Raw genomic sequence first — 56,414 nt, 5'->3', positions numbered from 1 at the left:
TTGCTCGCACAGGTCGCTGAACGTGAAGGCCACAGTGCGCGCCTGATGGTAGCGGCAGATCAACTGCCGATTGCCCACGGCCAGGGTGAGCGCTGCGACGTCCATGGCGGGCAGCCCTAGTGCCGCACGCTGGTCCGCGCTGCCCGGCCACAGGTAGTGTCCGCTGGTAAAGCGTTGCGCGGCATGGGCCTGGGGCAGGCTGCGAAAGTCCTGGGGCGAGCTGACTTCCAGCACGTCCATGCGCGCCGCGATCAAGTCGATCACCGGCTTGAAGCGTTCGTGGTACAGCGGGTTGGGCAGCAGGCCTTCCGGCGGGTAGTTGGAGGTGACCAGCACCAGCACGCCGCGCTGGAACAGTGCCTTGAACAGCCGCATGATCAGCATGGCATCGCCGATATCGTGCACGTGGAACTCATCGAAACACAGCACCCGGCAGCCCGCGAGCAGCTCATCGAGGGTCACGGCCAGCGCATCGTCCGCGGCCTGGTGCTTGAACATCCCCCGGTGCAACCGCGCGAAAAAACCGTGGAAGTGCACCCGTTGTTTCTCGGCCATGGGCAACGCCTGGAAGAAACCGTCGAGCAGCCAGCTTTTGCCGCGCCCCACCGGACCATGCAAATACAGGCTGCGGATGGGTTGACCGGTGAGCAGGTGTCGGGCCTCGCGCGCCATGGCGGCGATTGCCGCGGCTTGGCCCGCACTGAGGGTGTAACCCTGTTGCCGGGCCTTGCGCTGAAAGAACATCTGGATCGGCGAGTCGTCGTGTGGAGCGGTTTGTTTGCCGAGCAAGCGACGGATCAGGGGAAACACGGCCAATGGAAGTCACTCTGTGGTGCGGTGGTCGCTTACTTTAGGTCGCCTGTCATGATTTGACCAATAGAGAAGGGCGCCGCCGGCGATCTCGAACAGTCATGGGGCGCCGGCCCTTGCCGTGGTGCTCGCTGCAGTTTCTAAAACGTGAGCATCGATGCAGACGCCTGGTTCACAGGACCGACCACCGCATAGTTGTAGCCGTCTGCGGACCAATAGCGCGCCTGCAAGCCATCGGCCGTGCGCTCGCCACGGGGCAGAAAACCGTTGTCCGGACCCGGTGGGCGGATGTAGAAGCTGATGCGCCGCCCTTGCGGATCTTCATAGAGCACCATGGCGGCGGCGCCTTGATCGGTGGTGAGCAGACGCCCGCTGACCGGCTTGAAGCCTGCTTGGCTCAAGTCCGGCAGGCGGCGGGCCTGCTTGAAGTAGCGGTCGAGCCAGGCCTGCATGGTGCCGCTGTCCTGGGCGTTGTAATCGGCGGGCATGATGCCGTCCTGGGCGAACAGGCGGAACGCTTGCATTGCATCGGCCATCGGCAGCATCGGTGGTTGCGTGGCTTGGCGTGCATGCCAGCCGCCGACGCCGCCCAGGCTCACGGCAATCAGCAGCACCGCCGCGCTGGCGACGTGACGACGCGATTGGTGCTTGAGGCGCTGGCGAACCCGCGTCGGGTCCAGGTTTGGGTTGGCCGGCTGGTGCAGGGCGCCGCTCAATGAGGCGCGCAGCAACTGGGCATCTTGCTGCCAGGCGCTCACCTGAGCCGCCGCATCGGGGTGGGCGGCCAGCCATGTTTCGAGGATGCGCCGATCGCTCTCCAGGAGTTGGTGATCGACATAAGCATGCAGGTCGCGTTCGCTGGGGGGCAGGCTGATCATTTGAGTATCCGCAGAGAAGGGCTGGTAATTTCGCCATCGCTGAGTAGGCGCAAGGCTTGGCGCGCGCGGGACAGGCGTGACATCACGGTGCCAAGCGGTACATCGAGTATTTCCGCGACTTCCTTGTAGCTCAAGCCTTCCACTGACACCCACAGCAGCAACGCGCGCTGTTCGGTGCTGAGTTGATCGAAAGCTTGCAGGGTCGACTGGGCGATCACCGTGCGCTCCACTGAGGGTTGCGCGTCCTCGCGGCCGGTGAAGAACTCCAGCATGCGCGCATAGCGCCGGGTGCGCCGATGAGCATCAAGGAACTGCCGGTAAAGAATCGAGAACAGCCACGCCCGCAGATCACCTTCCGGCCGTTTGTCGGCCCAGCGGGTGATCGCCCGTTCCAGAGTGGCCTGCACCAAGTCATCGGCGCTGCTGGCGTTACGGGTCAGGGACACGGCAAAACGCCGCAGCCTGGGGATGAGTTCACGTAACGGCTCGTCGAGTTCATGCATGGGGTATCTGGCTGGTCACTACGCTGGGACTAGAGAGACGCCCGGCGCGGGAGGTTATTCCAGACCCTGGAAAATAAATCCGCGGCCAGGGAATAGGGGCGTTCGGCGTTCGTCTCAATGCTCCGACCTTCTGTTTGACCCCCTAAGGCCTGTGGCCCTGGAGTTTGTTTATGGTAGATCACTCATCACCGCCCCGTCCCCCGCTCAGTACAACGAGCCTGATTGTGCGCCTTGCAGTTATTGGTGCCGTGGTCGCGGGTTTGGCGGGGGCATTTGCCTACGTCAACGGTACCCTCGACCCACAACGCCTGCGTCCTAAAACTTTGGTCAATGCGCTGGAGACCAACAACGGCGTGCATCCGGGTTTTCGGCGTAACCATGCCAAAGGTGTCTGCGTGGCGGGCTACTTCGAAAGCAGCCCCGAGGTCCGTGGGTATTCCAGCGCCCAGGTGTTCAGCGAGGCCAGAACCCCGTTGATCGGCCGGTTTGCCTTGCCCAGCGGTAACCCGTATGCGCCCGACAGCAGCGTGCCGATCCGCAGTTTTGCCGTGCAGTTCAGCCAGGCAAACGGCCAGCAATGGCGTACGGGGATGAACAGCATGCCGGTGTTCCCGGTGGGCACGCCCGAGGCGTTCTATCAGTTGCTCAAGGCTGGCGCACCGGACCCGGCCACCGGCAAGCCGAACCCTGCGAGCATGCCGGCGTTTTTTGCCGCGCATCCGGAAACGGCGCCGTTCCTGGCGTGGGTCAAGACCGCCAAGCCGTCGGCCAGCTATGCCACCGAAACCTATAACGGCATCAACGCGTTCTATCTGGTCAGTGCCGAAGGCAAACGCCAGGCCGTGCGCTGGGCTGTGGCGCCCCAGAGCCAGGATGCGGCGGGCGACACCGCACCGTCCGGCGCCGACTTTCTGGAAAAGGACTTGGTGCAGCGCCTGGCGGCGGGGCCCCTGCGTTGGCAGTTGAACATGACCCTGGCCAACCCCGGCGACCCGCTCGACGATGCGAGCAAGACCTGGACGGGGGAGCACAAGGTGCTGAACGCCGGCACCCTCGTGCTGCAGAGCAGCCAGCCCCAGGCCGACGGTGATTGCCGAGACATCAATTTCGACCCGCTGATTCTGCCCAGCGGCATCGAAGCCTCCAATGACCCGCTGCTGGCTGCCCGTTCGGCGGCGTATGCCAGTTCCTATTTGCGTCGCGCCGGTGAAGTCGGCCCGTTGCACCGTGCCCCTCAGGAGTCGAAGCCATGAAGGCTCAACCACGGTTTTTCGCCCCCTTGGCGCGCCTGCTGCATTGGCTGATGGCACTGATGATCATTGCCATGCTGTTTATCGGCGCAGGTCTGGCCGCGTCAGTGTCTGAACGGCATGAATGGCTGATCCACCTGCACAAGCCGCTGGGGATCGCGATTCTGGCGTTGGTGATCGTGCGTCTGGTGGTACGTTTTTCTACGCGCCAGCCGCCGTTGCCCGCCGACTTGCCACGCTGGCAAGTGCTGGCGGCGAAGGCGTCTCATGTGCTGCTTTACGGGTTGATGTTGGTGTTGCCGTTACTGGGCTGGGCGATGATTTCGGCCGCGGGTGACCCGGTGATGCTCAGCTCCTCGGTGCAGTTGCCGGCCCTGGTGGCTGCTGACGCGCCGTTGTTTGCGCTCTTGCGCAAGGCCCATGGGTTTTTGGCGTACCTGCTGTTTTTCACGGTGCTGGTGCACCTGGCGGCGGCCTTGTTCCATGGCTTGATTCGGCGTGATGGTGTGTTGCAGAGCATGACCGGCACCAAGGACTGATGCCGGATGAGGGCAGGGCGGTCAGCGCAGGACCTTGACGATATCGGCCACGGTACTCAGCACGTCCTTGCCCAACTGCCTGGAGCGTTCACCAGACCAGCCGGTTTTAAGGTTGGGAGCGTCGTCGTTGTCCTTGAACGGCATTTCCAGGGTCAGGGACAGGCAGTCGTACTTCTGGCCGACGGCGTTGCAGGCCAGGGTCATATTGGCTTCACCCGGCAAGTCGCGGGTGTAGCCGTGAGTGGTCTGGAAGTCGCGGGTCAAGGCGCTCAAGTGGCGGCGGAAGTGTGTTTCCAGCGCGGCGATGCGCGGCGTGTAGCCAGGGTTGCCCTCGCAGGCGGCGGCGAACACGTAGGGGATTTCTTCGTCGCCATGGATATCGAGGAACAGGTCGACACCGTACTGTTCCATCTGCTGCTGCACGAACAGCACTTCCGGACTTACGGCCTGGCTGGCGCTCTGCCAGGCGCGGTTGAGGTCCTGGCCCGCCGCGTTGGTGCGCAAGTGGCCATGGAAGGCACCGTCGGGGTTCATGTTCGGCACCAGGTACAGATCGGCTACCGCCAGGAGCTTTTTCATCTCGGCATCGCCGTCCTGTTGCAGGCGTTCGATGATGCCTTCCATAAACCACTCGGCCATGTGCTCGCCGGGGTGTTGCTGGGCAATGATCCAGATGTTGCGGCGGCCTTCGCCGCCCTTGCCACGGCGCAGCAGTTGGATATCACGCCCTTCGACACTTTTGCCGGTGGCCAGCAATTGGGTGCCGGCGTATTTGAGCGCCTGTTCGATCAGCCAGTCGTGACGCGCACGGCTGTAAGGTTCGAAGTAGGCTAACCAGGCATGTTTTTCGCGGGTTTCGAGGCTGATGTGCAGGATGTCACCGTCAAACAGCGTCGGCACTCGGAACCAGTTGATATGGTCATACGACGCTACTGCTTTGTAGCCGCTCCAGGCGTTGCTGTACGAAGAACCGCCCGCGTTGCTGAGGCGAAAGGTATGGGTGTGGCCCACATGCATGCCTTCGGCCTTGAAGTGAAACCATTGGAAATGCGGGCTGCGGGTGTCGGGTTTGATGGCCAGCAGCAACTGATAGGCATTGCTGGCGTCGAGCACCTGGATGTTGCCGCTGTCGAAGTCGGTACTGATCTTGATGGAGGTCAAGGCCACGGTCATAGTCTGGTTGCCTGAATATGAGTGTTGTGGCGGCTATATTACACAGGAGTCGAGTAACAGCTGGACGCAAAATTGTTGCACGCGGGAAGGGGGCGTCGTCCATGACGCCGCCGCAGCTTAGAACCCATGAGATTGATTCTCAAGTGCTATTTCCCGGAGATGCGGGGCAGAGCGCTCGACTGCTCTTCTTTCAGCGATGGTCTTTTGCTACCATGCGCGCCATCACGCAACACACAGTCTTCATTAGCCTGAAGCCATGCCAGGGAAACTGGCAAAAAAAAGACCCGGCCAAAGAGCCGGGTCAAAAACCGTGATTAGCCTGATGAGGAGATATTCCAAGAGTCCGACCTAAGGTCTCTTGGTCTATCGACTGATCTCGCGATCAGCTGGGTCCAATAATAATCATTATCATTTGCAAGTCAAATGTTTTTATCTGTCTGATAGAAATATTTTGCTCAGGCGCTCGCCTGATGCTGCGTCGTCTGCAACGACCGCTCCACCATCGCCTTCGCCATATCAATCAAATACACCACTGAAAATGCCAGGTCGCGGTGATTGCCCTGATGGCTGCTCGCTGACTCGTAGGCGGTGGCCGCCGCGCTGCGTAACAGGTCCGAGGCGTGCACCAGGGCTTCCTCCGGGCTGATGCCAGGTTTGAGGGTGAAAAAAATCTCGTCCGACGCTGACGCCGACATCTCTTCTTTCAAGTAAAAGTCCAACGCGCGTTTGGCAGCGCCGCTGCTGCACAACGCGTGCACGTCGTTGTTTTCAGGGGTGTCAGGCAGGAGGCATGGGCTCGTCGTCATAAGGGGCGCTACTCTGGGTGGGTATCGAAAACCTTCTGCCTGATGATAGTACGTATCGTATTTATGTCGTTTCGTGGATTACTACAAACTGTTTATTGCCCTGAAAAATCCCTGAAGTATTGTCGTGCCCCATGGATAACTGGATAGCGTTGGTCAAGGCCAACATGAAGGACCGTAAGGTCACGCAGGGTGAATTGGCTGAACGCTTGGGCATGTCCCAGGGCGGCGTAGGGCATTGGCTCAACAAGCGCCGCGTGCCGAGTCTGGCGGATATGAACCGGGTGCTGGAAGAACTGGGCTTGGGCTACCTGGAGGTGGTGCAGGAGGTGCGCGAAAAGACCTCTCAGGCATCGCCCCCGGCAACTCACTACAACCCGTACTATCGCTACCCGGTCAGTGACTGGAAGGGCCTGTGCGAAATCCGTGAAGAGCGCGCGGCCTATGGCGCCGCCCGTTTTGAACTGACGGATTATCACGCCCAAGGCGATGCCTTCTGGCTGCCGGTGACGGGCGATGCGATGACCGCGCCCAGCGGCCTGAGCATTGCGGCGGGCATGATGATTCTGGTGGACCCGGCTATCACTGCCGAACCCGGCAAACTGGTGGTTGCCCAATGGGCCAACAGCGCTCACGCAACGTTTCGCCAGTTGCTGGAAGAGAGCGGCCAGCTTTATCTGGTGCCGCTCAACCCCACTTACCCGAAACAACTGTTTACCGATGATTGCCGCATCCTCGGCGTTGCCGTGCAGGCGACGGCGAAGTTCTAGTCCGCCGTTTCGAGTTCGACCAGCGCGCAACCTTCGGCGACCATTTCTCCTTCCTGGCAGAACAGCGCCTTGACCACACCGGCGTGGGGCGCGCGAATGCTGTGTTCCATCTTCATCGCCTCCAGCACCACCAGTTGCGTGCCGGCGTCGACCGGCTGGCCCACCTCCACCAACACTCTGACGATGCTGCCGTTCATGGGGGCCGTCAGACCACCCTGGTGAGACTGGTTGGCCTCGACCGCTGCGATCGGGTCGAACAGGCTCACGCCGTGCATCTCGCCGTCCCAGCGCAAGAACACCGAGCCCTCGCGACGCACGGCCAGGTGTGATCGACGTACGCCCTGGTGCTCGACCGACAACTGTTCGCCGTGTAACCGGGCGGTATCACCCGCCACTGTCACCATTCGATCTTGCCCGTTGCAACTCAAGTGCAGCGACACCTCGGCGGGCAGGCCCGCGCGAAAGCCACGCGTATCCGCCCACGGCCCGTCACCTGTCGGCAGGCTCTGCATAAATGCAGAAGCCGCCGCCTGCCAGAACTTATCGCTCAACTCACCGGGCGCGGGCAGCAGCTCATCCTGATAACGCGGGATAAACCCGGTATCCAGTTGCGCGGCCGCAAACGCCGGGTGCCCGACGATGCGCCGCAGGAACCCCAGGTTGGTCTTCAGCCCGCCGACGGCAAATTCATCGAGCATGCTCAGCAAGCGCAGCCGCGCCTGTTCCCGGTCCTCACCCCAGGCAATCAGCTTGCCGAGCATCGGGTCGTAGAAGGGCGAGACGCTGTCGCCTTGCTCGACCCCGCTGTCCACCCGGCGCCCCGGGCCGGCAGCGGGTTCGCGGTACACCGTCAGGTGCCCGGTGGCGGGCAGGAAATCATGGGCGGGGTCTTCGGCGTACAGGCGCACTTCAATTGCATGGCCGATCAGTGGCACCTGTTCCTGGGTGATCGGCAGCGCTTCGCCCTGGGCCACGCGAATCTGCCAGGCCACCAGGTCCAGACCGGTGATGGCCTCGGTGACCGGGTGTTCCACCTGCAACCGCGTGTTCATTTCCATGAAGAAAAATTCGCCGCGGGCGTCCAGCAAAAACTCCACGGTGCCCGCGCCCACGTAGCCGATCGCCTGTGCCGCACGCACGGCGGCTTCACCCATGGCCTTGCGTTGTTCAACACTCAACCCCGGCGCCGGCGCTTCCTCGACGACCTTTTGATGGCGCCGTTGAATCGAGCAATCGCGCTCATTGATGTACAGGCAATGTCCCTGCTGATCGGCAAACACCTGGATCTCCACATGGCGCGGCTTGAGCAGGTACTTTTCCACCAGCATTTGCCCATTGCCAAACGACGACAGTGCCTCTCGTTGCGCCGAAGCCAGGGCATCGGCGAGTTGATCGACGTGCTCGACCACCTTCATACCCTTGCCGCCGCCACCGGCCGTGGCCTTGAGCAGCACCGGGTAGCCGATACGCGTGCAGGCTTCCTGGAAAGTTTCCAGGTCCTGGGCCTCGCCGTGATAACCGGGCACCAGGGGCACACCGGCGGTCTCCATCAAGGCCTTGGCGGCAGACTTGCTGCCCATGGCGTCGATGGCCGAGGCAGGTGGGCCGAGGAAAATCAACCCGGCGGCTTCTATCGCACGTGCGAACCCGGCGTTTTCCGACAGGAAGCCGTAGCCTGGATGAATCGCCTGGGCGCCACTGGCCTGTGCGGCGGCGATGATTTTGTCGATTTGCAGGTAGCTCTCGGCGGCCTTGCTGCCACCCAGGTCGACGCGGATATCCGCCTCGCGACAGTGTCGCGCGTCGCGGTCAATGGCGCTGTGCACGGCCACCGTGGTCAGGCCCATGGCCTTGGCGGTGCGCATGACGCGGCAGGCGATTTCGCCACGGTTGGCCACCAGTACACGACTCAATGTGCTCATGAACGCGGCTCCTGCGACTGCCAACCGGGCGTACGTTTTTGCAGGAAGGCTCTAAGGCCCTCCTGGCCTTCGGGACTGACCCGAATCCGCGCAATGGCATTTTCGCAGTAGCGGCGCAGGGCCGGTGTGAGGGCTCCGTTGCCGACTTCGCGCAGCAGGTCTTTACTGGCGCGCATCGCCGCCGGACTGTTCTGCAACAGATTGGCAGCCCAGTGTTCCACCTGGGCGTCCAACTCGCTCGCTGGATAGCTCTCCGCCAGCAGGCCGATCTCCCGCGCACGCTGGCCACCGAAGCGTTCGGCGGTCAGTGCATAGCGCCGCGCCGCACGTTCGCCGATGGCCTGCACCACGAACGGGCTGATCACTGCCGGTGCCAGGCCGATGCGTACTTCCGACAGACAGAACTGCGCGTCATCGGCGCCGATGGCCATGTCGCAGCAACTGATCAGGCCCAATGCGCCACCGTAGGCGGCACCTTGCACGACGGCCAGCGTGGGAATTTTCAGCTTGGCCAGGTTGTACATCAGCTCGGCCAGCTCACGGGCGTCGTCGAGGTTGGTGTGGTAATCCAGCTCGGCCGATTGCTGCATCCAGGCCAGGTCGGCACCGGCGCTGAAGTGCCTGCCGCGCCCTCGCAGCACCAGAAAGCGCAGGGACGCATCGCCTTGCACCTGGTCGAGGGCAAGGATCAGCTCACGGATCATTTCGGCGTTGAAGGCGTTGTTCTTGGCTTCACGACTGAGCCACAGGGTGGCAAAACCACGGCTGTCGGTGATCAGTTCGAGGGTGTTGAAATCGTTCATGGGGGACAGCTCCGTTTACATGCGGAACACGCCGAAGCGGCTCGGCTCGATGGGGGCGTTCAGTGCGGCAGACAGGGCCAGGGCCAGCACATCACGGGTCTGCAGCGGGTCGATCACCCCGTCGTCCCACAGGCGAGCGCTGGAATAGTAGGGGTGGCCCTGGGTTTCATACTGCTCAAGGATCGGCTGTTTGATCGCTGCCTCTTCCTCGGCACTGAAGGCGTTACCGGCTCGCTCGGCCTGCTCGCGCTTGACCTGCACCAGCACGCCGGCGGCCTGTTCGGCGCCCATCACGCCGATGCGGGCGTTGGGCCACATCCATAAGAAGCGCGGATCATAGGCGCGACCGCACATGCCGTAGTTACCGGCACCGAAACTGCCGCCGATGATCACCGTGAACTTTGGCACCTTGGCGCAGGCCACGGCGGTGACCAGCTTGGCGCCGTGCTTGGCGATGCCGCCGGCTTCGTATTTCTGGCCGACCATAAAACCGGTAATGTTTTGCAGGAACAGCAGCGGAATACCACGCTGGCAGGCCAGCTCGATAAAATGCGCGCCTTTCTGCGCCGCTTCGGCAAACAAAATGCCGTTGTTGGCCAGGATCGCAATCGGGTAGCCATGCAGGTGCGCAAAGCCACACACCAGGGTGGTGCCGAACAGCGCCTTGAACTCATCGAACACCGAACCGTCCACCAGCCGTGCGATGACCTCGCGCACATCGAAGGGCTGCTTGGCGTCGGCCGGGATCACGCCGTATAACTCTTCGGCGCTGTACAGCGGTGGCACCGGAACGCGCTGCATCAACTCACCCTGCTTGCGCCAGTTGAGGTTGGCCACGCTGCGCCGCGCCAGGGCCAGGGCGTGTTCATCGCTGTCGGCGTAGTGGTCGGCCACGCCGGAGATCCTGCAGTGCACATCGGCGCCGCCCAGTTCTTCGGCGCTGACCACTTCACCGGTCGCCGCCTTCACCAGCGGTGGGCCGGCAAGGAAGATAGTGGCCTGTTGGCGCACCATGATCGCTTCGTCGGCCATGGCCGGCACATAGGCGCCGCCTGCGGTGCACGAGCCCATGACCACGGCGATCTGGGGGATGCCCTTGGCGCTCATGTTGGCCTGGTTGAAGAAGATCCGCCCGAAGTGCTCACGGTCGGGGAACACTTCGTCCTGACGCGGCAGGTTGGCGCCGCCGGAATCCACCAGGTAGATGCACGGCAGGCGGTTCTGCTCGGCGATGGTCTGGGCGCGCAGGTGTTTTTTGACGGTGAGGGGGTAATAAGAGCCGCCTTTCACCGTGGCGTCGTTGGCGACGATCATGCATTCAACGCCTTCCACCCGACCGATACCGGCAATCACGCCGGCAGCGGGCACGTCTTCGCCATACACCTGATGGGCGGCCAGTTGGCTGAGTTCAAGAAACGGCGAGCCCGGATCGAGCAGGCGATTGATGCGCTCACGCGGCAACAGTTTGCCCCGCGAGGTATGCCGCTCCTGGGCCTTGGCACCGCCACCTTGCTGCACGTGAGCGAGCAGGGTGTGCAGGGCATCGACCTGTTGGCGCATCGCCGCGCTGTTGGCGGCGAATTCCGCCGAGCGCGGGTTGAGTTGGGTGTGTAAAGGCATGGCTTACTCCGTAAGCGCTACAAGCTTCAAGCCTTGAGCTGCAAGTGAGCGCGTCGCCCCGACTTGCAGCGTGCAGCTGATCACTGGCAGCTGCGAAATTCATTTCGTTTCATTGAACAGTTCGCGGCCGATCAGCATCCGCCGGATTTCACTGGTGCCGGCGCCGATTTCATACAGCTTGGCGTCGCGTAGCAGGCGCCCGGCGGGGAATTCGTTGATGTAGCCATTGCCGCCCAGAATCTGGATGGCGTCGAGGGCCATTTGCGTGGCGCGCTCGGCGCTGTAGAGGATCACCCCGGCAGCGTCCTTGCGCGTGGTTTCGCCGCGCTCGCAGGCCTGGGCCACCGCGTACAGGTAGGCACGGCTGGCGTTGAGCTGGGTGTACATGTCGGCCACCTTGCCCTGGATCAGTTGGAATTCGCCGATGCTCTGGCCGAACTGCTTGCGGTCGTGGATATACGGCACGATCAGGTCCATGCAGGCCTGCATGATCCCGGTAGGGCCGCCGGAGAGCACCACGCGTTCGTAGTCGAGGCCGCTCATGAGGACTTTCACACCGCCATTGAGTACGCCAAGGATGTTTTCTTCGGGCACCTCCACGTCATCGAAAAACAGCTCGCAGGTGTTGGAACCGCGCATGCCCAGCTTGTCGAATTTTTTGCTGCGGCTGAAACCTTTCCAGTCGCGCTCGACGATGAACGCGGTGATGCCATGGGGGCCCTTTTCCAGGTCGGTCTTGGCGTAGATCACGTAGGTGTTGGCGTCGGGACCGTTGGTGATCCAGGTCTTGCTGCCGTTGAGCACATAGCGGTCGCCACGTTTGTCGGCGCGCAATTTCATCGAGACCACATCGGAGCCGGCGTTCGGTTCGCTCATGGCCAGGGCGCCGACGTGTTCGCCGCTGATCAGTTGGGGCAGGTATTTGAGCTTCTGTTCGTGGTTGCCGTTGCGATTGATCTGGTTCACGCACAGGTTGGAGTGGGCGCCGTAGGACAAGGCGACCGAGGCCGAACCGCGACTGATCTCTTCCATCGTCACCACGTGGGCTAAGTAACCCAGGCCGGCGCCGCCGTATTCTTCTGCCACGGTGATGCCCAAGAGGCCCATATCGCCGAATTTGCGCCACAGGTCGGCGGGAAACAGATTGTCACTGTCGATCTGAGCCGCGCGGGGCGCGACTTCCTTGGCCACGAAGGACTGCACCTGGTCGCGCAGCATGTCGATGGTTTCGCCGAGGGCGAAGTTCAGGGACGGGTAACTCATGGACAGGCACCTTAATGTCAGCGTTGTTGTTGTGTGGGCGAGGTGCCAGGGAAGGGCGCTCACCTTTACGTTAACGTAAGCTTGCGTTACGGCGCTGTCAATCGTAGTTTACGTTTACGTCAACCTACAAAAAAGACAACAGGGGTCGTTATGGATCAACCGAATCAGAGCTATAGCTGTGGCTCCCAGAATAAGCCTCTACTGGCCATGACCATTGGCCAGGCCTTCGATCGCACCGTTGCGCTGTACCCCGATGGCGAGGCCCTTGTCGTGCGCCATCAGCAGCGTCGCTACACGTGGCGGCAACTGGCCGAGACGGTTGAACTGCACGCCCGTGCGTTCCTGGCTCTGGGAATGCAGGCGGGTGATCGCCTGGGCATCTGGGCGCCCAATTGTGCCGAATGGTGCATCAGCCAAATCGCCAGCGCCAAACTCGGCGTGATTCTGGTCAACATCAACCCGGCGTATCGCAGCAGTGAACTGGAGTACGTGCTCAAGCAGTCCGGCTGCCAATGGCTGGTGTGCGCCGGGTCGTTCAAGACCTCCGATTACCACGCCATGTTGCAAGCGTTGCAGCCTGACGTGCGCGGCCTGATCAGCCTCGATCCCAGCCCGCCGCCGGGCTTTATGCCTTGGTCGCAGCTGGCGGCGCTTGGCGCAGGCATTGCGCCGGAACAGCTCTACAGCCGCCAGGCCAGCCTGCACTTCGACCAACCCGTGAACATCCAGTACACCTCCGGCACCACCGGCTTCCCCAAGGGAGCGACCCTCAGTCATCACAACATTCTCAACAACGGGTATATGGTCGGCGAAAGCCTGGGCCTGACTGCGCAGGATCGCCTGGTGATCCCGGTGCCGCTGTATCACTGCTTCGCCATGGTGATGGGCAACCTGGGCTGTATCACCCACGGCACCACCATGATCTACCCCAATGACGGCTTCGACCCGCTGTTGACCCTCGCCGCCGTCGCCGAAGAGCGCGCCACCGGCCTGTACGGCGTGCCCACCATGTTCATCGCCTTGCTCGATCACCCGCGACGCCCTGAATTCGACCTGTCCAGCCTGCGCACCGGCATCATGGCCGGCGCGACGTGCCCTATCGAAGTGATGCGCCGGGTCATAAGTGAACTGCACATGAATGAAGTGCAGATCGCCTACGGCATGACCGAAACCAGCCCAGTGTCGTTGCAGACCGGCGCCACCGACGACCTGGAGCGTCGCGTCACCACCGTCGGCCGCACCCAGCCGCAATTGGAAAACAAGATCATCGACGAGGCGGGTAACACCGTAGCCCGTGGCCAGATCGGCGAACTGTGCACCCGTGGCTACAGCGTGATGCTCGGCTACTGGAACAACCCCGAAGGCACCCGCGAAGCCATCGACGAGGCTGGCTGGATGCACACCGGCGACCTGGCAACCATGGATGAACAGGGTTACGTCTGCATCGCCGGGCGCAACAAGGACATGATCATCCGGGGCGGCGAAAACGTGTACCCACGGGAATTGGAAGAGTTCTTTTTCACTCACCCGGCGGTGGCCGACGTGCAGGTTATCGGCATTCCCGATGAGCGTTACGGCGAAGAAATCGTCGCGTGGATCAAATGCCATCCCGGCCAGACGAGCAATGAGCTGGAACTGCAAACCTGGTGCAAGGGGCGTATCGCCCATTTCAAGACGCCCCGGTATTTCAAGTTCGTGGATGAGTTCCCGATGACGGTAACGGGCAAGATCCAGAAATTTCGCATGCGCGAGATATCGGTCGAAGAACTGGGGGGAGGGCAGGGATAAACCCCGGAAAGCACAAAGGGGACCCGGAGGTCCCCTTTAATTTGTCGTCGCGTGCTCTTTTTTTATTATTGAGGGGCGGCCTATTGTTGTTTTTGGCAGCCGTGACCCTTTACCGCTGTTTTTGGCGACCCCCATGCGGGGTCAAGAGCAAACGTATTTTTTTGAGCGCTGATCTGCTTCGTCGTACGCGATCCAACCAGTGGGTAGCTACCTGAGGTAGTTTTATTTTTCTCTAACCGGTTGCGGGTTTCGGCAAGCCGTACCCTGCAAAGCACATCTTCTCCAAAAAAATCTGTTAGCTGCGTCTCTGCCGTGTTGTTTTTGTTATGTCAGAGTCGTTTCGTCTTATTTTTATTAGGTTTGGCGCTTTTTATTCTTGTTATGCCATAGAGATAGCAGAAGCCGTGCCAACTTTTAAAAGTGCTTTAAAATCAATTAGTTAATTTTTATGCGTTAAGCGCCGTGCGGGAAATACGCGGAAATATGTTCCCGCGTTACCCGTTGTGCAGGGGCGCGGTAACACATTGTCACAGCTACGCTACTCAACGGTGTTACGCGCCTTCGCCACGCGTGAACCACTGGGCCGACCCAGCAAGCTGCTGATTTGCCGGCCTGCCATGATCAATGCCTCCAGGTCGATACCGGTGTCGATTCCCAGCCCGTTGAGCAGGTAAACCACGTCTTCGGTGGCGACGTTACCGCTGGCGCCCTTGGCGTAAGGGCAGCCGCCGAGGCCCGCGATAGAGCTGTCGAACACGTTGATGCCTTCGAGCAGGCTCGCGTAGACATTGGCAATCGCCTGGCCATAGGTGTCATGGAAGTGCCCGGCCAGCTTGTCCCGAGGCACTTGCGCGCTCACCACCTCAAACAACCGCCGTGTCGCGCCTGCGGTGCCGGTGCCGATGGTGTCGCCCAGGGACACTTCATAACAGCCCATGGCGTACAGTTCCCGTGCGACAACCGCCACCTGTTCCGCAGCGACGTTACCTTCGTACGGGCAACCCAGCACACACGACACGTAACCGCGCACGCTCACCCCGTGTGCTTTGGCTGCGCTCATGATCGGCACAAATCGCGCCAGGCTTTCGCTGATCGAGCAGTTGATATTGCGCTGGGAAAACGCTTCGGACGCCGCTGCAAACACCGCAACCTCCTTCACGCCAGCCGCCAACGCATCCTCAAAGCCGCGCAGGTTGGGTGCCAGCGCACCGTAGGTCACGCCAGGCTTGCGCTGGATCTGCGCAAACACTTCGGCCGAACCGGCCATCTGCGGCACCCACTTGGGCGAGACAAAACTGCCGACTTCGATATAGCTCAAACCGGCGGCGCTGAGGGCGTCCACCAGTTGCACCTTGTGGGCCACGCTGATGGGCTGGGCTTCGTTCTGCAAACCGTCGCGCGGGCCGACTTCCACCAGGCGAACGTGTGAGGGCAGGGACATGGCAGTTACCTTCTGATTAATGGCCGGCCTGGCTCATGGTGTGCGCAAGGGCCTGGGTGCAGCGCTCTTCGGCGGTGTCCAGTTCCAGTTTCATCTGTTCGATATCCAGCAGTTGCTGTTCGAGCTGTTCACGCCGCTCGGCGATCTTCGCCAGCATGCTGTTGAGCTGCACGTGATTGCCGCTGGTGGGGTCATACAGTTCGATCAACTCGCGGCACTCGGCCAGGGAAAACCCGATGCGCTTGCCGCGCAGGATCAGCTTGAGGCTGACCTTGTCCCGTGCCGAATAGATGCGCTCCTGGCCCCGGCGTTCCGGGGCCAGCAGGCCTTGCTCTTCGTAGAAACGAATAGCGCGGGTGGTGATGTCGAGCTCGCGGGCGAGGTCGGAGATGCTGTAGGTGATGCTCATGGCGGCGCTCAAGGGGGGGCTTGGACGCTAGGCTAGTGGGTGGTTGACGTTAACGTCAAGCTGTGTGGGTTGTCAGGGGGCTGCTGCGCAGCCCGGCGCAGGACAAGCCTGCCCACCACAGGGCGAGGCTGCGCATGAGCGGGCAGGCCTGTTCCCCGCAGGTCAAGCCTGCTTGCCATCCAGTTTCTTTTCGTGGGCCGTCACCTGCTGGCACAACTCGATCATCTGCTCGCGCATCCAGCGGTTGGCCGGGTCCTGGTCGGTGCTTTCGTGCCAGTAGAGGTGGGTTTCCACCGGCGGTACATCGTTGACCGGCAGGTTGACCCAGTGCAGTTCATGGCGCCGTGCAAAGCGCTCGGGCACGGTCATCACCATGTCGGTCTGCTGCAGCACTTGCGAGGCCATCAGGTAGTGCTGGGAGCGCAGGGCGATCTTGCGCTGCAGGCCCATCTTGCCCAGGGCCAGGTCGACGTGGCCCAGGCCGTTGCGGCGGCTGGAGATATGGATATGGGTCAGCCCCAGGTAATCGTCCAGGCTCAGTTTGTCCTTGCCCGCCAGTGGATGGCCCTTGCGCATGGCGCACACGTAGCGGTCTTCCATCAGCTTGACGTGGCGCACCTGCGGGTCGGTGTTGAGCGGCGCATCCACGGCAAAGTCCAGGCGCCCGGCTGCCAGCTCCTTGGTGGTTTCGCGGCGTTTGGACAGGAAGCTCTCGATCACCACCGTCGGTGCCAGGCGACGCAGGCGCTGGAACAACGGCGGCAAAATCACTGCTTCGGTGAGGTCGGTCATGCTGATGCGATAGGTCTTCGCCGCCTGCTGGGGGTTGAAGATGCGGCTTTCCTGCACCGACACCCGCAGCAGTGACAACGCGTTGCGCACCGGGCCGATGATGTTCTGCGCCATGGGCGTGGGCACCATGCCCTGGGCGGTACGCACGAACAGCGGGTCGTTGAAGGTTTCCCGCAGGCGCGCCAGGGCGTTGGACACCGCCGGCTGAGTGATGCCGACGATCTGCCCGGCGCGGGTCAGGTTGGCTTCGGTGTAGATCGCGTCGAAGACGATAAACAGGTTGAGGTCGACCTTGCTCAGATTCATTGGGTTGCGCTCTTATTGTCAGGTGGCGATTTGTCAGGTGCTGGGGCGTCGATCATATATCGGTGATGAATGTTAATACACGCCGAGAATAGGCTAGGTAAATTATGAGCGCTGTTCTAGCATCGATTGCATGACCTAAACAACCTCTCAAAGAAGGGAGCTGCTCATGGATTTCGCCTATTCGCCCAAGGTTCAGGAACTGCGCGAACGCGTCACCGCGTTTATGGATGCATACGTTTACCCGGCCGAACCGGTGTTCGAACGCCAGGTCAGTGAAGGTGACCGCTGGCAGCCCACCGCAATCATGGAAGAACTGAAGGCCCGCGCCAAAGCCGAAGGCCTGTGGAACCTGTTCCTGCCCGAGTCCCAACTGGGCGCCGGCCTGACTAACCTTGAGTACGCACCCCTGGCCGAAATCATGGGCCGCTCGCTGCTGGGCCCGGAGCCGTTCAACTGCTCCGCCCCCGACACCGGCAATATGGAAGTGCTGGTGCGCTACGCCAACGAAGAGCAGAAGCAACGCTGGCTCGAACCGCTGTTGCGCGGTGAGATCCGCTCGGCCTTTGCCATGACCGAGCCCGATGTCGCTTCGTCCGATGCCACCAACATGGCCGTCCGCGCCGAACGTCAGGGCGACGAATGGGTGATCAACGGCAAGAAGTGGTGGACCTCCGGCGCGTGCGACCCGCGCTGCAAGATTCTGATCTTTATGGGCCTGAGCAACCCCGACGCGCCGCGTCACCAGCAGCACTCGATGATTCTGGTGCCGGTGGACACCCCCGGTGTGAAGATCGTGCGGCCGCTGCCGGTGTTCGGCTACGACGACGCGCCCCACGGCCACGCCGAAGTGCTGTTCGACAACGTGCGCGTGCCCTATGAGAATGTGCTGCTTGGCGAGGGCCGAGGTTTTGAAATCGCCCAGGGCCGCCTTGGCCCGGGCCGTATCCACCATTGCATGCGCTCCATCGGTATGGCCGAGCGTGCGCTGGAGCTGATGTGCAAACGTTCGGTCAGCCGCACCGCATTCGGTAAGCCCCTGGCGCGTTTGGGCGGCAATATCGACAAGATCGCAGACTCACGCATGGAAATCGACATGGCGCGCCTGCTGACATTAAAGGCGGCGTACATGATGGACACCGTGGGTAATAAAGTGGCGAAAAGTGAAATCGCCCAGATAAAAGTCGTGGCGCCCAACGTGGCCTTGAAGGTGATCGACCGCGCGATCCAGATCCATGGTGGCGCCGGCGTTTCCAATGACTTCCCACTGGCCTACATGTACGCCATGCAACGCACCCTGCGCCTGGCCGATGGCCCGGACGAAGTGCACCGTGCCGCCATCGGCAAGTTCGAGATCGGCAAATACGTGCCTAAAGAGCTGATGCGCAGCGGGCAGTAAGTGCAGTGAACTGGGGTTGTTATGGCGAGCGGGCTTGCTCCCACAACAACCCCAGCTCAGCCACATCTTTTCAGTACACCCATACTTCCACGCGCCGATTCTTGATCCGTCCTTCGTCCGCCGTATTCGCCGCCACTGGCATCTGCGCACCAAACCCGCGAATGTCGCGCAGCACGACGCCGTTCTTGACCAGCTCCCGACGCACCGCCATCGCTCGCAGTTTCGACAGCAGCGCGGCCCGCTGCGGGTCGTTCTTGGCATCGCCGAACCCCACCAGCGTCACCTGTTTGTCGAGTTTGTCGTGAGCCTTGAGGTACGCCACCACCCGCTGCAGATCCTGGCGGGCCTTGTTGTCCAGGCTGGCACTGCCTTCTTCGAAACGAAAATTCACCGTCAGCCGCTGGGCATCACGAACGATGGCTTGATAGTCCTCCGGCATCGAGTCGCGCGGTTCCACAGCCATCGCCTGCACCTGCTGGGCGATAAAGCCGTTGGCGGCGACGATCGACTGGCCTTTGCTGCTCTGGCTGAAGTCCACCAGCGCCTTGGCCCAAGGGTTGCGGTTAGAAGGCGGCAGGTAAAAGAACAGGCGGCGTGACAGAGGGTAATCCTCGGTGGCAATCAGGCTATTGAGCGCCAGCATTGGGTGCGAGTCGCCATCCACAATCGCCACAGCCTTGGCCTGGCGCACGTAAGGCAGGCCGATAAAACCGATGCCTTGCGGATCCCGGCTCACCGCGTCGGACAACTGTTCGCTGGATTCAAAGCGCTTGGCCGACGTGACGAGCGGCTTGCCACGCAGGCGCAGCACCAGCTCTTTAAAGGTGTCGTAGGTGCCGGATTTGTCATCGCGCGCGTACACCTGAATAGCCCCGCCCACCCCGCCCACGGCCTCCCAGGTGCTGATGTCGCCATTGAAGATCTGCGCCAGTTGCTCAGTGTTCAGCGTCGTGAGGGGGTTTTGCGGGTTGAGGATGATGGCCAGTCCGTCGATGGCGATCACCTGTTCGGCGCCGGGGCTTTTCAGGTCGCCCAACGGCTCCAGGTCCACCAGTTCGCTGTCCTTGATCGGGCGTGAAGAGGCGGCGAGGTCGGCGGTGGCATTTTTCAGGGCGCTGAAGCCGGTGCTCGAGCCATGGGCGGCGATGTCGACGCGGATTGTCTGGCCTTGGCGCGTCCTGCCGAGCACCCGCTGTTCGTTGGCGCTTTCGCCGGGTTCGCTGTGTACGCCGTGCAACCCCTGTTGTTCCATCAACCCCTTGACCAGCGCCGGACTCAGGGCCGCACCAATGGTATTCGAGCCCTGGATGCGCAACGCAGGGCCTTGATCGGGAACGGGCAGGGGAGTGGCCACAACTGGGAGGGAAAACACACAGCACAACAGGAATAGAACGCGCAGCGTCATGCCGGCACCTTCTCAAGCCAAAGGGAGTGCCGCGAGATTAAGTCAGTCAGGTTGCATAAATATGACGGGAGCCGAATGCCCGGCTCCCCTCAGGTCTCAGCTCAGTTCAAGCCAGATCGGCGCATGGTCCGAAGGCTTTTCCAGCCCACGCAGATCGTAATCCACCCCGGCATCCTTCACGCGCGGCAGCAAGCCGTTGGAGGCCATGATCACGTCAATGCGCAGCCCACGCTTGGGCTCATCTTCAAAACCACGGCTGCGGTAATCGAACCAACTGAAGCGGTCGGTGACGTCCGGGTTGAGGTGGCGAAAGCTGTCCACCAGGCCCCAGTTCTTCAGGCGTGCCATCCACTCGCGCTCTTCCGGCAGGAAACTGCACTTGCCGGTTTTGAGCCAGCGCTTGGCATTGTCGGGGCCGATGCCGATGTCGCAGTCCTGCGGCGAAATATTCACATCGCCCATGACCACCAGCGCCTGCTCATTGCTGAACTGGCCTTCGAGCAGGTGCTGCAAGTCCTCATAAAAGCGTTTTTTGGCCGGGAACTTGGTGGGGTGGTCGCGGCTTTCACCCTGAGGGAAATAGCCGTTCATGATGGTGATCGGGTTGCCGTGTTCGTCGGCAAACGTGCCCCAGATAAAGCGGCGCTGGGCCTCTTCTTCATCGGTAGCAAAGCCTTTGTGCACACTCAGCGCTTCTTTGCGCGAGAGCACGGCCACGCCGTAGTGGCTTTTTTGGCCGTGGTAATAGACGTGGTAGCCAAGGGCTTGCACGTCCGCCAGGGGGAACTGGTCGTCGTGGACTTTGGTTTCCTGCAAACCGATCACGTCGGGTTGATGCTTTTCTATCAGCGCCGCCAGCTGATGAGGGCGAGCGCGCAGCCCGTTGATATTGAAGGAGACGATTTTCATGGTCGGCAGTCCAGTCCTGGCAAAAGGGCGATGCTAGCCGACAAGTCAGACGGGGGCCAGCGTGGCGGTAGGACAGTTGCACTGCTAATGTCTGGGAACGACTCGTGCTGCGTAGGTTCGTACCCATACGAACGCCATCATTTAAGTGGCGCCCAGGGAGCTTCATCCAATGTCTGACACCGCAACTGCCATCGCCGACATCCGCCTGCTCAACAGCGGCTATTCCCGCGAAGCCCGCTCCCTGCTGTACCAGGCCTACCGGCATGAACCCACATTCGCCTACATCTTCGAAGCCGAACGCGCCGGCTATGAGCAACGGGTGCGCGCCACGGTACGCGAACTGGTCAAGCAGCATTTTTTCCAGCAATTGCCCGCCATTGGTCTGTTCGTGAATGACCGGTTGATCGGCATCGCGCTGATCGCACCGCCGCAACGACGCCTGGGAATTACCGAAAGCTGGGCCTGGCAATTGCGCATGTGGTTGAGCACCGGCGTGCGCGGTACGCGGCGTTATCTGGATTACCATCACGCGGTGCTGGCATGCCTGCCCAGCGACTCGGTGCATGTGTTGCCGCTGATGGGTATTCATCCGCAATTCCAGGGTCAACACTACGGTGAGCAGTTGCTGGAGGCCGTGCATAACTGGTGTGCCGAAGACCCGCATTCCTCCGGAGTGGTGCTGGACACGGGCAATTCACGCTACCTGGATTTCTATAAACGCCAGGGTTATGAGGAAATCGGTGAAGTTGCGGTAGGACCGATCCTGGAGCACGTGTTTTTCCACCCCAATCCGCAGTCGTTACAGGCTGCAACGGTTTAGAACAGAATTATTCAGACAATTCTCAGTTCAAAGAGTCTCCCCTGCTCGTGTAGCATCCGCGCCTATGAAGTTTCCAGGAAGATTTACCAGCGGCTTGGTTCTGCTGTTCACCAGCTGCGGCGCGTTGGCGCAAAGCGAGTTGGACGTGCGGATCAAACCCTCAAACGACGCGTTGAAAGCCAACATCGAAGGCTATATCGGCGGGGTCGGCGATCGTGATGAAGAGGCATTGCTGCGCTTCAGTCGCGGCGCCGAGGAGCAGGCGCGTAAAGCGGCCCAGGCCTTGGGCTTCTATCAGCCTCGGATCGACAGCGATGTGAAGGGCGGCAAGAACCCGCGCCTGATCCTCACCATCGACCCCGGCGAACCGGTGCATTTGCGTAACGTGACCATTCGGGTCGACGGCCCTGCCTCGACCCTCAAAGCCTTTCGCGTGCCCGCCAGCAACGACCTTGTTTCGGGCGCCGTGCTTAACCACGGCCACTACGAAGACGCCAAGCGCCTGATCCAGAACCAGGCTTCACGCTACGGCTTTTTCAGCGGGCGCTTTACCCATCAGACACTCGCGGTGGACCCCCAGGCGGGCGTCGCCGATATCGAACTCATTTATGACAGCGGCCCGCGCTATACCCTGGGCAAGGTCAACTTTGCCGGCGACACACCGTTCGACGAAGAGCTGTTGCAACGCATGGTGCCGTTCAAGGCCGGCGCCCCTTACGATTCCGAGCTGATTGCCGAACTCAACCAGAACCTGCAGGCCAGCGGCTTTTTTGAAGGGGTGCGGGTGGACGCCGCGCCTGCTGCGTCGGCCAACGACGTAATCCCGGTCGCCGTGCGTCTGGAAACCCGCAAGCCGCGCACCATGGGCCTCGGGCTGGGCTTTTCCACCGACGTCGGCCCGCGCGGCAAGGCCAATTGGACGCGCCACTGGGTGAACCCCCAGGGCCACAGTTATGGTTGGGAGGCCGAACTGTCGGCGCCGCGCCAGAACGTCGGGCTGTGGTACGACATTCCGCTGGACCCACCGCTCACCGACAAACTGCGTTTTGCCGGTGGCTACCAGAACGAAGAACTGTCCGGCACCGACACCTTGAGTAAATTGCTCACCCTTGGCCCGGAGTGGCACAGCAAGTTGCCCAGCGGCTGGACCCGGGTGATCTCGCTCAAATACCAGCGCGAAGAGTATCGCCTGGGCAATGACTCGGGCCTGAGTAACCTGGTGATGCCGGGCGTCAGTTATTCCTACCTGCGCAGCGACAACCGCATTGATCCCCACAACGGCTATCGCCTGCAATTCGACACCAAGGTAGCCAAAGAGGGCCTGGGTTCGGACACCAACTTGCTGTATGGCACCGCCATGGTCAAAGGCCTGACTACGCTGTGGGACAACCATCGTTTTCTGGCGCGGGCCCAGATCGGTGGCAGTGCCACCAATGGCTACAAGTCGGTGCCGCCGTCGCTGCGCTTCTTTGCCGGTGGCGATCAGCGCGTGCGCGGCTATGAATACCAGACTTTGTCGCCGGAGAACGATCGCGGTGACCGTATCGGTGGTCGCTACATGGTGGCACTGAGCGCCGAGTATCAGTACTCCATCGCCGAGAAATGGCGGATCGCGACCTTTATCGACCAGGGCAACGCGTTCAACAGCCTGGAACTGCCCAGCCTGAAAACCGGCGTGGGCGTCGGTATCCGCTGGGTGTCGCCGGTCGGCCCGATCCGCCTCGACCTGGCCCATGCCCTGGAAGACCCGGGCGGCGTTCGTTTGCACTTTTCCATGGGGCCTGAGTTGTGATGCGGGGTTTGAAAATTACGGGGCTGGCGCTTGGCGCTGTCCTCGTTGTGGTGCTGCTGGCGCTGTGGGCGGTACTGGGTACTCAGGCGGGCAGTCGTTGGGCGTTGGCGCGGGTGCCGGGATTGAGCGTGGAGAATTTCCAGGGCCACTTGGGTGGCCGGTGGAGCGCCGATCACCTGCTGTGGCAGCAAGACAACAGCCGCCTGGAGCTCACTGCGCCGACGTTTGATTGGTCGCCGGGCTGCCTGCTGCGCATGACCCTGTGCATCAATCAGTTGGATGTGGAGCAGGTCAGCCTGCAATTTCCACCGAGCACCGAAGACAGCAGCGGTCCCATTACGCTGCCGGATCTGAGGTTGCCGGTTGCCATCGAGTTGGGTGACATTCGTGTCGGTAGCCTGCTGTTCAACGGCAGCGAAGAACTCAAGGGCTTGCAACTGGCGGCGCATTGGACTGCCGCCGGCATGAGGATCGATTCGGTGCACCTGCAACGGGACGGCCTGGTGCTGGACCTGGCCGGCCTGCTGCAACCCACCGGCGACTGGCCGTTGACCGCCACCGGCAACTTGAGCCTGCCGTATGCGCCGGGTGGGGCGCCGTGGACGCTGGCGCTGAAGGTCGAGGGCGATCTGCTCAAGACCCTCAAGCTTGACGCCGACAGCAGCGGTTACCTGCCCGCCAGGCTCACCGGCGAGCTGCAACCGCTGATGGAAAACCTGCCGGCAACCGTGCATATCAGTGCCGATGGCTTCAAACCCAGCGCCGACTTGCCTGACACCTTGCAACTCAATCAACTCGACCTCAGCGCTAAAGGTGACTTGAAAAACGGTTACCAGTTGCTCGGCAAGGCGGTGTTGCCGGCCGAAAAAGGCCCGGTGGATTTGCTGCTGCAAGGCAAGGTCGACGCCAAGGGCGCGCAGATCGCCGGGCTGGACCTGACGGCCGGGGATAAGCAGAGCCTCAAGCTCAGCGCCCAACTGGATTGGCAGCAAGGCTTCAGCGCTGACGCCAGGATCGATTGGCTCGATTTCCCATGGCATCGCCTTTATCCGCTGGTTGAGGAACCGCAGGTCACGTTGCGTACCTTTAACGCTGAAATTTCCTATAAAGACGGCAACTACCTGGGCAATCTCAAGGCCGACCTCGACGGCCCGGCGGGCAAGTTCAATGTGATCACGCCGTTCAGCGGAGACCTCAAGCAAGTGTTCCTGCCCGAATTGAAGCTGACCGCCGGTCAAGGCAAGGCCGAAGGCCACCTGAACCTGCAGTTTGCCGACGGCATCGCCTGGGATACCGCGCTGGACCTGTCGGCGCTGAACCCGGCTTATTGGGTGGCCGAATTGCCGGGTACCCTGGCCGGCCCCCTGCGCAGCAAGGGCGAGTTCAAGCATCAACAACTCAAGCTCAACGCCGACCTCGACCTCAAGGGCCGCCTGCGTGGCCAGACCGCCGTGCTGGCGGCCAAGGCCGAGGGTGCGGGCGAGCAATGGACGTTGGCCAACCTGGATATCCGCCTGGGCGACAACCGCATCAACGGCAGCGGCAGCCTGCAACAACGCCTGGCCGGGCAGATCGATATCAAGCTGGCGCGCCTGGCGCAGTTGTGGCCGCAGTTGCGCGGGCAGATCAACGGCCGACTCGACGTGGCCGGCAGCCTCAAGGCTCCCCAAGGCAAACTCGACCTCAAAGGCCAGCAACTGGCATTTGCCGATAACCGCCTGCAAAGCCTGAGCCTTGGCGCCACGTTGGACAGCGCCCAGCGCGCGACCCTGGACCTCAAGGGCAGCGGTATTCAAAGCGGCGACACCCAGCTGGGCACGTTGACCGCCAGCGCCAAAGGCGACATCAAGCAGCAAAACGTCCAGTTGGATCTGGTTGGGCCCTTGCTCAAACTGGCGCTGGCGTTGGATGGCAACCTGGATAAGGGCAACTGGCGCGGGCGCCTGGCCCGTGGCGATGTGCAGGCCGGTGGCCAGGATTGGAAGCTGCAGGCCCCGGCGAACATCGAGCGCATGGCTGACGGCAAGCTGACGTTTGCCGCCCACTGCTGGGTCTCCGGTCCGGCCAGCTTTTGCGGTGAAGACCAGCGGCTGATGCCCGAACCCAAACTGCGTTACCACCTCAAGCAATTCCCCATCGAAAGCCTGGCGGCGTTTTTGCCGAAAGACTTTGCCTGGCAGGGCAGGCTCAACGCCGACCTGCAACTGGACCTGCCCGACAGCGGCCCCAAGGGCGTGGTCTCGGTGGATGCCAGCGGCGGCACTTTGCGCGTCAAGGACAAGGACCAATGGCTGGATTTTCCCTACGACACGCTCAAGCTGGAAACCACGCTGAATCCCAAGCGCATCGATACCCAGCTCAACTTCCGCGGCGGCAAGCTCGGTGAGCTGCTGCTCCAGGCGCAGATCAACCCGCTGCCCAAGAACAAGCCGATCACCGGCACGTTCAGCCTCGCCGGCCTGGATCTCGCGGTGGCGCGGCCGTTTGTGCCGATGGTGGAAACCCTCAATGGCAAGCTCAACGGCAATGGGCGCATCTCCGGTGGGCTGCTGGCACCGCAGGTCAACGGCAGCGTCAATTTGATCGGTGGTGAGGTCTCCGGGCCAGAACTGCCGATCAGTCTCGAAGGCTTGAACGTGCAGGCGTTGATCGCCGGTGAAAGCGTGCAGCTCAACGGCGCCTGGCGCAGCGGCAAGGCCGGGCAGGGCAGCCTCAAAGGCCGCGTCGACTGGAGCCGGGCGTTGGTGGTGGACCTGAGCCTGCAGGGTTCGCAACTGCCGGTGACGGTGGAGCCCTACGCCCTGCTGGAAGTGGCGCCCGACCTGAAGATAGGCGTGAAGGACGACAAGCTGGCGATCTCCGGCAAGGTGCAGATCCCGCGGGGTGATATCACCGTGCGCGAGCTGCCGCCGTCGACCGTCAAGGTGTCGGATGACACGGTCATCATCGGCAGCCAGACCGAGGAGGGCAAACCGCCGATGGCCATGGCCATGGATATCGACGTGGCGGTGGGTGAAGACCAGCTCAATTTTTCGGGCTTTGGCCTGACCGCCAAGGTGCAGGGGCATGTGCACATCGGCGACAACATGGACACCCGTGGCGAGCTGTGGCTCAACGATGGCCGTTACCGTGCCTACGGCCAGAGACTCGACGTACGCCGTGCGCGCCTGTTGTTCGCCGGGCCCCTCGATCAGCCGTACCTGGACATCGAGGCGATCCGCAAGACCGACGATGTCGTGGCCGGTATTCGCCTCAGCGGCAGCGCCGAACAGCCCACCACGCAAATCTTCTCGGAACCGGCCATGAGCCAGGAGCAGGCGTTGTCCTACCTGGTGCTGGGGCGTCCGCTGAGCACCACCGGCGAAGACAACAACATGCTCGCCCAAGCCGCCCTGGGTCTGGGCCTGATGGGCAGCGCCGGGGTGACCTCGGACATCGCCAGGAACCTGGGCATCCAGGATTTCGAACTCGACACCCAGGGCAGCGGCACCACCACGGCGGTGGTCGCCAGCGGCAAGATCACCGAGAAACTCAGCCTGCGTTACGGCGTCGGGGTGTTCGAACCGGCCAGCACCATTGCCTTGCGCTACCTGCTCAGCAAGAAGGTGTACCTGGAAGTGGCCAGTGGCGTGGCCAGCTCGTTGGATATCTTCTACAAGCGGGACTTCTAAACCCTGCTCGTTGCAGACATGTGGGAAGGGGCTTGCCCCTCCCACAGTCGTTGGCATTCCTGTTCCCTTCCTGAACACATACCAAGCAAGCTAATTATTCCATTTGACTTTTGCTGCCTAGGCAGTAACATCTCGTCATACATTCACTGCCTAGGCAGTAATAAGGTGACTTTCGATGTCTCACTTCACCCCTGAAAACTTCCATAACTGCCACCTCGGACTGTTGCTGGGCCGCGCCGCGATCCTCAAGGACCGCATCATTGACACCCATATGGAACCCCACGGTGTCACCGCCGCGCAGTTCAAGGTGTTGATCATCATGGCGCAGTTCGGGGTCGACACCCCGGCCGAGCTGTGTCGCCACCTGTCCCTGGACAGCGGGTCAATGACCCGGATGCTCGACCGGCTGGAGCAAAAAAACCTGCTCAGCCGCCAGCGTTCCGAGCTGGACCGCCGCCAGGTGCAACTGGTGCTGACCGCCGACGGCCAGCGCCTGGCGGACATGCTGCCGCATATCGGCGCCAAGGCGTTGAACCAACTGGCCGGCGCCTTGGAGCCAGGCGAGCTGGAGGCCCTGGAACGGATCCTCAAGAAAATTCTGATAGCTGCCGGTGATCCCATCACCCTGCAGCGGGTGGGTAACACATGAATACACGTGCCCTTTGCCTGGTGCTCGTGGCCATGAGCATGGCCGGTTGCGCCAACTTCAGCGGCCTCGACACCCAGGGTCAGCGCCTCGACGCCAACACCCTGCAAACCGGCAAATCCCTGAACGGCGTGCCCCTGTCGAACGCCGCGTGGCCCAGCGCCGATTGGTGGAAAAACCTCGGCGACCCGCAGCTCGACGGCCTGATCCAAGAAGCCCTGCACAACAGCCCGGACATGCAAGTGGCCAGTGCCCGTGCGCACCAGGCCCAAGCCGCCGCGTATGCCGCCGACGCTTCGCGCATGCCGACCCTGGATGCCAGCGCCGGCGTGACCCGGTCGCGGTTGGCCAAGGACCAGGACCCGCAAGGGCTGGGCGATGCGTATTCCACGGTGCGAAAAATCGGCGCCAGCTTCAATTACACCTTCGACCTCTGGGGTGGCCAGCGCGCCGCCTGGGAAGCCGCGCTGGGCCAGGCCCGTGCCGCCGAAGTCGACCAGCAGGCCGCGCGCCTGACCTTGGCTGCCGATGTGGCCAAGGCCTACAGCGACGTGGGTCAGGCGCACATTGTGCGAGACCTGGCCGCCGACGACCTCAAGCGCACCCGGCAAATGCTCGACTTGAGCAAACGCCGTTTGAATGCGGGCATCGACAGCGAGTACCAGTATCAGCAGACCGAAAGCCTGGAAGCCAGCTCCCAGTCACAACTGATCGATGCGGATAAACAGCTGCAAAGCGCCAAAATCGCCCTCGCGGTGTTGCTCGGCAAAGGCCCGGACCGCGGCAACGAGCTGGCACGCCCGGCGGTGCTCAAACCCGCTGTCGTCGCCGTACCGTCGGTGCTGCCCGCCGAGCTGCTGGGGCGGCGCCCCGACCTGATCGCCGCGCGCTGGCGCGTCGAGGCGGCCAGTAAAGATATCGCGGCGAGCAAGACGCGCTTCTACCCCAACCTCAACCTGAGCGCGAGCGCCGGGGCTGAGTCGTTGCTGGGGGACGCGATGTTCGGCTCGGCCAGTCGTTTCTTCAACATTGCGCCAACGATCTCCCTGCCGATCTTCGACGGGGGCCGCCTGCGCGCCAACCTCGATGCGCGCGACGCCGACTACGATCTCGCCGTGGCGCAGTACAACAAAATCCTGGTGCAAGCCTTGGGCGATATCGGCAACACCCTGTCGCAACTGCGCGAAACCGCCCGGCAGATCCAGGCCCAGCAACACGCCACGGACATTGCCCAGCAGTCCTACGACACGGTGGTTCAGCGCTATGGCTCCGGGATCGGTAACTACCTGGATGTGCTCAGCATCGAGCAGCAATTGCTGCAGGCCCAGCGTCAGCTGGCGACCCTGAATGCCGGGCAAATCGATCTGTCGATTCAATTGATGCAGGCCCTGGGCGGCGGCTTCAACGCCGACAACGTGGCGTCGACCACCCCAGCCACACGCACGGAATAATGTGAGGTATTTGTCATGGCCACTGCCGACAGCAACACCGCTACACCTACCCAAGACAGCAACCCGCGCAAGCGCAAAGTCATGCTTATCGGCCTGACGCTGATCGTCATCCTCTGCGTCGTGGGCGTATGGGGCTGGTATGAGTTCTACGGGCGCTTCAACGAAAGCACCGACGACGCCTACGTGAACGGCAACGTGGTGGAAATCACCCCGCTGGTCACCGGCACGGTGGTCAGCATCGGCGCCGACGATGGCGACCTGGTCCACGAGGGTCAGGTGCTGATCAACTTTGACCCGAACGATGCCGCGGTCGGCCTGCAAAGCGCCCAGGCCAATCTGGCGCGCACGGTGCGGCAGGTGCGTGGCTTGTACAGCAACGTCGACGGCATGAAAGCCCAGGTCAATGCGCAGAAAGCCGATGTGCAGACCGCACAGGACAACTACAACCGCCGCAAAACCCTGGCCCAGGGCGGGGCGATTTCCCAGGAAGAACTGTCCCACGCCCGTGACACGCTCACAGCGGCCAAAAACGCCCTGACCAACCTTGAGCAGCAGCTCAAAACCAGCAACGCCCTGGTGGACGACACGGTGATCTCGTCCCACCCGGATGTGCAGGCCGCCGCCGCGCAATTGCGCCAGGCCTACCTGGCCAATGCGCGCAGCACCCTGATCGCGCCGGTCACCGGCTACGTGGCCAAACGCACCGTGCAACTGGGTCAGCGCGTGCAGCCCGGTACCGCGTTGATGGCGGTGATCCCGCTGAACCAGTTGTGGATCGACGCCAACTTCAAGGAAACCCAACTGCGTGATATGCGTATTGGCCAGCCGGTGGACATCGAGTCGGATATCTACGGCAGCGACGTCAAGTACAGCGGCACGGTCGACAGCCTCGGCGCCGGTACCGGCAGCGCGTTTGCCCTGCTGCCGGCGCAGAACGCCACGGGTAACTGGATCAAGATCGTGCAACGGGTGCCGGTGCGTATCCACATCAATGCCGAGGAACTGGCCAGGCACCCGCTGCGCGTGGGCTTGAGCACCGTGGTCAATGTGGACCTGCACGACCAGAGCGGTCCGGTACTGGCGCAACAGGCGCCGCAAAAAGCCTCGTTCACCACCACTGTATATGACCGCCAATTGGCCGAGGCTGACGCCATGATCACCCAGTTGATCCATGACAACAGCCTCGCCGCACCGAAGGCTGTGCAACGCTGATGAGCAATAACGCCTCCTTCACGCCGCCCAGCCTGTTGATGGCCACTATTGGCCTGTCGCTGGCGACCTTTATGCAGGTGCTCGACACCACCATCGCCAACGTGGCGTTGCCGACTATTTCCGGCAACCTGGGCGTGAGTTCGGAGCAGGGCACCTGGGTCATCACCTCGTTTGCGGTGAGCAACGCCATCGCCTTGCCGCTCACCGGCTGGTTGAGCCGGCGCTTTGGCGAGGTGAAGCTGTTTCTGTGGGCGACCGTGCTGTTTGTGCTGGCGTCGTTTCTCTGCGGTATCTCCACCTCGATGCCTGAACTGATCGGCTTTCGGGTGTTGCAAGGCCTGGTCGCGGGGCCGTTGTACCCGATGACCCAGACCCTGTTGATTGCGGTCTACCCGCCCGCGAGGCGCGGCATGGCCCTGGCGTTGCTGGCGATGGTCACGGTGGTGGCGCCAATTGCCGGACCGATCCTTGGTGGCTGGATCACCGACAGCTACAGCTGGCCATGGATTTTCTTTATCAACGTGCCCATCGGCATCTTTGCCGTGATGGTGGTGCGCGCGCAGTTGAAGAAACGTCCGGTAGTCACCAGTTACCAGCCGATGGACTACGTGGGCCTGCTCAGCTTGATCGTCGGGGTCGGTGCGTTGCAGATCATCCTCGACAAGGGCAACGACCTGGATTGGTTTGAATCGAACTTCATCATCATGGGGGCGACTATCTCGGTGATTGCCCTGGCGGTGTTCATCATCTGGGAAATGACCGACAAACACCCTGTGGTCAACCTGCGCCTGTTTGCCTACCGCAACTTTCGCATCGGCACCATTGTGTTGATCCTGGGCTACTCGGGGTTCTTCGGTATCAACCTGATTCTGCCGCAGTGGCTGCAGACCCAGATGGGCTACACCGCCACCTGGGCCGGGCTGGCGGTGGCGCCGATCGGCATCCTGCCGGTGCTGATGTCGCCGTTCGTGGGCAAGTACGCGCATAAATTCGACCTGCGCCTGCTGGCGGGCCTGGCGTTTCTGGCGATCGGCCTGAGCTGCTTCATGCGTGCCGGTTTCACCAATGAGGTGGACTTCACCCACATCGCCCTGGTGCAACTGTTCATGGGGATCGGCGTGGCGCTGTTCTTTATGCCGACCTTGAGCATCTTGATGTCCGACCTGCCACCGCACCAGATTGCCGACGGCGCGGGTCTTGCCACCTTCCTGCGCACATTGGGCGGCAGCTTTGCGGCGTCGCTCACCACGTGGATCTGGATTCGTCGGGCCGACCAGCACCATGCGTACATGAGCGAAAACATGACCACCTACGACTCGGCCACCCGTGACGCGTTGCAGGCGCTCGGAGGGGCAGGGCACAAGGCGTATGCGCAACTGGACCAGATCCTCACCAGCCAGGCATACATGATGTCCACCGTGGATTACTTCACGTTGATGGGGTGGATGTTCATGGCATTGATGTTGTTGGTATGGCTGGCCAAGCCGCCGTTTGGGGCGAAGGCGGGGCCGGAGGCAAGCGGCCACTGATCTGCAAAGATTGGAATGCAACCAACGGTGGCAGTTGGCTTGCTTGCGATAGCAGCACCTCGGTGTTCTTGTTACACCGAGGTGCCTGCATCGCGGGCAAGCCCGGCTCCCACAGGCAACGCCAACTGCGGCTTGACGAAGTCAAATGCCGCCAGTTGGAAGCCTTGCTCATCCACCTGCAACGCCCAGCCTTGCTTGTCCCAATCCCCCAGCACAATGCGCTTGGCCGCCTGATCGCCAATCTGCAATTTATGGATCGCAGGGCGGTGCGTATGGCCGTGGACCAGGGTGCGCACGCCAAATTGTTGCATCAGCCGCGGCACTTCCTCGGGGGTGACGTCGACAATATCGTTGGTCTTCATGCGCGTTTGCGCACGGCTTTCGCTGCGCAGCTTGCGCGCCAGTTTATGGCGGGTGCGCAAGGGCAGGTGGCGCAGGATAAACAGCACGATCGGGTTACGCAGGATGCGGCGCAGCTTCATATAGCCCACATCGCGGGTGCAGAGGCTGTCGCCGTGCATCAACAGCACGGGTTCGCCATGCAACTGCACGACACTCGGGTCCTTGAGCAAGGTAGCGCCTGCAGCGTTGCAGAATGCCTTGCCGATCAGGAAATCGCGGTTGCCGTGCATGATAAAAATCGGGGTGCCGCTGTCGCTCAGCTCACGCAGCGCTTCGCAGATCGAACGCTGGAACGCGCTCATCCCATCGTCGCCAATCCAGGCTTCAAAAAAATCCCCCAGAATGTACAACGCCTGGGCACCACGGGCGCGGCCGTGGAGCAGATCCAGAAACGCCCGGGTGATGTCCGGGCGCTCCTCTTCCAGATGCAAATCTGAAATCAGCAATATCACCCAACGATCTCGGCTTTCTCGACGATAACGTCTTCTGCTGGAACGTCCTGGTGACCGGCTTTGGACGTGGTGGACACGCCTTTGATTTTGTCGACCACGTCCTGGCCTTCGGTGACTTTACCGAACACCGCGTAACCCCAACCCTGCACGTTCTTGCCGCTGTGGTTCAGGAAGGCGTTGTCGGCCACGTTGATGAAGAACTGCGCGGAGGCCGAATGCGGCTCCATGGTACGGGCCATGGCGACGGTGTACTTGTCGTTGGAAAGGCCGTTGTCCGCTTCGTTCTGGATGCTTGGGCGCTTGTCTTTCTTTTCTTTCATGCCTGGCTCGAAACCACCGCCCTGGATCATGAAGTTGCCGATGACACGGTGGAAAACGGTGTTTTCGTAGTGGCCGGCGTTCACGTACTCGATGAAATTGGCGACGGTGATCGGCGCTTTCTCGGCGTTCAGCTCGATGACGATGTCACCGTGGTTGGTGGTCAGTTTGACTTGAGTCATGTTCACTACTCTTTCAGGGAATTCGTGGGTTTGGGCGAATAAACGCTTTACCTGTCTGGCTAAACGGCGGCCAAGGCGCGCAGTTTAGCGTGCCCGCCAGGAATTTCGAGGTGGTTTTTCACCGCCCATGCAATAAAAACAGCAGTTTTTGACCGTGCGCTGTCAGCGGCTTGACAGCATCAGCTATGATAACGGCTTTGTTTTATCTGGCCTCCACCGGCCACGTACCTGTCTGTTCAAGGATCCTATGAGCAAGCCCACTGTCGACCCTACCTCGAATTCCAAGGCCGGACCTGCCGTTCCGGTCAATTTCCTGCGCCCGATCATCCAGGCGGACCTGGATTCGGGCAAGCACACGCAGATCGTCACCCGCTTCCCGCCAGAGCCCAACGGCTATCTGCACATCGGTCACGCCAAGTCGATCTGTGTGAACTTCGGCCTGGCCCAGGAGTTTGGTGGCGTCACGCACCTGCGTTTCGACGACACCAACCCGGCCAAGGAAGACCAGGAATACATCGATGCCATCGAAAGCGACGTGAAGTGGCTGGGCTTCGAATGGTCCGGTGAAGTGCGCTACGCCTCGCAGTATTTCGACCAGTTGCACGACTGGGCCGTCGAGCTGATCAAGGCCGGCAAGGCTTACGTTGATGACCTGAGCCCGGAGCAAGCCAAGGAATACCGTGGCACGCTGACCGAGCCCGGCAAGAACAGCCCGTTCCGCGATCGTTCGGTAGAGGAGAACCTGGACCTGTTCGCCCGCATGCGTGCCGGTGAGTTCCCGGACGGCGCCCGCGTGCTGCGCGCCAAGATCGACATGGCCTCGCCGAACATGAACCTGCGCGACCCGATCATGTACCGCATCCGCCACGCCCATCACCACCAGACCGGTGACAAGTGGTGCATCTACCCGAACTACGACTTCACCCACGGTCAGTCGGACGCTATCGAAGGCATTACCCACTCCATCTGCACGCTGGAGTTCGAAAGCCATCGCCCGCTGTACGAGTGGTTCCTGAGCAACCTGCCGGTGCCGGCCCAGCCGCGCCAGTACGAGTTCAGTCGTCTGAACCTGAACTACACCATCACCAGCAAGCGCAAGCTCAAACAACTGGTCGATGAGAAGCACGTGCATGGCTGGGACGACCCGCGCATGTCGACGCTGTCGGGCTTCCGCCGTCGCGGCTACACCCCGGCGTCGATCCGTAACTTCTGCGACATGGTCGGCACCAACCGTTCCGACGGCGTGGTCGACTTCGGCATGCTCGAGTTCAGCATCCGCCAGGACCTCGATGCGAACGCGCCGCGCGCCATGTGCGTGCTGCGTCCGTTGAAAGTCGTGATCACCAACTACCCGCAAGACAAGGTCGACCACCTCGAACTGCCGCGTCATCCGCAGAACGAAGCATTGGGTGTGCGCAAGCTGCCGTTCGCCCGTGAAATCTACATCGACCGTGACGACTTCATGGAAGAGCCGCCAAAAGGCTACAAGCGCCTGGAGCCCAATGGCGAAGTGCGCCTGCGCGGCAGCTACGTGATCCGTGCCGACGAAGCGATCAAGGACGCCGACGGCAACATCGTCGAACTGCGTTGCTCGTACGACCCGGAAACCCTGGGCAAGAACCCTGAAGGCCGCAAGGTCAAGGGTGTGGTCCACTGGGTGCCGGCCGCGGCCAGCATCGAGTGCGAAGTGCGTCTGTACGATCGTCTGTTCCGTTCTCCAAACCCGGAGAAGGCCGAAGACAGCGCGAGTTTCCTCGACAACATCAACCCTGACTCCCTGCAAGTACTCACTGGTTGTCGTGCCGAGCCATCGCTTGGCGACGCACAGCCGGAAGACCGTTTCCAGTTCGAGCGCGAAGGTTACTTCTGCGCGGATATCAAGGACTCCAAACCTGGTCATCCGGTCTTCAACCGTACCGTGACCTTGCGTGATTCGTGGGGCCAGTGATTTTCTAAGGAAGCCGTTGTGCTAACGATCTACAACACACTCAGCAAGACCAAAGAAGTCTTCAAGCCGCTCGATGGCAACAAGGTGCGCATGTACGTGTGCGGCATGACCGTGTACGACTACTGCCACATCGGCCACGGCCGCAGCATGGTTGCCTTCGACCTGGTGACCCGCTGGTTGCGGTTCAGCGGCTATGACTTGACCTATGTGCGCAACATCACCGACATCGACGACAAGATCATCAACCGCGCCAATGAAAACGGCGAGGCGTTCGACGCGCTCACCGAGCGCATGATCGCCGCGATGCACGAGGACGAGGCCCGCCTCAACATCCTCAAGCCGGACATGGAACCGCGTGCCACGGACCACATCCCTGGCATGCACGCGATGATCCAGACCCTGATCGACAAGGGTTACGCCTACGCCCCAGGCAACGGCGACGTGTACTACCGCGTCGCCAAGTTCATGGGCTACGGCAAGCTGTCGCGCAAAAAGATCGAAGACCTGCGCATCGGTGCGCGCATCGAAGTCGATGAAGCCAAGCAGGACCCGCTCGACTTCGTGCTGTGGAAAGCCACCAAGCCGGGCGAGCCGAGCTGGCAGTCGCCGTGGGGCGCCGGGCGTCCGGGCTGGCACATCGAATGCTCGGTGATGTCCACCTGCTGCCTGGGCGAGACCTTCGACATTCATGGCGGCGGCAGCGATTTGGAGTTCCCGCACCACGAAAACGAAATCGCTCAAAGCGAAGCCGCGACCGGCAAGACCTACGCCAACGCCTGGATGCACTGCGGCATGATCCGCATCAATGGCGAGAAGATGTCCAAGTCCTTGAACAACTTCTTCACCATTCGCGACGTGCTGGAAAAGTACCACCCGGAAGTGGTGCGCTACCTGCTGGTGTCCAGCCACTACCGCAGCGCCATCAACTACTCGGAAGACAACCTTAAGGACGCCAAAGGCGCCCTGGAGCGGTTCTACCACGCGTTGAAGGGCCTTCCAGTGGTCGCACCCGCCGGCGGCGAAGCGTTCGTGGCACGCTTCACCGAAGTCATGAACGACGACTTCGGCACCCCCGAAGCCTGCGCGGTGCTGTTCGAGATGGTGCGCGAGATCAACCGCCTGCGCGAGAGCGACCTCGACGCGGCGGCAGGTCTGGCAGCGCGCCTCAAAGAACTGGCCAGCGTGCTGGGCGTGCTGCAGATGGAAGCCGACGAGTTCCTGCAAGCCGGCGCTGAAGGGCGTGTGGATGCGGCTGAGGTCGATGCGCTGATTCAGGCGCGTTTGGCCGCCCGAGCAGGCAAGGACTGGGCGGAGTCCGACCGTATCCGTGACCAACTGACCGCAATGGGTGTGGTGTTGGAAGACGGGAAGGGTGGGACGACGTGGCGGTTGGCTGATCAGGATTGATCGTTGAACGCTGAATGAAAAAAACCCCGAAGTGTTCGGGGTTTTTTTTCGTTGTAAAACCGGCCGACAACCCTAAAACGGCGTTGGAAATGGCTGCGATCCAACCGTAGAAGGGTGCGCGTCTCAGCGCTCAGCGGCGGCTGCTGACCTCGGCCGGCACATCATCACCGGCCATGCGCTTGCGAAACAGCGCCGTCCGTGCCAACAGCAACGTGGTCACGGGCACGGTGATCGACAACAAAATCGGGATCAACCAGCCATGCAATACCGGCCCGGATTTGAGCACCGAAAAATAGATGATCGAGGCCAGCGCCACGCACCACGCGCCCAACGTCGAGGCCAGTGCCGGTGGGTGCATGCGCTGAAAGAAGTCTTTCATGCGCAGCAAGCCAATCGCGCCGATCAGTGCGAACACGCTGCTCAACACCAGCAGCAGCGCGACGACGATTTCCATCCATAACGGCATCATTCAATCACCTCCCCACGCAGCAGGAATTTGGCCAGAGCAAACGAGCCCACGAAGCCGAACAGCGCGATCAACAGCGCCGCTTCAAAGTAAGTGTCACTGGCGTAACGAATGCCCAGCACCAGCATCATCAGCATCGCCAGGATGTACAGGTAGTCCAGCGCCAGGACGCGGTCCTGGGCCGAAGGGCCTTTGAACAGGCGGATCAGCGTCAGCACCATGGCCAGGGAGAACAGGAACAGGCTGAACAAAATTGCATTGGAGAGCAGGGCACTCATTCGAAGATCTCCATCAGAGGCCGTTCGTAGGCGCTTTTGAAATGGGCGATGAAGGCCGCTTCGTCCTCCAGATCGAAGACGTGCAACAGCAGGATGCTGCGGTCCAGGGCCAGTTCCGACCAGATGGTGCCGGGCACCACGGTGGTGATCATCGACAGGGCTGCCAGACCGTTGGCGTCACGCAGGTCTAGGGGGATCTTGATAAAGCGCGAGCGCGGTGGCCGCGAGCCGCAGGTGAGCACGCCCCAGGCCACTTGCAGGTTGGAGATGATCACATCGCGACCGACCAACAAGAACAGGCGGATGATCATGCCGGGGCGGCGGATGCGGATCGGCAGCGGACGCAGCGGCGCCATCAGCAGCGGCGCAAGAACACCCAATAAGGCGCCGAGCAGCAGGTTGCCGGGGCTGACCGACAGGTTGAGCACCAGCCACAGCACCCACAGGGCCAGCGATAGCCACGGAGCAGGGAGCAGGCGGTTCATGGCTGTACCTCCATGGCGGCGGTCTTGGCTTCAGGGCTCGGCACCGGTCGCGTGGCCATGACGGCCATCACGTAACGCTCCGGGTTGTTCAGGCTGTCGGCGGTGGCCTGGGTGTAGCGCATCAACGGTTCGGCCTTGAAGGTCAGCAGAATGCTCAGGCCCAGCAGGAAGAAGATCGGCACGCACTCGTAGCGGCGCAGCAACGGCGATGGGCGCTCCTCTGGGGTCCAGAAGCGCTGGATGCCCAGGCGGGCGAAAGCGATCAACGAGGCCAGGCCGGACAGGATCAGCAATGCCATCAGGCCCCATGCCGCAGGGCGAATCGGGCCTTCCAGGCCGCTGCCCAGGCCCAATGGGTTGACCAGCGCGCTCAACAGGCTGAGCTTGCCGATAAATCCGGACAATGGCGGCATACCAATGATCAGCAGCGCGCAGGCGACAAAGCTCAAGCCAAGGAAGGCCATGGTCCACGGAATCACCTGGCCGATCACGGCTTTCTGCTCGTCATCCAGGTTCACCCCAGGGCGCGGATGCAGGGACTCCATGGCTTTGGGCAGCGCATCGATTTCCTCATCCAGCGGCAGGTCATTGGCCGAGCGCGAACGCTCGATCAGCTCGGCCAGCAGGAATAGCGCACTCAACGCCAGCGTCGAGCTGACCAGATAGAACAGCGCTCCAGCGGTCAGGCTCGGCTGGGCAAAACCCACCGCCGACAGCAGGATCCCGGCCGACACCAGAATGCTCAGGCTGGCCATCCGCTCGAGCCGCTGCGCCGCCAGCATCGCCAGCCCCGCGCAGACGATGGTGGCCATGCCGCCGTACACCAGCCAGTCGCCGCCAAACAACGCCGACGCGCCGGCCTGACCGGAGAACAGCAAGGTCCACAGGCGCAGCACGGTGTACACGCCGACTTTGGTCATGATCGCAAACATCGCCGCCACCGGCGCACTGGCCGAGGAATAGGCAGGGGCCAGCCAGAAGTTCAGTGGCCACATGCCGGCCTTGGCCAGGAAGGCGGTGGCCAGGATGGCCGCGCCGGCATGCAGCAGGCCGCGGTCAGCTTCGGGGACTAACGGGATCTTCAGCGCCAGGTCGGCGAAGTTCAGCGTACCGGTGACGCCATAGACCATCGCCGCGCCAATCAGGAACAGCGACGAGGCCAGCAGGTTGATCGCGATGTAATGCAGCCCCGACGACACCCGCGCGCGGCCCGAGCCGTGCAGCATCAAGCCGTAGGAGGCCGCGAGCAGCACCTCGAAAAACACGAACAGGTTGAACAGGTCGGCGGTGAGGAAGGCGCCGTACAGGCCCATCATCTGCACCTGAAACAACGCATGGAAGCTGGTGCCGGCCCGGTCCCAGCGGGCCATGGCGAACAGCAGCGCACTCACGCCGATGATCCCGGTCAGCACCAGCATCAGCGCCGACAGCTGGTCCACCACCAGCACAATGCCGAACGGCACCTGCCAGTTGCCCGGCAGGTACACGCCGACGGAGCCGGGGCCGCCTTGTTGCGTCCAGTACAGCAGCAACACCGCGATGCCCAGGCCGATCAGGCTGGAGAACAGATTGATCTTGGCTTTGAGCGGGCGACGCTTTTCGCCGAGCATCAACATCAGCCCGGCGGTGAGCAGGGGCAGCAGGATCGGGGCGACGATCAGTTGGTTGACCCAATTCATTCCTTGGGCTCCCGGCCGTCCACGTGATCCGTGCCGGTCAGGCCACGGGACGCCAGCAGCACCACCAGGAATAATGCGGTCATGGCGAAGCTGATCACGATGGCCGTGAGTACCAGCGCCTGGGGCAACGGGTCGGTGTAGTTGAGCAGGTCCTGCGGCACGCCGTCCTTAATGATCGGCTCCTTGCCGATAAACAGGCTGCCCATACTGAAAATGAACAGGTTGACCCCATACGACAACAGGCACAGCCCCATCACCACCTGGAATGTCCGTGGGCGCAGGATCAACCAGACGCCGGAGGCCGCCAGGACCCCAATGGCAATTGCGATGACTTCTTCCATCAGGCGGCTCCTTCCGTTACGGCGACGACTTTGGTCTGATTGCTCGGTTTGTGCGCGCGCACCGATTGGTGGCCCAGGGCGGTGAGCATCAGCAGGGTTGAACCGACCACCATCGCGTACACGCCGACGTCGAAGAACAACGCGCTGGCGACATGAATATCCCCGAGCACCGGCAGGCTGAAATGCCAGGTGTGGGTGGTGAGGAACGGGTACCCGACAAACAGTGCGCCGAGCCCGGTCAGGGTCGCCGACAGCAGGCCGAAGCCCATCCAGCGCATCGGCCGCAGGCTCATCTGCGCTTCGACCCACTGCGTACCGGCCACCATGTATTGCAGGATGAACGCCACCGACATCACCAACCCGGCGACAAAACCGCCGCCCGGTTGATTGTGGCCGCGCATGAACAGGTAGAACGACACCACCAGCGCGATCGGCAGCAGCAGGCGTACCAGAACCGCCGGCGCCATCATGAAGCCCAGGGCGGTGTCGCTGGCCTGGCGCGGGTTGACCAGATCAGTGGCCACGTCCGGTGCCAGTTGGCGCTGTTGCGCGGGCAGTTGCATGCTTTCCTTGGACGGGCGGAAGCGCCGCAGCAGGGCATACACGGTGAGCGCCACCGCGCCGAGCACGGTGATCTCGCCCAGCGTGTCGAAACCGCGGAAGTCCACCAGCATCACGTTCACCACATTGCTGCCGCCGCCTTCGGGCAGGGCACGGCTCAAGTAGAACGACGAGATGTCGTTGGGCGTCTGGCGCGTCAGCATCGCGTAGGACAGCAGCGCCATGCCGCCGCCCACCACGGTGGACAGCAGGAAGTCGCGCAGGCGGCGAATGCGCGCCTTGCGCAGCGAACCGGGCAGTGGCGACACCTCCTCGATCCGCCGAGGCAGCCAGCGCAGGCCGAGCAGGATCAGCACGGTGGTCACCACCTCGACCACCAGTTGCGTCAACGCCAGGTCCGGCGCCGAGAACCAGACGAAGGTGACGCAGGTCATCAGGCCGCACACGCTGACCATGGTCAGGGCCGCCAGCCGGTGATATTTGGCCTGCCAGGCGGCGCCCAGGGCGCATGCGATCGCCAGCAACCATAGGGTGACGAAGACGATGGAACCCGGAATTTTCGGGCGGTCGCCCCAACTGAGGCCACTGTTGAGCATCGGCACCGTGGCCCCGACCACCGCCACCAGTACCAGCAGGAACAATTGGGTTTGCAGGCGCTTGGTGCTGATGCGTTTCTCGATCTTGCGCACCCCGCGCATCATCACCACCAGGCTGCGCTCGAACATGCGCTTGCCGTTGAAGTAGCTGATGACCGGCGGGTACTTGAAGCGCCCGCGCTTGAGCTGTTTGCGCAGCATCAGGTAGAGCACCACGCCGCCGGTCATGGCCACCAGGCTCATGATCATCGGTGCGTTCCAGCCGTGCCAGATCGCCAGGCTGTACTCGGGCAGTACACCGCCCACCACGGGCAGGGCGGCGGCAGCGAGGATCGAGCCGACTACCTGGGCCGGGAATATCCCCACCAACAGGCAGGTGAACACCAGCAACTCAACCGGCGCGCGCATCCAGCGTGGCGGTTCGTGAGGCGTGTGGGGCAGGTCGGTGGCAGGCGGGCCGAAGAACACATCGACGGTAAAACGCAGGGCGTACGCCACGCTGAAGGTGCCGGCGATGGTTGCAATCATCGGCAGGGCGATTTCCACCCACTGGGTTGCCGAGATAAACACGGTTTCGGCGAAGAACATCTCTTTGGACAGGAAACCATTGAGCAATGGCACGCCGGCCATCGACGCACTGGCCACCATGGCCAGGGTTGCGGTAAACGGGATCAGCTTGACCAGGCCGCTGAGCTTGCGGATATCCCGCGTGCCGCTTTCGTGGTCGATGATGCCCGCCGCCATGAACAGCGAGGCCTTGAAGGTGGCATGGTTGAGGATATGGAACACCGCCGCGACAGCGGCCAGCGGGCTGTTGAGCCCCAACAGCAGGGTGATCAGCCCGAGGTGGCTGATGGTGGAGTAGGCCAGCAGGCCTTTGAGGTCGTTCTGGAACATGGCGCAATAAGCGCCGAGGAGGAGGGTGAGCGCGCCGGCACCGCCGACGATCCAAAACCATTCTTCGCTGCCCGACAGCGACGGCCACAGGCGGGCCAGCAGGAACACGCCGGCCTTCACCATCGTCGCCGAATGCAGATAGGCCGAAACCGGAGTGGGTGCCGCCATGGCGTGAGGCAGCCAGAAGTGGAACGGGAACTGCGCGCTTTTGCTCAAGGCGCCAATCAGCACCAGCACGAGCATTACCGGATACAGCGAATGCGCGCGGATCTGCGCGCCCGCCGCCAGCACCTGGTCCAGGTCATAGCTGCCGACGATATGCCCCAGCAGCATCACCCCGGCCAGCAGGCACAGACCGCCCGCGCCGGTGACCATCAACGCCATGTAGGCACCGCGTCGTGCGTCGGAGCGGTGATGCCAATAGCCGATCAACAGGAACGAGAACAGGCTGGTCAGTTCCCAGAAAAACACGATCTGGACCAGGTTGCCGGAGATCACCAGACCGAGCATGGCGCCCATAAAGGCCAGGAAAAACGCGAAGAATCGCGGCACCGGGTCGTCCGGTGACATGTAGTAGCGCGCATACAGCGATACCAGCGCGCCGATGCCGAGCACCAGCATCGAGAACAGCCAGGCGAAGCCATCCATGCGCAACACGAAGTTAAGGCCGAGGCTGGGCAGCCACGTGAATTCTTCGCGGATCACGCCACCGTAGGCGATCTGGGGGTAGAGCAGGGCAACTTGAACGGTCCCGACCAGGGCGACAAGGCCGGCCAGCAGGGATTCGGTGTTACGTGCGTTGTGCGGCAGCAAGGCCGCCAGACAGCTGCCAATGAATGGCAGAAGCAGTAGAACTATCAGGGACATAGGCTTCTAATCTGCGGGAGTTTGGGATGCATCATACGTGCCGCTTTCTCGATCACCAAACGGCAAGATGTGGCAGGATCCTACGGAGGCAGTAGAAAGCAGCTACAAGTTATACGCTGCAAGCTCGCGACCGAGCGTATATGGCTTGCAGCGCGCAACTCAACCTATCACCCCAGATTCTTCGGCTCCACAACGTCTTGCGCATCGCCAGCTTCCGAGCTGCTCCTCTTCATCTCACTCACAATCACCGCCATCACGATCAAGGCCGCCCCCAGCATCGCAATCGGCGGGAAGCGCTCCCCGGCGATTCGCCCAACGACCCCGGCCCACACCGGCTCGCCGGCATAAATCAAGGTGGCGCGGGTCGGCGAGACACTTTGCTGCGCCCAGTTCATCGCCACCTGGATCACCGCGCTGGTCAAGCCCAGGCCCATCGCGCTGAACAGCAGCAACCACGAAAACCCCGGCAGCGCCTCGCCCATCGGTACCACCATCAAAAACGACAACAGCGAAGCGGTGGCCAGTTGCACCACGGTGACCCGACGCACATCCACCTGCCCGGCAAAGGCGCTGATCAGGATGATTTCGGCGGCAATCGCGATGGCGCCGATCAGGGTGGCGATTTCACCAGGGCTGAAATTCAGCGAGGCCCCCGCCGGCCCGGTCAACAGCATCAACCCGGCAAACGCCAGCATGATGCCGATGCTGGGCATCAGGCCCGGACGACGGCCCAGCACCAGCCATTGCAGCAACGGCACAAACGGCACATACAGCGCGGTGATAAACGCCGACTGGCTGCTTAGGATCGTTTGCAGGCCAATGGTCTGCAAGCCGTAGCCAAACATGATCGCCACGCCGATAAACACCCCCGCCTTCAATTCAAACAAGGTCAGATCGCGCAGCGTACGCAAAGAAAAGAAGCCGACCACAATCGCCGCTGCGGCAAAACGCAGACCCACGAAAAACATCGGCCCGCTCACGGAAATGGCGTGCTGTACCAGCAAAAACGTGCCGCCCCAGATCATGGTGATGAACACCAGAATGCATTCGGCTTTACTGAAGCGGTTAAAACGCGAAGAGGAGGTCGGGCTGGTCATGGCGGCTCTGGTCTTGCAAGGGAAAGGCACGGACCGCACAATGCGCCGCACGCTGGGCAGTATACTGCGCACACCCACCCACTGAGCAATATAGTGCACAAAGAAAATCCACACCGGGCTTCGGTCCTGCAACACGTCAGCCAGAACGTGCGTCGCCTGCGCCACGCCGCCGACCTGAGCCAGACCGCGCTTTCGGAGAAGTCCGGGGTGAGCCGGCGCATGCTGGTGGCCATCGAAGCCGGCGAGAAAAACGTCAGCCTGTCGACCCTCGACCGCGTGGCCGAAGCGCTGGAGGTGGCCTTCAGCGACCTGATCCAGGCGCCGGATGCGCCCGACCACAGCCGTATCAACGAGCTGGCCTGGGCCGGCGAGATCCCCGGCAGTAAAGCCGTGCTGCTGGCCAGAGCCACTGCGCGCCGTGAAGTCGAGTTGTGGGAGATGCGCCTGGAGCCGGGCGATTGCTACAGCCCGGACCCCGACCCGGAAGGCTGGAGCGTGCAGGTGTTTGTGTTCGAAGGTTGCCTGACGCTGCTGGTGGGGAATGAAGAAAACCGGGTCGCCGCGGGTGAGTTTTTCATGTTTGCCAGCCGCCAGGTCCATGGCTATCGCAATGAAGGTGAGGTGGCCGTGCGCTTCGTTCGCAACGTGGTGCTCTAACTGTCCGCCAGGCAACAGTGGATGCACAGTTTGCTGGTTTGAGCCGCGCTCGGCGCCGCCGATTGACCAGCAACCCGCTGATTTTATTGATGATTAAATTCAGGCACGACTCCTGCAATCACCCAGGTATTCCCTCGGAGCCTGGAGTCGGCCCATGTCAGCCCACCCTCAACACCCTGCCCATCTCATCCGCTCTGACGCGCAAGCCATCGAGGTCGCCACCCGGCTGGCCGAGCGCTTTGCCGTCGACGCCAGCGCGCGCGACCGCGAGCGACGCCTGCCGGTGGCCGAACTCGATGAGTTTTCCGCCAGCGGCCTGTGGGGTATCACCGTACCCAAGGCCTATGGCGGCGCCGGTGTGTCCTATGTAACCGTGGCCGAGGTGATCAAGTTGATCTCCGCCGCCGACCCGTCCCTGGGGCAGATTCCGCAGAATCACCTCGGTGTGGTGGATATCCTGTTGCAAACCGGCACCGAGGCCCAAAAGCGCTATTACTTCGACAAGGTGCTGGCGGGCTACCGTTTCGGCAACGCTTTCTCCGAGGCCAACAGCAAAAACGCCGGGACCTTTGATACCCAGATTCGGTTTGACGGCGACAGGGCATACATCCACGGCGAAAAGTTCTACTGCACCGGCGCGTTGTTCGCCCACATCGTGCCCACCGTAGGAAACAACGAGCAGGGCCAGGCGTTTATCGGCTTCGTCGAACGTGATGCACCTGGCCTCACAGTGATCGACAACTGGGACGGTTTCGGCCAACGCACCACCGCCAGCGGTGGCGTGATCCTCGACGGGGTGAGCGTGCCGTTGAGCGCGGTGATCCCCGCCCATCTGGCGTTTGACCAGCCCACCGCCGATGGCCCGATTTCGCAGATCATTCAGGCGGCGGTCGACACCGGCATCGCCTTGGGCGCACTTGAACAGGCCAAGATCTACGCCCGCCAGGCACGGCCGTGGATCGACAGTCAGCAGGAGCACGGCTGGCAAGACCCGTTCACCATTGCCGCCATCGGCGACCTGGAGTGGCGCGTGCACGGCACCGAGGCGATCCTGGCCAAGGCCGGCATCGCGGTGGACCAGGCTCTGGCGCAACCCAATGAAGACACCGTGGCCAACGCCTCGCTGGTGGTGGCTCAGGCCAAAGTGCTCTCGGCCGAAACCGCCTTGCTCGCCAGCAGCAAGCTGTTCGAACTGGCCGGCACCCGTTCGGTCACGTCCAAGCACAACCTCGACCGCTTCTGGCGCAACGCACGCACCCACACCCTGCACGACCCGGCCCGCTGGAAATACCACCTGATCGGCAACTTCGTGCTCAACGGCGTTAAACCTGCGCGCCACGCCTGGAACTGAGGACCTGACCATGACCGCACTGACCCTCGCCCGCCAACTGCTGGACAGCACCCGTCGCCATGTCGAACACAGCGACGACCCCTACGTCATCAGCCGTTTCGGCGACTTGCAGATCCGCGTCGACGTCGCCGCCGCCTTGCTTGAACGCGCCGCCAGCCATCCGAGCCCGGTGGCCGCCACCGAGGCGCAAATCGCCGCCGCCGAAGCCCTGATTGCCACCAGCAATGCTGAATTCGAACTCACCGGCCAACGCACGACGTTGCCATCAACCCTGGATGACCCCTTGCGCTGGAAATACCAGGTCGTCGGCAACTACCACCTCAACGGAGTGTTGTGATGCCCCGTGAAATCCGCCTGAACGCCTTCGACATGAACTGCGTGGGCCACCAATCGCCCGGCCTGTGGGCACACCCGCATGACCGTTCGTGGCAGTACAAAGACCTCGACTACTGGACCGACCTGGCCAAAATCCTTGAGCGCGGCAAGTTCGACGGCCTGTTCATCGCCGACGTGCTGGGCATCTATGACGTGTACAACGGCAACGGTGACGCGGCGATTCGCCAGGCCACCCAGGTGCCGGTCAACGACCCGCTGTCGTTGATCGCGCCGATGGCACTGGTCACCGAGCACCTGGGGTTTGGCCTCACGGCGTCATTGTCCTTCGAGCACCCGTACCCGTTTGCCCGCCGTCTTTCGACCCTGGACCACCTGACCAAGGGCCGCATCGGCTGGAACATCGTGACGTCCTACCTGGAAAGCGGCGCCAAGAACCTCGGGCAGAAGGCCCAGACCGAACATGACGCGCGCTATGACTATGCCGAGGAATACCTGGAGGTTTGCTACAAACTCTGGGAAGGCAGTTGGGAAGAGGGCGCAGTGCTGCGTGACCGCGAACGTCGGGTGTTCAGCGACCCGAGCAAAATTCACGAGATCCGTCACGTCGGCAAACACTTCCAGGTGCCCGGCATTCATCTGTGCGAGCCGTCCCCGCAACGCACGCCAGTGCTGTATCAGGCCGGGGCCTCCAGCCGCGGCAAACAGTTCGCCGCCGAGCAGGCCGAGTGCGTGTTTGTCGCCGCGCCGTCCAAGGTGCTGCTGAAAAAGACCGTCGCCGATATCCGCCGCCGTGCCGCCGAGGCCGGGCGTGATCCGAAGAAAATTCTGATCTTCAATCTGCAGACGGTGATCGTCGACGAGACCGACGCCAAGGCCAAGGCCAAGTTCGACGACTACAAGTCCTACGTCAGCTACGAAGGGGCGATGGCGCTGATCTCCGGCTGGACCGGCATCGACTTCAGCCAGTTCAAGCCCAACGAGCCGCTTAAACACGTGCACACCAACGCGATTCAGTCAGCGGTGGAGGCCTTCTCCACGGCGGACCCGAACAAGGTCTGGACGCCGAGCGAACTGGCCGACTGGGTGGGTATCGGCGGTTTTGGCCCGCTGTTCGTCGGCGGCCCGCAGACCGTCGCCGACCTGTTGCAGGAGTGGGCGGAGGAAACCGACGTGGACGGTTTCAACCTGGCCTATGCGCTGACCCACGAAACCTTTATCGACGCCGTGGAGTGGCTGGTGCCGGAGCTGCAAAAGCGCGGTGTGTACAAGACCGAATACGCCCAGGGCACCTTGCGCGAGAAATTGTTTGGCGACGGCGCGCGCTTGGCCGGCAACCACCCCGGCGCCGGCTACCGCGACCTGTCAGGCGCACCTCCCATCAGGAGCCTCACTCTATGAGCCTGCACGAATCGACGGCCTTTCTGGCACACCTGCGCCAGTGGGCGCAACTCACGCCCCTGCACATCGCCCTGCGCCACAAGCGCCAGGGCCAGTGGTACGCCTGGCGCTGGATCGACACCTTGCGTGACGTCGAACGCCTGGCCGCTGGTTTGCGCCAGCAAGGGTTCAGTGAACAGTCCCGCCTGGTGCTCAGCGGCGCCTTTGAGCCGAACCTGCTGTTGCTGGCGTTGGCGGCCCAGTCCATCGGTGCGCAGGTGCTGACGCTGGCCGATCATCTCGATCCGCAGGCCCTGGAGCAACAACTGTGGCGCATTCATCCCAGCCACGCCTACGTCCAGGGTCGCCAGCGTGATTGGACCTTCACCCAGCGGTTGGACTTCGCGCAACTGCTGGGTCCGGTCGACCCGGCGCAGCATCTGCAGCGCTGGCGGCAGCCGGCTGCTGACGCCGTGTTGTGGAGTGAGGAGGGCACCGGCTGGGAAGGGGGGCTTGCCGTGGTGCTGGAGCAATGGCTAAGCAGCGGCAACGGCCTGGCCTTTCCAGAGAACCTGGCCTCGGCGCGGCGTGACCGCAGCGAAGTGGCGCCCACCGGTTTGCTGTTTTCGCCCGAGCGCCTGCAGCACCTGGCCGACGACATCGAAAGCCGCCTCGCGCCCCAGGGGACCTGGCGCCGACGCCTGTGCGACTGGGCGATCGCCGAGCCGCAAGGCGGCCTGCGCCGGTTGATCAAGCACCGCGTGCGCACCCTGTTGGGTTTTCAGCGCCTGACTTTTATCTGGCAGCCGCTCAAGACCACTGCCGAGCCGACCTGGTTGGCCGAACTCAAACGGGACATCGCATGAGCCAGGCCATTCTCCAGGTGCGGGATATCTCCCTGTCGTTCAAAGGCGTCAAGGCCATCCATGCGTTGTCCTTCGAGGTGCGCCGCGGCGAGATCTGCGCGCTGATCGGGCCCAACGGCGCCGGTAAAAGCTCGCTGCTCAATGTCCTCAACGGCGTCTATCGTTTTGACGCCGGTGAGATCGTGTTTGAAGACCAGCACTTGCATCGCATCGACCCTTTGGGCGCCGCGCGGCGTGGCATTGGCCGCACCTTCCAGAACAACGCGCTGTTCAAAAAGATGAGCGTGCTCGACAACCTCCTCACCGGTCTGTCGCGGCATATGCGCACCACCTTTATCGAACAGGCCCTGGGCTTGCCGCGCGCACGGCGTGAAGCCGAGGCATTTCGCCGACGTGCCCAGGGCATCCTCGAATTTCTGCACCTGCAAGCCCATCGCGATGTGCCCGTGGGCAATTTGTCCTATGGCCTGCAAAAGCGCGTGGAGTTGGGCCGCGCGCTGATCGCCGGGCCCAGCCTGTTGCTGCTCGACGAGCCGATGGCCGGGATGAACGCCGAAGAGAAACAGGACATGGCGCGCTTCGTCGCCGACGTCAATCGCGACCTGGGCACCACCGTGGTGTTGATCGAACACGACATGGGCGTGGTGATGGGCCTGTCCGACCATGTGGTAGTGCTCGACTACGGGCGCAAGGTCGGTGATGGCACCCCGGCAGAAGTACAGGCCAACCCCGAAGTGATCGCGGCGTATCTGGGAGCGGTGCACTGATGACGTTCTTCTTCGAAACCCTGCTCGGCGGGTTGCTTGCCGGGACTATGTACTCCCTGGTCGCCATCGGCTTCGTGCTGATCTACAAGGCCAGCGGCGTGTTCAATTTTGCCCAGGGCGCGATGCTGTTGTTTGCCGCGCTGACCTTCGTCAGCCTGCACGATCAAGGCGTACCGTTTGCCCTGGCGCTGCTGCTGACGGTGCTGGTGATGATCGCCGGTGCCTGGCTGATTGAGCGGTTGGTGCTGCGCCCACTGGTGAACCGTTCGCAGATCACCTTGTTCATGGCCACCTTGGGTCTGTCGTTCATTATCGAAGGCCTGGCCCAGGGTTTGATGGGCTCGCAGGTCCGTGCGCTGGACCTGGGCATTGACGACATACCGCTGTTTGTCGGGCCGCTGATGCTCAGCCAGTTCGACCTGATGGCCGCCGTTGTCGCGGTGGTGCTGGTGACGGTGCTCGCGCTGCTGTTCAACAAAACCCGCATCGGCGTGTCGTTGCGCGCGGTGGCGGATGACACCACGGCGGCGCTGTCCATCGGCATCAACCTCAACCGCATCTGGCAGATCGTCTGGGCAGTGGCCGGCATGGTCGGGCTGGTGGCCGGGCTGCTGTGGGGCGCGCGCCAGGGCGTGCAGTTTTCGCTGTCGCTGGTGGTGCTCAAGGCCTTGCCGGTGTTGATCATCGGCGGCTTTACCTCGATTGGCGGGGCCATCGTCGGCGGGCTGATTGTGGGCGCGGCGGAGAACCTCGCCGAGGTGTATATCGGCCCGCTGATCGGCGGCGGTATCACGCCGTGGTTCGCCTACGTACTGGCGTTGGCCTTCCTGTATATCCGCCCCGCCGGCCTGTTCGGCGAACGTGCCATTGAGCGAGTCTGAAACCATGTCGAGTCCTGTCGTTCAAGAAACCGCGCCGTTGGTGCTGATTCAACGGCGCCTGCCATGGGGCCTGCTCGGCCTGTTGGCGCTGGCCTTTGTCGTCGTGCCGCTGTGGGGCAATGACTATTGGCTCAATGCGATTCTGATCCCGTTTTTGGTGCTGTCCCTGGCGGGGCTGGGCCTGAATGTGCTGACCGGCTACACCGGGCAAACCTCGGTGGGCGCGGCGGGCTTTATGGCGGTGGGTGCGTTCGCCACCTATGGCTTTCTGCTGCGCCTGCCCGAGCTGGGCTTGCCGGTTGCGTTGCTCGGCGGCGGGGTGATCAGCGCACTGGTGGGCCTGCTGTTTGGCCTGCCCAGTTCGCGGATCAAGGGCTTCTACCTGATGGTCACCACCCTGGCCGCGCAGTTCTTTCTGGAGTGGCTGTTCGTCAAGTTTGCGTGGTTCTACAACTACGGCTCGTCGGGCACCATTTCCGCGCCGAAACTGGCGCTGTTCGGCCATGACCTCAACACGCCGCTGGGCCGCTACCTGCTGACCCTGGTCACGGTGCTGCTGTTGACCTGGACCGCCCTCAACCTGGTGCGCAGCCAGGTGGGGCGCAACTGGATGGCGATCCGCGACATGGACACCGCCGCAGCCGTGGTTGGTATTCCGGTGGCGCGCTACAAACGGCTGGCGTTTGCGGTCAGCTCGTTCTACCTCGGCATCGCCGGTGCGCTGTGGGCCTTTGCCTACCTGGGCACGGCCAGCGCCAGCAGCTTCGATATCAACCGCTCGTTCCAGATCCTGTTCATCATCATTATCGGTGGCATGGGCAGCATCGCCGGCAACTTCGTCGGCGCCGCGTTCATCAGCCTGCTGCCGATTTTTCTCAGCCACGCGGGGCAAGCCCTGTTTGGCGGTTCGGTGGATGCAGGACAGTTGCAGAACCTGCAGAAAATCATCTTTGGCGTGCTGATCATCGTGTTCCTGATCAAGGAACCCGAGGGCCTGATTCGCCTGCTGCACAACCTTCGCCATCGGCTGCGTCACTGGCCGCTCCGTTTCTGACTGACTAAGAGAACTCCCATGCGTGCATCCTTGAAACGTTCCCTGGTCGGCGCCACGTTGGCGCTCGCCACCCTCGCCGGTGCCGTGCCCCAGGCCATCGCCGCCGCCGACCAGCAATTCTTCCCCCTGGCCACCTACCGCGTCGGCGCTTATGCCTCCAGCGGCGTGCAGGTGTGGGCCGGGATGATCGATTACCTGCGCTATATCAACGAGGTCGAAGGCGGCATCAACGGCGTGAAGCTGGTGTGGCAGGAGTGCGAGACCGAATGGACCGCGGAGAAGGGCATCGAGTGCTATGAGCGTTTCAAAAACGGCCTGGATGGCGCGCCGGTCGCGGTGTACCAACCCAACGGCGCACCGGCGGCCTATGCGCTGAGCGAGCGCGCCGAGGTGGACAAGATCCCGCTGATCACCCTGGGTTACGGGCGCACCGAGGCCACCGACGGCACAGTGTTCCCCTATAACTTCCCGGTGATGCTGACGTTCTACAGCGAGGCGTCCAGCCTGGTGAACTACATCGCCGGGCGCGAAGGCGGCTTCGATAAGCTCAAGGGCAAGAAGATCGCCACGGTTTACCACGACTCGGCCTACGGTCGCGAAACCCTCGGCCCGATGAAGTTGCTGGCCGAGAAGTACGGTTTTGAAAATATCCAGATCCCGGTGGCCGACCCCGGCAACGAACAATCGGCGCAATGGCGGCAGGTGCGCCAGGCCAACCCGGACTGGGTGTTCCTGCGGACCTGGGGCGTGTCGACCCCAGTGGCGGTGAAGACCGCCGCGCGCTTTGGCTTCCCGGTGGACCACATCATCGGCGATATCTGGGCCAGCTCCAGTGAAGACGTGCTGCCCGCCGGCGCCGCCGCCAAGGGTTACCTGGCGCTCACGCCATACCCGGCCGGGACCGATTTCGAGATCCACAGGCGCCTCAAGCAACACGTGCTCGACAAGGGCCACAGCGACCTCAAAGACCTGAAGAATTTCGGCAGCGTGTACTACAACTCCGGCCTGGTGAATGCCGCCGTGGCCGTCGAAGCGATCCGCACCGCCCAGGCCCGGTTCGGCAAACGTCCGCTCAATGGTGAAGAAGGCCGCTGGGGCCTGGAACATCTGAATATCGACGACGCGCGGCTTAAAGACATGGGCTACCTGGGCCTGATGCAGAACCTCAAGCTGTCCTGCCGTGACCATGAGGGCGGCGGTTCGGCGCGGGTGCAGCAGTGGGACGGGGCCAACTGGACGCTGATCAGCGACTGGATCGCCGCCGACCGCGCCTTGCTGCGCCCGCTGATCGACGAGAAGTCCGCCGCGTTCGCCAAGGAAAAAGGCCTGACGCCACGCACCTGCACCGGGGATGAATAAGCCATGAGCCAGCCTGCCAGCGAGTCCGTCAGCCCGTCGCTGCTGACGGTCAACGACATTGAAGTGATCTACGACGGCGCGATCCTGGCCGTTGCCGGGGTTTCGCTGAGCGTGCCCAAAGGCGCCATCGTCGCCTTGCTCGGAGCCAACGGCGCCGGCAAGAGCACCACCCTCAAAGCCATCTCCGGGCTGGTGCGGGCCGAGCGCGCCGAGGTCAGCCGGGGGGTGATCGAATACCAAGGCGCCGACCTGGCCGGTATCGACCCCAGCCGGCGGGTGCGCAACGGCATGGTGCACGTGCTGGAGGGCCGTCATGTGTTCGGCCAACTCACCGTGGAAGACAACCTGCGCAGCGGCGGCTTCGTGCGGCGCTTGAGCCGTAAGGACATGGCGCAGGATCTGGAGCGCATCTACGCCTGGTTCCCGCGGCTCAAGACCAAGCGCCACACCCGCGCGGGGCTCACCTCGGGCGGTGAGCAGCAGATGGTCGCGATTGGCCGTGCGTTGATGACCCGTCCTACTTTGGTACTGCTCGACGAGCCGTCCATGGGTTTGGCGCCTATGATCGTGCAGGAGATCTTCGAGATCATCGCGCAGCTCAACCGCGAGCAGCAGGTGAGCTTCCTGATCGCCGAACAGAACATCAACGTCGCGCTCACCTATGCGTCCTACGGTTATGTGCTGGATACTGGGCGCGTCGCGTTGAGCGGCAGCGCCGCGCACCTGCTGGCGCGCGGCGATCTGCATGATATTTACCTGGGTAAACAGTAAGGGCGAACGGGCATGAGTGAATCCATCCGCAACGCTGATGTGCTGATCATCGGTGGCGGCTTAAGCGGCACGATGCTGGCGGTGCAGCTGCTGCGCCTGCCGGGCCGGCGGCGCGTGCTGGTGATCGAACCGCGCGCCGAACTCGGCCGTGGCGAGGCGTACAGCGCGGTCGAACTGGGCCACACCTTGAACGGCAACGCCGCGCGCATGAGCGTCGACCCGGACAATGCCGATGACCTGACCCAGTGGCTCACCGAGTACATCGGCGCCGGTGGCTGGCCGGAGTCGGACCAGCAGCACGTGCCCGTCAGCGAGCTGTTCCCGCCACGCGGTATTTTTGGCCTGTACGCACAACAGCGGCTGGCCGAGGCCAAGGCACTGTCGGCGTCCACCGTGGAGCACGTGCGCGCCGAGGTGGTGGACCTGCAGGTGGAGCCGGCTGAAACGCGGTTGACCCTGGATAACGGCGAGCAATTGCGCGGTGCCTGTGCGGTATTGGCCACGGGCATGTTCCCGGCGGCCCGTACGCCGCAGACCGAGTCCAGCGGTTTGAATGCGGCGGCCGTCGACCCGTGGGATGTGCAGGCCATGACGCAGCTTGACCCACACGCCACGGTGCTGATCATCGGCTCGGGGCTGACCATGGTCGATGCCGTGGTGTCCCTGGAACAGGCCGGGCATCGCGGGCCCATCGAGGTGTTTTCGCGCCACGGCCTGCTGCCCCATGTGCGCCGCCAACCGCCGAGCTGGGAGGATTTTCTCGGCGCCGATCACCGCCTGCGCAGCCCTCGCCAGTTGCTGCGCGAAGTGCGTCGCCAATGCCGGCTGGCGCAGGCGCAGGGTATCGACTGGCAAGCGCCGCTGGACACGGTGCGTGTGCATATCGGCCGGTTGTGGAGCCAGGCCAGCGAGCGTGAAAAGCGCCAGTTCGTGCGGCATGTGCGGCCGTGGTGGGAGAGTCATCACCACCGTTCACCGCCGTTGAGCGCGCAACTGGTGGCCCGGCTGCATGAAGAGGGGCGGTTGCGCATTCGCGCGGCGTCGTTCAAAGGGTTGGCGCCCTCGGACACAGGCGTGACCATCCGTGTGCGTCATCGCGGCGAGGAGGCATTGAGCCAGGTGTCGGGTGCGGCGCTGATCAACTCCAGCGGTATCGAATACGACTGGCGCCGCGTGGCCCGGCCATTGCCGCAGCAGTTGCTCAAGCGCGGGTTGATCAGGCCCGGGCCGTTGGCGCTGGGGATTGCGGCGGATGCGTCGGGCGCGGTGCTGGACGCCCAAGGGCAGGTCAGTCGGCGTTTGTTTGCGATGGGCCCGCCGTTACGCGGGATGTGGTGGGAGAGCACCGCCGTGACTGATGTGGCGCTGCAGGCCAAAGCCCTGGCCGTGAAACTCGCCCAGGTCTAGAGCCGCGAAGGGCTGTTGTAGTGAGCAGGCTTGCCCTGCGCTGGGGTGCGAAGCGCCCCCTATAGGGGACGAACAGGGTATATCAGGCACACCTCGGCGCTTGCTGTTGGGGCCGCTTCGCAGCCCGGCGCGGGACAAGCCCGCTCACCACAAAAAGCCTGTCCACCACAACAGGCCTGCTCACCACAACAAGCTCGTTCATCACAAAAAGCCTGCTCATCGCGGAGGTCATGACTTTACGCGCACAAACCCTGGCTTGAGGCCGAACACCTCAATCCCTTGCGCCGTCGATTGGCCGGTAGTGACTTTCACCCGCTCCACCGGTTTATCCATCGCTTCGCGAAACGCCACCGTCCCGTCCGCCTGGATCGCCTCGCTCGGGATCACCATCGCCTGTGCATTGTTGTACGTGACGATCGTCAGCCGTGCGCTCATCCCCAGCCGCACCCGTTGCAGCTGCTGTGGCGTGAGCTGGGGGATCGATAAGGTGACCGGAAACTGCGCGCTGCCCTGGCTGTCGCTGGCGATCGCCAGGCCGCTCACCACGCTGACCGAACCGCTCAGCCGTTCGCCGTCGAAGCCATCCCCCAGCACCTCCACCGCCTGACCTTGATGCAACCTGTTGATGTCCAGTTCCGAGACCCTGGCAACGATTTTCAGCCGTTCGATATTGGCCAGGCCAAACAACACCTGGCCCTGGCTGACCTTGCTGCCGGCCTGGATCGGTGCCGTATTGTTGCCGCCACCCTGCGGTGAATTATTTCCGGGTGCAGGCACCACGATGCCGGAGAACGGCGCTTTGACGTCGCGCCCCTCAAGCAAGGTGCGCAGGGCCTCGTATTTCACCGTGGCGTTGGTCAGTTCCATGTCGGCGATCTGGCGGTACTCACCCTTGCCCTGGTCGAGGGCCTGTTGCAGTTCACTGCGCGCGGCGGCCAGGTCCAGCTGTTGCTGTTGGGCCTGTTGCTTGAGGTCATCGAGTTCGTTACGCGGGATGATGCCGCGCTTGAACAGATTGTCGCTTTCGGTGAGCTTGCGTTGGGTGTTGCCCGCGGTCATCTCGGCGGTGCGCAAACTGCGGCGGGCGCGGCTGACGGCGGGGCTGCTGTCCCAGTCCTGCATCTCCTGCACGGCGCGCCGGGCCTTGAGCTGGGCGGACAACGCCTCGCGCAATTGCACCTCCAGCGTGGCCGGGTCCATGCGCAGCAGGACCTGGCCGGCGTCGACGCGCTGGCCTTGCTCCACCAGGTTGGCCAGCACATTGCCGTCGAACGGCGCGGTGAGGATCAGAGTGGTCTCGGGCTCGATCTTGCCCACCAGACCAATCTGATGCACCAGCGCGTCGGGCTTGACCGCCAGCCATTGTTCGGCGTTGCCGGCCGGGCTTTCTGCGGGGCTGCGCAGGGCCCATCCCGCGGCGACCAGTACCGCGATCAACAGAGCACCCAGCAGGCGTTTTCGATTAGTAGTCATTGAGGGCGATTTCCCAACTTTCCAGCGTCATGCCCAGGGTCAGATCAAGCTGGGTCTGGGCGTTCAAATAAGCGATCAACGCATTGAGCTGCGCGTTCTCGGCATTGCGCAGGTCGGTCTCGAAACTCAGCACCTGGAAGTTGGTGGAGCGCCCGGCGCTGAGTTTTTCCCGTTCGATCTCGATCTTGCGCCGCGACAACGCCACGGCGCGCTGGGAAATTTCGTACTGGCGCCAGCG

Annotated in this window: 50 protein-coding genes (2 of these 50 running past the window's edge); 25 read left to right on the top strand and 25 right to left on the bottom strand. The window is 62.4% G+C overall.

Annotated features, from left to right (window positions below):
* The 3 genes from zapE to KZX66_RS12025 all read right to left on the bottom strand — a co-directional run.
* Positions 1 to 816 carry the 5' portion of a cell division protein ZapE gene (gene zapE, locus KZX66_RS12035; RefSeq protein WP_248079613.1) on the bottom strand. 279 nt of this gene lie to the left of the window's left edge, so the window shows 816 of its 1,095 coding nt (coding positions 1-816); it begins with the start codon at positions 814 to 816; its stop codon lies off the left edge, out of view.
* 134 nt (positions 817 to 950) lie between these two features.
* The gene (locus KZX66_RS12030; protein WP_248079610.1) at positions 951 to 1,688 is read right to left on the bottom strand and encodes an anti-sigma factor; all 738 of its coding nucleotides are present in this window, start codon (positions 1,686 to 1,688) and stop codon (positions 951 to 953) included.
* Positions 1,685 to 2,191 (bottom strand): sigma-70 family RNA polymerase sigma factor, encoded by a 507-nt coding sequence (locus KZX66_RS12025; RefSeq protein ID WP_248079609.1) that lies wholly within the window; start codon positions 2,189 to 2,191, stop codon positions 1,685 to 1,687. Before KZX66_RS12025 ends, KZX66_RS12030 begins: the two co-directional genes overlap by 4 nt.
* Before the next feature lie 170 nt (positions 2,192 to 2,361).
* On the opposite strand from KZX66_RS12025, the gene KZX66_RS12020 reads away from it, so the two are divergent.
* Positions 2,362 to 3,444, top strand: coding sequence for a catalase family peroxidase (locus tag KZX66_RS12020; RefSeq protein WP_248079607.1), 1,083 nt, complete (start codon positions 2,362 to 2,364; stop codon positions 3,442 to 3,444).
* Positions 3,441 to 3,980 (top strand): cytochrome b, encoded by a 540-nt coding sequence (locus KZX66_RS12015; RefSeq protein ID WP_248079604.1) that lies wholly within the window; start codon positions 3,441 to 3,443, stop codon positions 3,978 to 3,980. Before KZX66_RS12020 ends, KZX66_RS12015 begins: the two co-directional genes overlap by 4 nt.
* 21 nt (positions 3,981 to 4,001) lie before the next feature.
* Here the strand turns inward: KZX66_RS12015 and KZX66_RS12010 are convergent, their stop codons facing one another.
* Together KZX66_RS12010 and KZX66_RS12005 are read right to left on the bottom strand one after the other, a co-directional pair.
* Positions 4,002 to 5,153 carry a M14-type cytosolic carboxypeptidase gene (locus tag KZX66_RS12010; RefSeq protein WP_248079602.1) on the bottom strand — a complete coding sequence of 384 codons (1,152 nt, stop codon included), beginning with the start codon at positions 5,151 to 5,153 and terminating at the stop codon, positions 4,002 to 4,004.
* Positions 5,154 to 5,608: 455 nt separating this feature from the next.
* Positions 5,609 to 5,959: a DUF3077 domain-containing protein gene (locus KZX66_RS12005; RefSeq protein WP_248079601.1), complete on the bottom strand. Its 351-nt coding sequence runs from the start codon at positions 5,957 to 5,959 to the stop codon at positions 5,609 to 5,611.
* A gap of 131 nt (positions 5,960 to 6,090) precedes the next feature.
* Here KZX66_RS12005 and KZX66_RS12000 point away from each other — a divergent pair, with 131 nt between their 5' ends.
* Positions 6,091 to 6,726: a LexA family transcriptional regulator gene (locus tag KZX66_RS12000; RefSeq protein ID WP_248079599.1), complete on the top strand. Its 636-nt coding sequence runs from the start codon at positions 6,091 to 6,093 to the stop codon at positions 6,724 to 6,726.
* Here the strand turns inward: KZX66_RS12000 and KZX66_RS11995 are convergent.
* From KZX66_RS11995 to KZX66_RS11980, 4 genes are all read right to left on the bottom strand, one after another.
* Positions 6,723 to 8,648, bottom strand: a complete 1,926-nt coding sequence (locus KZX66_RS11995) for an acetyl/propionyl/methylcrotonyl-CoA carboxylase subunit alpha (protein ID WP_248079596.1) — start codon at positions 8,646 to 8,648, stop codon at positions 6,723 to 6,725. The genes KZX66_RS12000 and KZX66_RS11995 overlap by 4 nt on opposite strands.
* On the bottom strand, positions 8,645 to 9,451 hold the full coding sequence (locus tag KZX66_RS11990) for a gamma-carboxygeranoyl-CoA hydratase (RefSeq protein WP_248079594.1): 807 nt from the start codon (positions 9,449 to 9,451) through the stop codon (positions 8,645 to 8,647). The genes KZX66_RS11995 and KZX66_RS11990 overlap by 4 nt, the downstream gene beginning before the upstream one ends.
* Positions 9,452 to 9,466: 15 nt before the next feature.
* The gene (locus tag KZX66_RS11985) at positions 9,467 to 11,071 is read right to left on the bottom strand and encodes a carboxyl transferase domain-containing protein (protein ID WP_248079592.1); all 1,605 of its coding nucleotides are present in this window, start codon (positions 11,069 to 11,071) and stop codon (positions 9,467 to 9,469) included.
* A 99-nt stretch (positions 11,072 to 11,170) separates the two neighbouring features.
* Positions 11,171 to 12,334 carry an isovaleryl-CoA dehydrogenase gene (locus KZX66_RS11980; RefSeq protein WP_248079590.1) on the bottom strand — a complete coding sequence of 388 codons (1,164 nt, stop codon included), beginning with the start codon at positions 12,332 to 12,334 and terminating at the stop codon, positions 11,171 to 11,173.
* Positions 12,335 to 12,484: 150 nt separating this feature from the next.
* Here KZX66_RS11980 and KZX66_RS11975 point away from each other — a divergent pair, with 150 nt between their 5' ends.
* Entirely contained in the window at positions 12,485 to 14,122 is a 1,638-nt protein-coding gene (locus KZX66_RS11975) for an AMP-binding protein (RefSeq protein WP_248079588.1), read from the top strand.
* A gap of 538 nt (positions 14,123 to 14,660) precedes the next feature.
* Here KZX66_RS11975 and KZX66_RS11970 read toward each other — a convergent pair.
* The 3 genes from KZX66_RS11970 to KZX66_RS11960 form a co-directional block, all read right to left on the bottom strand.
* Positions 14,661 to 15,563 (bottom strand): hydroxymethylglutaryl-CoA lyase, encoded by a 903-nt coding sequence (locus KZX66_RS11970; RefSeq protein WP_248079586.1) that lies wholly within the window; start codon positions 15,561 to 15,563, stop codon positions 14,661 to 14,663.
* Between the two features lie 16 nt (positions 15,564 to 15,579).
* The gene (locus tag KZX66_RS11965) at positions 15,580 to 15,972 is read right to left on the bottom strand and encodes a MerR family DNA-binding transcriptional regulator (protein WP_248079584.1); all 393 of its coding nucleotides are present in this window, start codon (positions 15,970 to 15,972) and stop codon (positions 15,580 to 15,582) included.
* A 162-nt stretch (positions 15,973 to 16,134) separates the two neighbouring features.
* The gene (locus tag KZX66_RS11960; RefSeq protein WP_248079582.1) at positions 16,135 to 17,070 is read right to left on the bottom strand and encodes a LysR family transcriptional regulator; all 936 of its coding nucleotides are present in this window, start codon (positions 17,068 to 17,070) and stop codon (positions 16,135 to 16,137) included.
* Positions 17,071 to 17,236: 166 nt separating this feature from the next.
* On the opposite strand from KZX66_RS11960, the gene KZX66_RS11955 reads away from it, so the two are divergent.
* On the top strand, positions 17,237 to 18,466 hold the full coding sequence (locus tag KZX66_RS11955) for an acyl-CoA dehydrogenase (protein WP_248079580.1): 1,230 nt from the start codon (positions 17,237 to 17,239) through the stop codon (positions 18,464 to 18,466).
* A gap of 70 nt (positions 18,467 to 18,536) precedes the next feature.
* Here KZX66_RS11955 and KZX66_RS11950 read toward each other — a convergent pair whose 3' ends face one another.
* Together KZX66_RS11950 and xthA are read right to left on the bottom strand one after the other, a co-directional pair.
* Positions 18,537 to 19,871: a phosphate ABC transporter substrate-binding/OmpA family protein gene (locus KZX66_RS11950; RefSeq protein ID WP_248079578.1), complete on the bottom strand. Its 1,335-nt coding sequence runs from the start codon at positions 19,869 to 19,871 to the stop codon at positions 18,537 to 18,539.
* Between the two features lie 96 nt (positions 19,872 to 19,967).
* A complete protein-coding gene (gene xthA, locus KZX66_RS11945; protein ID WP_248079576.1) occupies positions 19,968 to 20,780 on the bottom strand; it encodes an exodeoxyribonuclease III in 813 nt (270 codons plus the stop codon).
* Between the two features lie 169 nt (positions 20,781 to 20,949).
* Here xthA and KZX66_RS11940 point away from each other — a divergent pair, with 169 nt between their 5' ends.
* The 7 genes from KZX66_RS11940 (at position 20,950) to KZX66_RS11910 (ending at position 31,901) form a co-directional block, all read left to right on the top strand.
* Complete coding sequence (locus KZX66_RS11940) at positions 20,950 to 21,600, top strand: GNAT family N-acetyltransferase (RefSeq protein WP_248079574.1); 651 nt, start codon at positions 20,950 to 20,952, stop codon at positions 21,598 to 21,600.
* Between the two features lie 64 nt (positions 21,601 to 21,664).
* The gene (locus tag KZX66_RS11935; RefSeq protein WP_248079572.1) at positions 21,665 to 23,392 is read left to right on the top strand and encodes an autotransporter assembly complex family protein; all 1,728 of its coding nucleotides are present in this window, start codon (positions 21,665 to 21,667) and stop codon (positions 23,390 to 23,392) included.
* Complete coding sequence (locus KZX66_RS11930; protein WP_248079570.1) at positions 23,392 to 27,063, top strand: translocation/assembly module TamB domain-containing protein; 3,672 nt, start codon at positions 23,392 to 23,394, stop codon at positions 27,061 to 27,063. The genes KZX66_RS11935 and KZX66_RS11930 overlap by 1 nt, the downstream gene beginning before the upstream one ends.
* A 175-nt stretch (positions 27,064 to 27,238) precedes the next feature.
* Positions 27,239 to 27,712 (top strand): MarR family transcriptional regulator, encoded by a 474-nt coding sequence (locus tag KZX66_RS11925; protein WP_248079568.1) that lies wholly within the window; start codon positions 27,239 to 27,241, stop codon positions 27,710 to 27,712.
* Positions 27,709 to 29,160: an efflux transporter outer membrane subunit gene (locus KZX66_RS11920; protein ID WP_248079566.1), complete on the top strand. Its 1,452-nt coding sequence runs from the start codon at positions 27,709 to 27,711 to the stop codon at positions 29,158 to 29,160. The genes KZX66_RS11925 and KZX66_RS11920 overlap by 4 nt, the downstream gene beginning before the upstream one ends.
* Positions 29,161 to 29,175: 15 nt before the next feature.
* Positions 29,176 to 30,372 carry an HlyD family efflux transporter periplasmic adaptor subunit gene (locus tag KZX66_RS11915; protein WP_248079564.1) on the top strand — a complete coding sequence of 399 codons (1,197 nt, stop codon included), beginning with the start codon at positions 29,176 to 29,178 and terminating at the stop codon, positions 30,370 to 30,372.
* Positions 30,372 to 31,901 (top strand): DHA2 family efflux MFS transporter permease subunit, encoded by a 1,530-nt coding sequence (locus KZX66_RS11910; protein ID WP_248079561.1) that lies wholly within the window; start codon positions 30,372 to 30,374, stop codon positions 31,899 to 31,901. Before KZX66_RS11915 ends, KZX66_RS11910 begins: the two co-directional genes overlap by 1 nt.
* A gap of 71 nt (positions 31,902 to 31,972) precedes the next feature.
* On the opposite strand, the gene lpxH is transcribed toward KZX66_RS11910, so the two are convergent.
* Positions 31,973 to 32,755, bottom strand: a complete 783-nt coding sequence (gene lpxH, locus KZX66_RS11905; RefSeq protein WP_248079559.1) for a UDP-2,3-diacylglucosamine diphosphatase — start codon at positions 32,753 to 32,755, stop codon at positions 31,973 to 31,975.
* Positions 32,752 to 33,255, bottom strand: a complete 504-nt coding sequence (locus KZX66_RS11900; RefSeq protein WP_057721741.1) for a peptidylprolyl isomerase — start codon at positions 33,253 to 33,255, stop codon at positions 32,752 to 32,754. Before KZX66_RS11900 ends, lpxH begins: the two co-directional genes overlap by 4 nt.
* A gap of 247 nt (positions 33,256 to 33,502) precedes the next feature.
* Between KZX66_RS11900 and KZX66_RS11895 the strand changes: the two genes are divergently transcribed.
* Positions 33,503 to 35,203, top strand: a complete 1,701-nt coding sequence (locus KZX66_RS11895; protein ID WP_248079557.1) for a glutamine--tRNA ligase/YqeY domain fusion protein — start codon at positions 33,503 to 33,505, stop codon at positions 35,201 to 35,203.
* An 18-nt stretch (positions 35,204 to 35,221) separates the two neighbouring features.
* Positions 35,222 to 36,610, top strand: coding sequence for a cysteine--tRNA ligase (cysS, locus tag KZX66_RS11890; RefSeq protein WP_248079555.1), 1,389 nt, complete (start codon positions 35,222 to 35,224; stop codon positions 36,608 to 36,610).
* A gap of 130 nt (positions 36,611 to 36,740) precedes the next feature.
* Here the strand turns inward: cysS and KZX66_RS11885 are convergent, their stop codons facing one another.
* The 7 genes from KZX66_RS11885 to KZX66_RS11855 form a co-directional block, all read right to left on the bottom strand.
* On the bottom strand, positions 36,741 to 37,079 hold the full coding sequence (locus KZX66_RS11885) for a Na+/H+ antiporter subunit G (RefSeq protein WP_248079553.1): 339 nt from the start codon (positions 37,077 to 37,079) through the stop codon (positions 36,741 to 36,743).
* Complete coding sequence (locus tag KZX66_RS11880) at positions 37,076 to 37,354, bottom strand: K+/H+ antiporter subunit F (protein WP_005789171.1); 279 nt, start codon at positions 37,352 to 37,354, stop codon at positions 37,076 to 37,078. The genes KZX66_RS11885 and KZX66_RS11880 overlap by 4 nt, the downstream gene beginning before the upstream one ends.
* Complete coding sequence (locus tag KZX66_RS11875) at positions 37,351 to 37,839, bottom strand: Na+/H+ antiporter subunit E (protein WP_248079551.1); 489 nt, start codon at positions 37,837 to 37,839, stop codon at positions 37,351 to 37,353. The genes KZX66_RS11880 and KZX66_RS11875 overlap by 4 nt, the downstream gene beginning before the upstream one ends.
* Complete coding sequence (locus tag KZX66_RS11870) at positions 37,836 to 39,518, bottom strand: monovalent cation/H+ antiporter subunit D (protein WP_248079549.1); 1,683 nt, start codon at positions 39,516 to 39,518, stop codon at positions 37,836 to 37,838. Before KZX66_RS11870 ends, KZX66_RS11875 begins: the two co-directional genes overlap by 4 nt.
* The gene (locus KZX66_RS11865; RefSeq protein ID WP_003192163.1) at positions 39,515 to 39,859 is read right to left on the bottom strand and encodes a Na+/H+ antiporter subunit C; all 345 of its coding nucleotides are present in this window, start codon (positions 39,857 to 39,859) and stop codon (positions 39,515 to 39,517) included. The genes KZX66_RS11870 and KZX66_RS11865 overlap by 4 nt, the downstream gene beginning before the upstream one ends.
* Positions 39,859 to 42,780: a monovalent cation/H+ antiporter subunit A gene (locus KZX66_RS11860; protein ID WP_248079548.1), complete on the bottom strand. Its 2,922-nt coding sequence runs from the start codon at positions 42,778 to 42,780 to the stop codon at positions 39,859 to 39,861. The genes KZX66_RS11865 and KZX66_RS11860 overlap by 1 nt, the downstream gene beginning before the upstream one ends.
* 167 nt (positions 42,781 to 42,947) lie before the next feature.
* Positions 42,948 to 43,877: a DMT family transporter gene (locus KZX66_RS11855; RefSeq protein WP_248079547.1), complete on the bottom strand. Its 930-nt coding sequence runs from the start codon at positions 43,875 to 43,877 to the stop codon at positions 42,948 to 42,950.
* 93 nt (positions 43,878 to 43,970) lie between these two features.
* Between KZX66_RS11855 and KZX66_RS11850 the strand changes: the two genes are divergently transcribed.
* The 11 genes from KZX66_RS11850 (at position 43,971) to KZX66_RS11800 (ending at position 54,703) form a co-directional block, all read left to right on the top strand.
* On the top strand, positions 43,971 to 44,534 hold the full coding sequence (locus KZX66_RS11850; protein ID WP_248079546.1) for an XRE family transcriptional regulator: 564 nt from the start codon (positions 43,971 to 43,973) through the stop codon (positions 44,532 to 44,534).
* A gap of 154 nt (positions 44,535 to 44,688) precedes the next feature.
* Positions 44,689 to 45,885 carry an SfnB family sulfur acquisition oxidoreductase gene (locus KZX66_RS11845; RefSeq protein ID WP_248079545.1) on the top strand — a complete coding sequence of 399 codons (1,197 nt, stop codon included), beginning with the start codon at positions 44,689 to 44,691 and terminating at the stop codon, positions 45,883 to 45,885.
* Between the two features lie 10 nt (positions 45,886 to 45,895).
* Positions 45,896 to 46,222, top strand: coding sequence for an acyl-CoA dehydrogenase (locus KZX66_RS11840; protein WP_248079544.1), 327 nt, complete (start codon positions 45,896 to 45,898; stop codon positions 46,220 to 46,222).
* Positions 46,222 to 47,619: an LLM class flavin-dependent oxidoreductase gene (locus KZX66_RS11835; RefSeq protein ID WP_248079543.1), complete on the top strand. Its 1,398-nt coding sequence runs from the start codon at positions 46,222 to 46,224 to the stop codon at positions 47,617 to 47,619. The genes KZX66_RS11840 and KZX66_RS11835 overlap by 1 nt, the downstream gene beginning before the upstream one ends.
* Positions 47,616 to 48,464 (top strand): AMP-binding protein, encoded by an 849-nt coding sequence (locus KZX66_RS11830; RefSeq protein WP_248079541.1) that lies wholly within the window; start codon positions 47,616 to 47,618, stop codon positions 48,462 to 48,464. Before KZX66_RS11835 ends, KZX66_RS11830 begins: the two co-directional genes overlap by 4 nt.
* Positions 48,461 to 49,231 carry an ABC transporter ATP-binding protein gene (locus KZX66_RS11825; RefSeq protein ID WP_248079539.1) on the top strand — a complete coding sequence of 257 codons (771 nt, stop codon included), beginning with the start codon at positions 48,461 to 48,463 and terminating at the stop codon, positions 49,229 to 49,231. The genes KZX66_RS11830 and KZX66_RS11825 overlap by 4 nt, the downstream gene beginning before the upstream one ends.
* A complete protein-coding gene (locus KZX66_RS11820; RefSeq protein WP_248079537.1) occupies positions 49,231 to 50,112 on the top strand; it encodes a branched-chain amino acid ABC transporter permease in 882 nt (293 codons plus the stop codon). Before KZX66_RS11825 ends, KZX66_RS11820 begins: the two co-directional genes overlap by 1 nt.
* A 4-nt stretch (positions 50,113 to 50,116) precedes the next feature.
* Positions 50,117 to 51,166 (top strand): branched-chain amino acid ABC transporter permease, encoded by a 1,050-nt coding sequence (locus KZX66_RS11815; protein ID WP_248079535.1) that lies wholly within the window; start codon positions 50,117 to 50,119, stop codon positions 51,164 to 51,166.
* Positions 51,167 to 51,184: 18 nt separating this feature from the next.
* Complete coding sequence (locus KZX66_RS11810) at positions 51,185 to 52,525, top strand: ABC transporter substrate-binding protein (RefSeq protein ID WP_248079533.1); 1,341 nt, start codon at positions 51,185 to 51,187, stop codon at positions 52,523 to 52,525.
* Between the two features lie 3 nt (positions 52,526 to 52,528).
* On the top strand, positions 52,529 to 53,296 hold the full coding sequence (locus KZX66_RS11805) for an ABC transporter ATP-binding protein (RefSeq protein ID WP_248079531.1): 768 nt from the start codon (positions 52,529 to 52,531) through the stop codon (positions 53,294 to 53,296).
* 12 nt (positions 53,297 to 53,308) lie between these two features.
* Positions 53,309 to 54,703 (top strand): FAD/NAD(P)-binding protein, encoded by a 1,395-nt coding sequence (locus KZX66_RS11800; protein WP_248079529.1) that lies wholly within the window; start codon positions 53,309 to 53,311, stop codon positions 54,701 to 54,703.
* 228 nt (positions 54,704 to 54,931) lie between these two features.
* Here the strand turns inward: KZX66_RS11800 and KZX66_RS11795 are convergent, their stop codons facing one another.
* Both KZX66_RS11795 and KZX66_RS11790 read right to left on the bottom strand, forming a co-directional pair.
* Positions 54,932 to 56,176, bottom strand: a complete 1,245-nt coding sequence (locus KZX66_RS11795) for an HlyD family efflux transporter periplasmic adaptor subunit (RefSeq protein WP_248079527.1) — start codon at positions 56,174 to 56,176, stop codon at positions 54,932 to 54,934.
* Positions 56,166 to 56,414, bottom strand: partial view of a TolC family protein gene (locus KZX66_RS11790; protein ID WP_248079526.1) — the final stretch only. 1,215 nt of this gene lie beyond the right edge of the window; the window shows 249 of its 1,464 coding nt (coding positions 1,216-1,464); the start codon falls outside the window, past its right edge; it ends in the stop codon at positions 56,166 to 56,168. The genes KZX66_RS11795 and KZX66_RS11790 overlap by 11 nt, the downstream gene beginning before the upstream one ends.

Origin of the sequence: Pseudomonas sp. EYE_354 (assembly GCF_023148575.1) — a bacterium.
In the GTDB taxonomy this organism is placed as follows: Bacteria; Pseudomonadota; Gammaproteobacteria; order Pseudomonadales; family Pseudomonadaceae; genus Aquipseudomonas.
Note: the sequence above shows the minus strand (reverse complement) of the source record. Positions and strands in the feature narration are given on the sequence as shown.

What these genes read in the sequence shown, in the direction of transcription:
- KZX66_RS12030 (WP_248079610.1), bottom strand. Translation starts at nt 1,688, where the DNA reads ATGATCAGCCTGCCCCCCAGCGAACGCGACCTGCATGCTTATGTCGAT.
- KZX66_RS12025 (WP_248079609.1), bottom strand. Translation starts at nt 2,191, where the DNA reads ATGCATGAACTCGACGAGCCGTTACGTGAACTCATCCCCAGGCTGCGG.
- KZX66_RS12020 (WP_248079607.1), top strand. Translation starts at nt 2,362, where the DNA reads ATGGTAGATCACTCATCACCGCCCCGTCCCCCGCTCAGTACAACGAGC.
- KZX66_RS12015 (WP_248079604.1), top strand. Translation starts at nt 3,441, where the DNA reads ATGAAGGCTCAACCACGGTTTTTCGCCCCCTTGGCGCGCCTGCTGCAT.
- KZX66_RS12010 (WP_248079602.1), bottom strand. Translation starts at nt 5,153, where the DNA reads ATGACCGTGGCCTTGACCTCCATCAAGATCAGTACCGACTTCGACAGC.
- KZX66_RS12005 (WP_248079601.1), bottom strand. Translation starts at nt 5,959, where the DNA reads ATGACGACGAGCCCATGCCTCCTGCCTGACACCCCTGAAAACAACGAC.
- KZX66_RS12000 (WP_248079599.1), top strand. Translation starts at nt 6,091, where the DNA reads ATGGATAACTGGATAGCGTTGGTCAAGGCCAACATGAAGGACCGTAAG.
- KZX66_RS11995 (WP_248079596.1), bottom strand. Translation starts at nt 8,648, where the DNA reads ATGAGCACATTGAGTCGTGTACTGGTGGCCAACCGTGGCGAAATCGCC.
- KZX66_RS11990 (WP_248079594.1), bottom strand. Translation starts at nt 9,451, where the DNA reads ATGAACGATTTCAACACCCTCGAACTGATCACCGACAGCCGTGGTTTT.
- KZX66_RS11985 (WP_248079592.1), bottom strand. Translation starts at nt 11,071, where the DNA reads ATGCCTTTACACACCCAACTCAACCCGCGCTCGGCGGAATTCGCCGCC.
- KZX66_RS11980 (WP_248079590.1), bottom strand. Translation starts at nt 12,334, where the DNA reads ATGAGTTACCCGTCCCTGAACTTCGCCCTCGGCGAAACCATCGACATG.
- KZX66_RS11975 (WP_248079588.1), top strand. Translation starts at nt 12,485, where the DNA reads ATGGATCAACCGAATCAGAGCTATAGCTGTGGCTCCCAGAATAAGCCT.
- KZX66_RS11970 (WP_248079586.1), bottom strand. Translation starts at nt 15,563, where the DNA reads ATGTCCCTGCCCTCACACGTTCGCCTGGTGGAAGTCGGCCCGCGCGAC.
- KZX66_RS11965 (WP_248079584.1), bottom strand. Translation starts at nt 15,972, where the DNA reads ATGAGCATCACCTACAGCATCTCCGACCTCGCCCGCGAGCTCGACATC.
- KZX66_RS11960 (WP_248079582.1), bottom strand. Translation starts at nt 17,070, where the DNA reads ATGAATCTGAGCAAGGTCGACCTCAACCTGTTTATCGTCTTCGACGCG.
- KZX66_RS11955 (WP_248079580.1), top strand. Translation starts at nt 17,237, where the DNA reads ATGGATTTCGCCTATTCGCCCAAGGTTCAGGAACTGCGCGAACGCGTC.
- KZX66_RS11950 (WP_248079578.1), bottom strand. Translation starts at nt 19,871, where the DNA reads ATGACGCTGCGCGTTCTATTCCTGTTGTGCTGTGTGTTTTCCCTCCCA.
- xthA (WP_248079576.1), bottom strand. Translation starts at nt 20,780, where the DNA reads ATGAAAATCGTCTCCTTCAATATCAACGGGCTGCGCGCTCGCCCTCAT.
- KZX66_RS11940 (WP_248079574.1), top strand. Translation starts at nt 20,950, where the DNA reads ATGTCTGACACCGCAACTGCCATCGCCGACATCCGCCTGCTCAACAGC.
- KZX66_RS11935 (WP_248079572.1), top strand. Translation starts at nt 21,665, where the DNA reads ATGAAGTTTCCAGGAAGATTTACCAGCGGCTTGGTTCTGCTGTTCACC.
- KZX66_RS11930 (WP_248079570.1), top strand. Translation starts at nt 23,392, where the DNA reads ATGCGGGGTTTGAAAATTACGGGGCTGGCGCTTGGCGCTGTCCTCGTT.
- KZX66_RS11925 (WP_248079568.1), top strand. Translation starts at nt 27,239, where the DNA reads ATGTCTCACTTCACCCCTGAAAACTTCCATAACTGCCACCTCGGACTG.
- KZX66_RS11920 (WP_248079566.1), top strand. Translation starts at nt 27,709, where the DNA reads ATGAATACACGTGCCCTTTGCCTGGTGCTCGTGGCCATGAGCATGGCC.
- KZX66_RS11915 (WP_248079564.1), top strand. Translation starts at nt 29,176, where the DNA reads ATGGCCACTGCCGACAGCAACACCGCTACACCTACCCAAGACAGCAAC.
- KZX66_RS11910 (WP_248079561.1), top strand. Translation starts at nt 30,372, where the DNA reads ATGAGCAATAACGCCTCCTTCACGCCGCCCAGCCTGTTGATGGCCACT.
- KZX66_RS11900 (WP_057721741.1), bottom strand. Translation starts at nt 33,255, where the DNA reads ATGACTCAAGTCAAACTGACCACCAACCACGGTGACATCGTCATCGAG.
- KZX66_RS11895 (WP_248079557.1), top strand. Translation starts at nt 33,503, where the DNA reads ATGAGCAAGCCCACTGTCGACCCTACCTCGAATTCCAAGGCCGGACCT.
- KZX66_RS11885 (WP_248079553.1), bottom strand. Translation starts at nt 37,079, where the DNA reads ATGATGCCGTTATGGATGGAAATCGTCGTCGCGCTGCTGCTGGTGTTG.
- KZX66_RS11880 (WP_005789171.1), bottom strand. Translation starts at nt 37,354, where the DNA reads ATGAGTGCCCTGCTCTCCAATGCAATTTTGTTCAGCCTGTTCCTGTTC.
- KZX66_RS11875 (WP_248079551.1), bottom strand. Translation starts at nt 37,839, where the DNA reads ATGAACCGCCTGCTCCCTGCTCCGTGGCTATCGCTGGCCCTGTGGGTG.
- KZX66_RS11870 (WP_248079549.1), bottom strand. Translation starts at nt 39,518, where the DNA reads ATGAATTGGGTCAACCAACTGATCGTCGCCCCGATCCTGCTGCCCCTG.
- KZX66_RS11865 (WP_003192163.1), bottom strand. Translation starts at nt 39,859, where the DNA reads ATGGAAGAAGTCATCGCAATTGCCATTGGGGTCCTGGCGGCCTCCGGC.
- KZX66_RS11860 (WP_248079548.1), bottom strand. Translation starts at nt 42,780, where the DNA reads ATGTCCCTGATAGTTCTACTGCTTCTGCCATTCATTGGCAGCTGTCTG.
- KZX66_RS11855 (WP_248079547.1), bottom strand. Translation starts at nt 43,877, where the DNA reads ATGACCAGCCCGACCTCCTCTTCGCGTTTTAACCGCTTCAGTAAAGCC.
- KZX66_RS11845 (WP_248079545.1), top strand. Translation starts at nt 44,689, where the DNA reads ATGTCAGCCCACCCTCAACACCCTGCCCATCTCATCCGCTCTGACGCG.
- KZX66_RS11840 (WP_248079544.1), top strand. Translation starts at nt 45,896, where the DNA reads ATGACCGCACTGACCCTCGCCCGCCAACTGCTGGACAGCACCCGTCGC.
- KZX66_RS11835 (WP_248079543.1), top strand. Translation starts at nt 46,222, where the DNA reads ATGCCCCGTGAAATCCGCCTGAACGCCTTCGACATGAACTGCGTGGGC.
- KZX66_RS11830 (WP_248079541.1), top strand. Translation starts at nt 47,616, where the DNA reads ATGAGCCTGCACGAATCGACGGCCTTTCTGGCACACCTGCGCCAGTGG.
- KZX66_RS11825 (WP_248079539.1), top strand. Translation starts at nt 48,461, where the DNA reads ATGAGCCAGGCCATTCTCCAGGTGCGGGATATCTCCCTGTCGTTCAAA.
- KZX66_RS11820 (WP_248079537.1), top strand. Translation starts at nt 49,231, where the DNA reads ATGACGTTCTTCTTCGAAACCCTGCTCGGCGGGTTGCTTGCCGGGACT.
- KZX66_RS11815 (WP_248079535.1), top strand. Translation starts at nt 50,117, where the DNA reads ATGTCGAGTCCTGTCGTTCAAGAAACCGCGCCGTTGGTGCTGATTCAA.
- KZX66_RS11810 (WP_248079533.1), top strand. Translation starts at nt 51,185, where the DNA reads ATGCGTGCATCCTTGAAACGTTCCCTGGTCGGCGCCACGTTGGCGCTC.
- KZX66_RS11805 (WP_248079531.1), top strand. Translation starts at nt 52,529, where the DNA reads ATGAGCCAGCCTGCCAGCGAGTCCGTCAGCCCGTCGCTGCTGACGGTC.
- KZX66_RS11800 (WP_248079529.1), top strand. Translation starts at nt 53,309, where the DNA reads ATGAGTGAATCCATCCGCAACGCTGATGTGCTGATCATCGGTGGCGGC.
- KZX66_RS11795 (WP_248079527.1), bottom strand. Translation starts at nt 56,176, where the DNA reads ATGACTACTAATCGAAAACGCCTGCTGGGTGCTCTGTTGATCGCGGTA.